The organism is Gimesia sp., assembly GCF_040219335.1.
Classification (GTDB): domain Bacteria; phylum Planctomycetota; class Planctomycetia; order Planctomycetales; family Planctomycetaceae; genus Gimesia.
Genome location: NZ_JAVJSQ010000023.1, coordinates 1 through 57,671 on the forward strand (window position 1 = coordinate 1; position 57,671 = coordinate 57,671).

Genomic DNA, 57,671 nt, shown 5'->3' on the forward strand with positions numbered 1-57,671 from the left:
ACGAATCGGTCTTTAAGACCAGGGGCAGACACGATCTGACACTCGCCACCAATGCTTCCCGCCTTTAAAGGCGGGAAGCATTGGCTTTATCTGCCTATCAAATCAAAGAACTGCAGACAGTCAAGAGTAGATACAAGGGGCTGGCCTGTGTGCCTGCCCGCCTGGCGGTGATCTAAGCGTGTCAACTTCCGAGGAATCACATTGTGGCCGAGGGACTGCTGTTCCTTTTGTTCTCAGCACTCCAACAACAGAAAAGCCAACTTAGCCGCAGTGCGTTAACCCCGGTTGAAACAACTTTGGTCTGGAGCATTCGAATTAAGAAACACTGCTTGGAACCGTACCGCTCAGAAAATAACAGACAGACCACTCACACCGTCCGTCACCAGCGAATTATAAGCAACGGCACTCAGAACCACGCAGATGAAAAGAATGCAGTAGTGAAGATAAGCAGTGTGCAAAGACAACCGATTACTGAATCAATGGGTAAGCCCGAATGTAATTCGGGCCGAGCGCAGCGAGCAGGAAACAGTCAGTTCAAACCTTCGATTCAGCAACCGCGATCCCACCACAAATCAGCATCGAACCAGATCACCTGTTTCGTGTGTTTCGTGTCTTTCGCGGTAGCAAATCCGCAATCAATCCCGCACCAGCGACCACTGCTGATCCAGAATCTTCGGCGACACCTTCAGCGCCGTCCCCAGTTTCTGGGCGAACAGCGACACGCGGAATTCTTCCAGCAGCCAGCGGAACTTGATCAGTTGCGGATCAATAATCTCCCGCTCATGATGCTGTCGAGCCCGCTGGGCGTACATTTCAATGTACCGCGAAATGCTGCGAATATTCGCGATGTCCCGCTGCAGTCCGCTCCCCCCGAGTTTACTCAGCCGCATTTCAATACCCTGCAGATAACGGGGAATCTGTTGCAGCCAAGGGTAGGGCGTATTCACCAGGAAGCGGGCGTTGATCAGGGCATTCAACTGCGCCCGCATGTCGGCCAGCGGTTCATTCCAGGCGGGAACCTTGGTCTTATCCAGCGTGATCTTGATTTTGTGATACTGCTCAAACAGTGTCGGCAACAGTGCCGCCAGATCCTGTGCGGCAACCGGAATCTGGTTCCGCCATTCCTTGATCAACTGACGATACTCGGCCTCGGACCGCGGCTGTCGTTCTTTCTGTCCGCACAGCACCCGCTCCGCCAGCAGCTCGACCAGTTGCTCCCGCAGATTGATCCCGCCGATCCCCGCGGCATACAGTGAGATCCGTTCCAGGCCCGGGATGTTTTCCACCTGTGATTTCAATCGTCGATGTTCGGCCAGCACAAACAGCCGCCGCAATCCGAACCGCGTCTCATAGGCGGCCCGCTCCGGCGCATCCCGCAGGCAGAGCATCACCGACTTCCCTTCATCCACCAGACTTGGAAATCCGGTGAGCGACAGATTATCGTGATCGATCTGCACCTCGGCTGGAAAATCGCCGAACGACCAGTCGGTCAACCCGCTCTGGCTCCAGTGGTCATCTGAGAGTGCCGAGAAACTGCTGGCCGCTTTCGAACCGTATTCCTGTCGCAACTGCGTCAGGTTCCGGTTGACGGCGATCGCATCGCCCCCCTGGTCCAGCACGCGGATATTCATCTGCAGATGTTGGGGCAGCCGTTCGGTTTCAAACATCTCTTTCGTGATCCGCTCTCCCGAAATCTGGGACAGCAGCGTCGCGACTTTCTCTTCAAACGAACCCTTGCCGAACTCCAGCTGCTTCACGACCTGCTTCGCCGTCTCCGGTGCCGGCACCAGCATCCGCCGGACCGACTTGGGCAGCGCCTTGATCATCGCCGCCACCTTTTCTTCCAGCAGCCCCGGAACCAGCCAGCCCAGTCGCTGCGGGGAAAGCTGATTGAGACTCTCCTGCGGAATCGAAATGGTCACACCGTCTTCCGCGGCTCCCGGCTCCAGGTGATACTCCAGCGGAAACTGCATCTTCCCCATCTTGAGTGCGTTCGGGAATTCGGTCTCGTCGACCTCCTCCGCCTGTGCGTCGAAGAAGTCCTCCAGCCGCATGTTGAGCAGTGTCGGCGTCTTGCGTTTGGCGACCTTCCACCACTTCTTCAGGCTTACGCCGTCATAGACGTCTTCCGGAATCCGAGCATCGTAAAACGCGAACAGCTGCTCCTGCGAAGGGATCAGGTCGTATCGCCGCGACTTTGCCTGCTGCTGTTCCAGGTCGCTCATAAACTTCTGATTGTGCGCCAGGAAGTCGACGTTGAGCGTAATATCTCCCTCGACCAGACCATACTGCAGCATCAGGGTTCGTGACTGTTCGGGATCGATCTTGCCGTAATGCACCGCACGTCCCGGCACGATGGTCAGACCAAACAGCGTCACTTTTTCCGTGGCCATCGCGGACGCCGCATCCCCGTTCCAGCGGGGATCGCTCCAGGTCTTTTTCACCAGGTGCGGTGCCGCGGGCTCAATCCAGTTTGGCGAAATCTTCGCAACCGTGCGGGCATACCGCTTACTCGTTTCGATCAGCTCCGCCGAGATGACCCACTTCGGCTTCTTCTCAAAAATCCCCGACCCGGGCCAGAGGAAATACTTCTGCCCGCCGGAGCCCGTGTACTCGTGCGTGTCCGACCGCATGGCAATGTTCGACAACAGGCCCGGCAGCAGGGCCCGGTGAATCGCCGCCGAGTCGTCTTTCCGCGGATGCGGTTTGAGCCCCGTCTCTTCGACCAGTTGACGCAGCTGCCGAAAGATGTCCGCCCATTCCCGCAGCCGATTGTACGACAGGAAATTCTGCACACAGGCTCGCCGCAACCGGCTCTGCGACAGATCCTCTTTGAGCTTGTGATAAAAGTCCCACAGCTTGAGGAAGCTCAGAAAGTCCGAATCGGGATCGCGAAACTGTTCCTGGGCTTCGTCGGCCGCCTGTTGTTTATCGATCGGCCGCTCGCGTGGATCCTGCAGTTCCAGGGCCGACGCAATCACCAGAATCTCATGCAGACAGTTTTCATCATGAGCCGCCAGAATCATTCGCGCAATTCGCGGGTCGACCGGCAGTCGACTGATCTGCCGTCCGATGTCGGTCAGCCGGTTCTGTTCGTCTATCGCCCCCAGTTCAAACAGCGTGTTGTAACCGTCGCGAATCGCCGCCGGCTTCGGAGGATCGATAAACGGAAAGTCTTCAATCGCTCCCAGCTTCATATTCAGTGTCTGCAGAATGACGGAAGCCAGGTTGGTCCGTTGAATTTCCGGAGACGTGAATTCATCGCGGCTGTTGAAGTCCGCTTCGCTGTAAAGCCGGATACAGATCCCCGGCGCGACACGACCACAACGACCGGCCCGCTGATTGGCAGACGCCTGCGACACCGCTTCGATTGGCAGCCTTTGCACCTGCGACCGACTCGAATACCGGCTGATGCGGGCCAGCCCCGTATCAACCACGTAGCGAATGCCCGGCACTGTGATCGACGATTCGGCCACGTTCGTCGCAATCACAATCCGGCGATACGTTGACGGGCGAAAGACCTTGTTCTGTTCCGCCGTCGAGAGTCGCCCGTAGAGGGGCACAATCTCCGTCTGTCTTCCGCCGTCATCACCGATGATCGAGCGACCTCGCAACAGCTTCGCCGTCTCGCGGATATCCCACTCGGTCGCCACAAAGATCAGGATGTCGCCGTCATCAATCGCCGCCAGTTCATTCACCGCGTCCGCCAGCTGCGACTGTTCGTCGCGGTTACTGTTTTTCCCTTTGCCCTGTCCCTTATCGTCCGACTCCGCATCAAAGGGCCGATAGCGAATCTCCACCGGATACGTTCGCCCCGAGACATTCAGAATCGGCGCTGGCCCTGTGCTTGATGCAAAGTGCTCGCTGAAACGTTCGGCGTCGATGGTGGCCGATGTGATGATCACCCGCAGATCAGGCCGCTGCGCGAGCAGGCGTTTGAGGTAGCCCAGAAGAAAGTCGATATTCAGCGAGCGTTCGTGTGCTTCGTCGACGATGATCGTGTCGTACTGATTCAGAAAACGGTCGTTCTGCGTTTCGGCCAGCAGAATCCCGTCGGTCATCAGCTTAATGTAAGTGTTCGGGTTCGTCGTGTCGGTGAAGCGGATTTTAAAACCGCAGGCGGTTCCCTGTTCCCGTCCCAGCTCTTCAGAGATGCGGGCCGCCACCGAACGGGCGGCAATTCGTCGTGGCTGGGTGTGACCGATAATGCCATTGATTCCCCGTCCCATCGACAGCAGCAGCTTGGGTAACTGCGTCGATTTCCCCGAGCCGGTCTCCCCGCAGATAATCACCACCTGGTTGTCGGCGATCGTCTGTTTGATGTGATCCAGTTCGTCATGGATCGGCAGACTGCCGTCAAACTTGATCTCGGGTCGCAGCTTGAGCCGCTCCTCCCTTCGGGCCAGCGACTTCTTGAGTTCTTCCTGCAGCCGCTGCAGATTCCTGTCGAACGGCTTTTTGTTCTTCTTCGCCTGCCGGATCGACCGCAGCCGTTGTGAAAACCGAAACTGATCTACAACCATCGCCTGCGAGATCAGCCCGGGCAGCTCTTTCAGCGCAGCATTCAGATCTTCACTGGCAGCACCAGCGTCAGCAGCAGTTGAATTTGAATCACCACGGGACATCACACATCAACAGACAAAACAGGGAAACGCACAATAGTAAGCAGAAGGACCCGCATTATGCAGCGAAAGTTCGGCAGCGCGAAGGGTTTCCACCGGGAATTGTAGGAATCCGTGGGGAACGGTGATGTTTTAGAACCACGAAATGCACAAAAAACACGAAAAGCCAGTGACAGGAAACAGCTCAGAGGGTGGTCTCGGATACAATCTGAGATTGTCGCAGGCAACGGGAGGTCGCAGAGAAATTAAACGAAATCGATTCATCAATCCTCACCAGCACCAGCTGTAGGGGCCACCCTGTGTGGTGGCCCGCCGGGAGAGAAGCAAAGCTGCTTCCTCTCTGAATGGAGCCAGATTACAATATTCAAATGTTCTCGATTCGTATCGACTCACAAGCGCAAAGGTCAGCTACATGGCACTCAGCGAACTGTTAAAAATTGTCACACCCCCGGACAAGCCAAAAGAAGTGCCTGCGAAACCGAACTGGGCCGCCGTCGAAAAGAAGCTCGGCCTGCAACTGCCCGATGATTACAAACGCTACGTCGCGAAGTTCGGCAGTGGTGTCCTGGGTGATTTCGTACACGTTTATAATCCCTTTTCCCGAGACGAATATACGTGTTTGCAGAAACGGGTTGAGAAAGTATGTGGGATGCAAAGACACTTTCGGGAGACTGAGGATCATCCTGTTCCCTATGACATCTACCCTGAGTCACCAGGTTTGTTACCTTGGGGACAGGATGACAATGGAAATTACCTCTTCTGGTTAACCCGCGGCGCCCGCAACAAGTGGCCGGTTGTGGTCTGTGCCGGTCGCGACAATCGTTGTCAACTCTTCGAAATGGGCATGACCGCCTTCCTGGGCCGCACCTTTACCGGCGAAGTCAAATGCAAAATCTGGCCGAAACCATTCGCGGTAAAGTCACGCCGCGGCAAGTTTGAAGCATATTGAAGTGTCTCTTCAGCCCCATACATTCCATCAATTTCAAAGCAATCCTAACATATCCAGCACGTGCCCTTCTGAATACCTGCCTGTAACTTCTTCCTTGCAATAGACCGATTTCACATATACCATATCACTGATGCAAGGTTGCTGAGAGTCCCACCTGATTTTCCTGCCTTCTAAGCTTCAATGTTGCTGTCGTAATGTTTCTCGCCCGTATTACTCCATTTAAAGTGGAACAGCGCTATGAGTCTATCTGCACCCACCGTCCGCAAACGCGGCTTCACCCTGATCGAACTGCTGGTGGTGATTGCCATCATCGCGATTCTGATTGCCCTCTTACTGCCCGCCGTCCAGCAGGCACGCGAAGCGGCCCGTCGCAGTCAGTGTAAAAACAATCTCAAGCAGATTGGCCTCGCGCTGCACAACTACAACGAAACACACCGCGTCTTCCCACCCGGATTCATTAACGATCACGGCTGGTTGTGCAACCTGTTTATCCTCCCTTTCATGGATCAGGCTCCGCTCTACAATAAAATCAGCCCCAACAGGCCCATGGATCTGACCAACACCACCGTACTCGCCGATGTGCGTACGGTTCTGCCCGCCTACCTCTGCCCGTCCAGTGCCGATCCCAACCCGGCTCAGAACGCAGACAACAGAGTGAGTGGCGTGGCCATCGGTCTGTCCAACTACCTCGGCTTCAATGGCAACGGTGACTATCGTTGTAACTCCTCCGCGAAGCCGAACGGTATGTTCTATCACAACAGTCAAACCCGGATCCGCGACATTACCGACGGTCTCTCCAACACGTTTGCCTTCACAGAAAGAACCACCGTGAACGACGCTGCCGGCACGAACCACATCGGTTCGATCTGGGCAGGAGTCACTCCCTGTGCTTCGACACCGAATAATTTCGAAAACATTCGTTACGGTCTGGTTCAGGCACGTGTCGGCTGGTCCATGATCAACGGCACCGGTTATCAGTTTGGTCCCAGCAGTCTGCATGAAGGCGGCGTGCATGTGCTCATGGCAGATGGCGCTGTTCGCTTCGCCAGCGAAAACATGGATGCTTCCAATAACCCAGGCACCATTTCTTCCGCAACCAGCACCTACTTCCGACTGGCCGTCATCAACGATGGTCAGGTCATCGGTGAATGGTAAGCCGAAGTAACTTTTGCTTCTGTGTGACATAAACAGAGCTCCCTGGTATTCAGACGCCAGGGAGCTCTTATCGTTTAACTTGTTTTGGAAACTGTTACAGGACAGTCTCAGTCCTCAACTCATTCCTTGTCCAGCTTAAAGGGGAAATCGTTTTCCCCGGGTTTGACTTCCACCGTCAGACTCGAGCTCTCATTGTACTTGGCAGGAATGACCTCTTTCACTTCGGTCGTGGTTCCATCCGGATTTTCGACGTAGCGTGCTGTCGAGATGCGAACCGTATGCTTGCCGATCTTGGCTCCCTTGGTCGTCGGGTTATAAGACAGTTCGAAGATCCCCTGGCTGTTTGTGATACCCGTCGAAGGACGCCCCGCTTCGGGAGCAAACGTCACGACCGCTCCCTCGATCGGTTCCCCTTCCATGACAACCAGTCCCTTTACCGATGCGGTATCAGGCTGATCCTCAGGTGTACCGGAACAACCTGCGAGTAGAGTACATACCGTAAAAACCAGTCCCGTGCAGCGTAACGATCGCGGAGATAAAAAGTACATTGTGTTCCTGTATCCAAAAGGGGCGCGCTTAAGAAACTTCAGCCGCGGCACAGACTCAAAACAATCTGTCCGCAGACTGCTGAAACAGGTTTCATTCTCAGGAATCGTCGCGCAAGTGTAAAGCCAGACGGAAATCTGTTTTCCCGGACGCAGGAAAGATCAGTTACCCGCTTTCTGCCGGGGAGCCTGCTTCACATGCTGATCGAGGAACTTCACGATGCGGTCGTTGGTCTCAGGAGTATTGAATTCCCGACCGCCGTGCCCGGCCCCCTCGACGACAATCAACTGCACGGGGACCTTCGCTTTTTTGAGCGCCGAGTCGAGTAACTGACTCTGATGCACGGGCACCAGCGGGTCTTTCGAGCCGTGAATGATCAGGAACGGCGGATCCTGTTTATCGATGTAAGTGATCGGGTTGGCCTGTGCGACTTTGTCTTTGTTCTCCAGCACCGGTCCGCCCAGCAGCAACGATTCCGGCGATCGGGGATCGTTGTGTTTGAAGCGGGCGTCGGGCAGAGCGTGGGCATCCATCTGCAGAAAATCAGTCGGTCCCCACATGTCGAGCACCGCCTGAACCTGGCTCGATTGATCCGCATGTTTGCCGACCGTCCCTTCCAACTGTTTGTCGCCCCCGCTGGTTCCCAACAGGGCAACCAGGTGACCACCGGCAGAAGAACCGCCTACGCCGATGCGGGTTGCGTCGTATCCGTACTCTTTCGCATGGGTTCTCAGCCAGCGGATGGCGGCTTTGCAGTCATGGATCTGCGCAGGGAATGTTGCCTCGCCGCTCAGGCGATAATTGATGCTCGCACAGGCATAACCGTTCTGCAGACCGAGGGGAACCAGAATCCCGCCCCGGCCTTTATCGCCACTTCGCCAGCCACCGCCGTGAATCCAGACGAGCAGGGGAGGCTGTTTGACGTCTTTCGGCAGATACAAATCAAGCAACAAAGGCTTCCCATCCACTTCCGCGTATTCCAGGTTCCGATGCACGTCCGCATGTTCGCGGACCCAGCGGGGTGCACCGCGGCGGGGTTGCTGGGCCAGAGCGGATTCGCTCAGGACGACGGTCAATGTAAGTAGAATCGCGATGAATGTCAGGCGGTCTCGGTGCATCTGGTTCTCCAGTGATTCATGGGACGTGAGTCCTGTCGCAGGCTCAAGTCAGTTCAGGTAGCGCAGTTCCCCATGAAACACGCTAGAGCTGCAACAGTTTCGCGTCAGCTGACGATTTAGAGTAGTCGTCCCGGCAATCTGAGATGCAGGTGTATTCGTAGTGTTTTTCTGTTTCTACTTAACAGTGGGGGCTATGCGTTATATGGGGTGTGTGTGGGGTAAGTGATCGCAAGCCGCGGTTTGCATACCTCACAAGCGGAGATGCATTAAGACAGTCAGAACGCAAATATCAATAAATAAACATGTTGCGATATGTGTGTTCGGTAAAAAACACCGTCAGAATGTCGGATTTTGAATAAATAAAGATTGAATTGTTAAAAAACGTTATTAATATCAGAGTAGATATCTTAATAATTCTTAATAAAGACAGCTGGAGTTCTTCCGGCTGATACGAATCACTTCCCCCGCTCAAGGGAATGTTGTCTCGTCGGCGATTTTAAAATCGTACTTATCTATTTTATTCTTCTACCCAACGCGAGAGAATTTCATGCAAGTATCCACAACCCGCAGGCGTGCTTTCACGCTCATTGAACTCCTGGTCGTCATCGCCATTATTGCGATTTTGATCGCCCTGTTACTGCCCGCCGTTCAGCAGGCCCGTGAGGCCGCCCGGCGATCCCAGTGTAAAAACAATATGAAACAGCTCGGACTGGCGTTTCATAACTATCACGACAACTTCACCATGTTCCCCACGGGGTACTTCCATAGCTCAGGTTATCTGACCGGCTGGGCTGCCCGTATTCTGCCTTATATCGATCAGGCGCCCCGCTACAACCAGATGACCTCGCTGGGAGAACTGACCCGCATCCAGCCCTATCGCTTCACAACGTCTCCTCACAACGGAGATACAAACCTGTTTACCGATCCGATTGCGGTCTTCTGCTGTCCCTCTTCGGAAATTGGTGAACGGGCTACCGACTACTCGACTGGCTGGGGTGGCAATCCTGGGAATGACGGCTCGCTGCACTACCGCGGCAATGGCGGTTCCGTTGATGTTGGCTTCGTTAACGGTTCCAATTCGAGTCGGCACTACGGAACTTCAGGGGTCCTCTATCCCGGTTGTAAAACCCGGATGCGCGACATCACCGACGGTACCACCAACACCTTCCTGCTCGGCGAACTGTCCAGCTACATTGGTTGGAGCGGTTCCAAGGGGGGCTGGGATGACATCGCACCCTGGACCTGGGCGACCTACTACTACGGCTCCGACGGTTACCTGATGATCGACACCAAGCTGATGCAGTATCCCATCGGTTCGGGAAGTCACAGTCAGTATGGTGTCGGCTGGCGCAGTCAGCACGTCGGCGGCGCGCATATGCTGCTCTGTGATGGCAGCGTCCGGTTCCTGTCTGAAAGCACCAGTCTGGATCTGTTGAAAGGCCTTTCCACCCGTGCCACCGGCGAAGTGATCGGCGAGTTTTAATCGCGCCGCTTTGCTGTTATCAGATTCAGAAACATTTATCAGACTCTACAGGAACAGGATATAAATGAACGCAACTTTTTCTTTAAAGCAATTTTCACTAGCCACACTCTGCCTGCTGCTGCTTGCGCAGGCAGGCTGCTCCGGCGGTTCAGATCAGCTGGAGACGGCAGAAGTGCACGGCAAAGTGACTTACAAAGGTGAGCCTCTCGAAATGGGAACCGTCACCTTTATTCCGGTTGGACCAGGCAAGTCCGCCACCGGCGAGATTCAGGAAGACGGCACCTACACCCTGACGACTTACAGTAAAGGGGATGGCGCCACCATCGGCAAGCACGGAGTCATGGTCATCTCGGAACGGGATACCTCCAATCTTCCGGCTGAATCGGCAGAGGCGAATGTGGATCTTTCACTGATCCCGGAAAAGTACAGCATGAGCCCCAAGACTTCCGGTCTCACCGCCGAAGTCAAAGAGGGCGGCAATGAAATCAATTTTGATCTGGAAGAGTAATCTATCAGACCGCAGTGACAGGCAATCGTTGTCCGGGCGCATGCGTCCCGATTCAGGCAATGGGTCGCTGCAGGTTCGACAGGATAGAAGTTGACAGTTCCAGAACAGATTGAAGGCGAGAGGCGATCTCTTTCTGCAGAGGGAGATCGCCTTTTTTATTTCCCTCGTGCGACAGCCATTCAGATCAGCGAGTCAATCGTCAGCATCACCAGGATCACGACACCGATCGCCAGCTTTCCCACTACGCCCAGCAGACGTCCCACAAACGCAGCCCGGCTGATCTCCATGCGGTCCACATCCAGGTTTCCTTTCCAGGCTTCACCCAGGTAAGCGCCCAGGTAAGCACCTGCAGCGCCCCCCAGAATCGCACCCACGACCGTTCCAACCGGTGGAAACACGGGAGTCGCCACCGTCGCGCCGATCACACTTAACAGAAACGTCCCCAGTAACGCCAGGATCATCGCCCGCCGACTGGCCCCTTTTTTCGCAGCCCCCGCTGAACTGCCCAGCGCTTCAACCAGTTCTCCCAGTCCCGCAAGTAGAATCGCGATCACCAGCACCGTCAGAGAAATTCCCTTCCCACTATCCTCAGGCATGAACAGGTAAAACAACGCTGAAAGAAAGACCATGATCCAGTTGCCCGGAATCAGAAACAGAATCGAGGCCCAGGCAGCGAAGTTCGCCAGGAACAGCAGCAGCGCCATCAGGTAATAAAACGTGAAGGGCAGCCACTCGGTGAACCAATCAAAGGACATAGGTGATACCAGATCTGAGTCAGAATAGTGTGTTTAACAGCCCCGGATTCATAAAACGGGAGTCACAGGGGGCACTCTTACAGTTCGTCAATCGGCTTAAATTATTGCAGAATGCAAAAATAAAGACGAATGCAAAGCCTGGTTTTGAGGTTAATCTGGTAGCACGTGATGGGTACGACGTGCAGGAGAGTGTACTTATGGATACATTTCTGTGCGGTCTGGAAGGGCAATGATTGTATTTGTCTCTCTTCAGGGGTAAAATCTGACATTTGACGCACCATTGATGGACGGATTTTCTTATAATCATCAATGTTAACTGATGTCAGTTGCGGGCTGCGGTATCCGTGCAGCCTGTAGGTGACAGTGTTTTCCGTGCAGACGTACAAAGCGCGTGCTTGAATTACAGTCTCATCCCAAGGAGCAGACCGTGAGTATTGCCAATTCCACGAGAGACGTTCATGTCGAAGAAATTGTCGACGTCGAACAACGCAGCTGGCTCAATATGAAAGAAGTTCCCGCCTGGTTTATCAGTCTCGGGGTCCACCTGCTGATTCTGTTTGTCCTGGCAAGCATCACCCGCATCACGTTGCTCGATTCGGAAAATGCGATTATTTCGTCCATCGAAGAACTGGACGACAACGTTTTCAAACTCGATCCCACCATTCAGGACGTCGTCGGTTCAGCCGGCGATACCGAGATTCTGGCCCCCTCCATGGCGGCTGCTCCTGTCTCAGCCAAAGAGCAACAGGAAGCACTCAAGGATCAGTTGGAAAACGATATCGAAACTCCCGAACCGGTCTTTGATGACAACCTGACTCAGCCCGCCCAGGAAGAACTGACGGCTGCCGTGGAAGTCACCGGTGAAACCGACCGTCCGGGCGGAGTGGCAGGTGCCATCGATCGTCTGACCCTCGAAATCGCTGCCGCGGTCAAAGAGAAAAAACTGCTGGTCGTCTGGCTGTTCGACGTTTCACCTTCAGTCAGTCAGCGTCGCAATGAAATCGCCGATCGTTTTGAAAACGTCTATAAACAGCTGGGCATTCTTGAAGCCGCCGAGAATGAAGCGTCACTCAAAACCGCTGTCGCCGCCTTTGGTGCGACGACCCAGTTCGTGACCAAAGATCCGGTCAGTGATGTCAAAGAAGTCGTTTCCCAGATCCGTTCGATCAAAGAAGATACCTCCGGTGATGAAAACGTCTTCGCCGCTGTGAACCAGGTCTCCAAACGCTGGTTGTCCTACAAACGCTCCAGCCGCCGCAACATGATGATCATCGTGGTGACCGATGAAGCGGGCACTGACGCCGTTCAGAACCTGGAAGAAACCATTCTACTCACCAAACGTAACGGCATTAAATGCTACGTCGTCGGGAACGCCTCTCCCTTTGGTCAACAGGAAGTGGTCATCCAGTTCCCTATCGAACCTGGTATTGAAGTTCCTGCCGTTCAGCAATCCGGACCGGAAACTGTATTGCCCGAGCGTATCAAACTGCCGTTCTGGGGTCAGTCCGATTACGACATTCGTCAGATCAGCTCAGGCTACGGTCCCTACGCACTGACACGTCTCTGTGCGGAAACCAACGGGATCTACTTCATCACCGAAGACACGACTCCCAACTTTGATGCAGCCGATATGCGGGACTACCATCCCGATTACATCTCCATTCGCGATTACGAGCGAATGCTCACACAAAACATGGCTAAGCAGGCGCTCGTCCGAACAGCCGCGGCAACTCGACTTTCTGACCGTCGACTGCCGCAGCCCACGCTGGAATTTCCTGCCAATACCGATAACGTTCTCAGGCAGGCGATTACTGAAGCCCAGAAGCCGGTCTCTCAGCTCAGCTACGGCTTGAATGAACTGCAGGTCATGCTGGAACAGGGGCTCAAAGATCGTAAGAAAATCACAGAACCCCGCTGGCGTGCCAACTACGATCTGGCCTTGGGCCGCGTCCTGGCCAACCAGGCACGTGCTCACGGATACAACACGATCCTCGCCGAAATGAAAAGCAATCCCAAGGTCTTCGAGAAAAAAGACAACAACGCCTGGAGACTGGTGGCCGCCAAAGACGCTCGTTCCAGCCCGACCGTACGCAAACTGGAAAAACAGGCCATGGAACTCCTGAACGGCGTGATTGACGAACATCCGGGAACTCCCTGGTCCTATCTGGCCGCCAAAGAACTGGAAAAACCGCTGGGCTGGAAGTGGCAGGAAATGAAGATGAACCTCGACAGCAGCGGTAACCGGGTCCGAACACCGAACCCACGTTTTGAAGAAGAACAGCGTAAGAAGAGAGAGGCGCTGAAGAAACGCGGTATTTCCGGAAACAAACCGCTGAAAATCTGATTTACCTAACTGACTATACCGACATTACTTGAGTTTTATACTGAGGCTCCTGAGATTGCAGGAGCCTCAGGTTTCTGACATATCATATCAACTGATTTTTCAAGACTCGTTTCTGCAACATCCAACGCCGAAACAAAGCAGGCACAACACTTTGAAAGCAGTTCGCTGAGAAAGTGCCGGGGGGATTATTACTGATGGCTCAAGCGCGAGACTATTCAGCCTTTTTTACGTCTTTGATCGTTCACGCTGTGATTCTGGTCGGCATGGGACTGATCCATCATCAGCTCACCGACAACCAGCCCGAGGTCGCCATCGAAACCATCTTCGATGATGAACGCGATCAGGCGGAGTTCGAACAGGTTCTGGAAACCAATCTCGAAGTCTCTGAAAACCTGAGTGTGACCTCCGGTGGCATGGTCTCGACGAACGTCGGCGCCTCAACGTCAACCGCGGTATCCTCTCAAAAAATTGAAACCTCTGAGAGTCTCAAAGAACCGGAAATTAAAATCAATGCCGGCGAAATCACAGCGCCCGGCGATGACATCCTGGGCGAAGACCTCGGCGTCGGTGAAGTCACCGGTGAAGTCGGTGCGGTCGTCGAAGGTTATGGCACCGCCATGAGCCGCATCTCCAAAGAACTGATCCGCATCATGCGGGAAGAGAAAATTCTGGTGGTCTGGCTCTTCGATGAATCGGGAAGTATGAAAGACGACCAGAAAGAAATTTCTGAGAACTTCAATAAGATCTACAGCGAACTCGGTATCGCCGCCAAACAGGAAAAGAAAACCCGCGAACGGGACCAGACCCTGCTGACGACCATTCTCAGCTACGGGGCCACCGTGCATGTGCATACCCCAAAACCGACCGTGGACGTCAAAGAAGTTCAGGATGCCATCGGCAAAATTCCCATTGATGAAACCGGTCTGGAAAACATGTGTCAGACGGTCGCGGCCACGATCGACAAATACAGTACCATGGCTCGTAAAACGGACCGCCGTCTCTGTATCGTCTGTGTGACCGACGAGTCCGGCGATGACGGGGCCGCCGTCGAAGAAGTCATTACCCGGGCCAAGCGGGCCAAGTCTCCCATTTACATTCTGGGACGCGAGTCAGTCTTCGGTTATCCCTACGCCCGTCAGCGCTGGCGCGATCCGGTTTACAATCTGGATCACTGGATTCAGATTAACCGGGGACCGGAAACCGCATTCCCCGAGTCTCTGCAATACGATGGTCTGCACGGTCGCTGGGATTCCTTCTCGGCCGGATTCGGACCTTACGAGCAGGTTCGCATCGCCCGTGAAACCGGCGGCATCTTCTTCGTACTGCCCGGCAAAGAACAGCGTCTGGCCGGTGCCGGCAGTAACCAGGAGCGGCAGTTCCGCTTCCAGGATATGAAAGAGTATCAGCCGCTGTTACTCTCACGTCGTGAATACGATGCTACCCGTTCAGCCAGCAAGTTCCGGTCTTCTATCTGGAAGGTGATCGTCACGCTCAATCCGCACCTGGATAAGCAGTTGAATATCAAGGAACTTTACTATCCACTGAAGAAGAAAGAATTTTACGAAACTGGCAGCAAGGAAGTTCCCAAGGCCATCCGCGCTATGGGCCTTCTGCAGAAAGCAGTCGACATTCTGGAAGACATCGAACCGCTGCGGGCTCAGGAAAAATCCTCCCGCTGGCGTGCTGCCTACGACCTGACACTGGCACAGTGTCTGGCCTACCGCGTTCGTCTGTTCCAGTACTGCCTGGCCATGGACTCGCATGCCAAAAACATGCCTGCTCCCAAGGATCAGAAGAGTAACACCTGGAATGTGCGACGTGGTAAAAAAATGCTGCCCCCCGATCCGGTACAGGTCAAACTCACCAAGGTCAGCCCGGAAGAACTGGATAAGCAGCTGAAAAAAGCGGAAGACCAGTATAAGCTGGTGATCAAAGAACATCCCGGTACCCCCTGGGCACAACGGGCACAATACGAGCTCAATCAGGGTTTCGGCATGTATTTCGAAGAACACTTCCGTGACCCGCGCTATGACAAAGTCGGCAAGGAAATCAAACTTCCCAAGCTGTAAGCAGGCTTGAATTACTAAAGATACTTTACACAGGCAGAGCACTTTTCGGAAAAATAGCCGGGAAGTGCTCTGTTTCCTTTTAACGGGTGCAACGCCTGCGTAGCATATAGAAACTGAGCAAAGAACTGTCTCCTATTTCTGATCCGCTTCCTGGAGTGATACCCACAATGAACAAATACCGCTCGCAGTCTTACTTCAATGTCTTCACCGGTCTGATGGCAGCCCTGGTGATCTCCTCCGTTCTGGGCAGCACGACTGCCTGCTCCGGTGATAACAACGCAGCTTCCTCTGATGGCTGGGTTGACCTCTTCAACGGCAAAGATCTCACCGGCTGGAAGATTGCAGAAGGGGGCCCTTTTGAAGTCAAAGATGGCGTGATCGTCGTCACCGGGAAGCGTTCGCATCTCTTCACCGAAGAAGAGTTCAAGAACTTTGAATTCAAAGCAGACGTCAAAACCACCCCGGGCAGCAACTCTGGTATCTTCTTCCACACCAAATTCCAGGAAGAAGGCTGGCCGACTCAGGGATACGAATCGCAGGTCAATGTGAGTCACAAAGACCCGGTCAAAACCGGCAGCCTCTACAACCGCGTCAAACTCTTCAAGACACCCGCCAAAGATAACGAATGGTGGACGCAGCACATTATCGTCAAAGGTCGTCACGTGATTGTCAAAATCAACGACGAAACCGTGATCGATTACACCGAACCCGAAGGGGCCACCGGATCACCCTCACTGGGAGACAAGGGAAGCTTTGCTCTCCAGGCACACGATCCCAAGAGCGTGGTTTACTACAAGAACATCAAGGTGAAGCCACTGGCTGACTGAACCTGATCGCGTTATATTGAAAGTCTGTTACCGGCCCTCGTTACATAACGAGGGCCGTTTGCATTCGACTGACATCCGCTGCGGAGAACTGAGACGTGAAACCGGGATTTAACACCAACGGTCTGGCCTTCCATCGCTGGGACGATGCCCTCCGCCTGATTGCCGAGACCGGTTATACCTCCGCCGCGATCACCGTCGATCATTACACGCTCAATCCGTTTGCTCCCGACCTCCCCCGGCAGATCGCAGCGACGCAGCAGCTGCTGCAGGAATGTCAGCTCTCCACGGTCATCGAAACCGGGGCCCGCTTCCTGCTGGATCCCCGCGTCAAACACGAGCCGACGCTCGTCAGTCCATCCCCGGAAGAGCGGGGCCGCCGCATCGACTTTCTCAAACGCTGTGTTGATCTGGCCGCAGCTCTGCAGTCCGACGCCGTCTCATTCTGGGCCGGTCAGTTGAAAGAAGACCTGCCCCGCGCTGAAGCACTCAACAGGTTAGCTGCCGGCTGTCAGGAGGTCATCGACTACGCTGCTGACAAAGAAGTGCGTCTGGCATTCGAACCGGAGCCGGGCATGCTCATCGAGACACTCGCTGATTTCGAGGAATTGCTCACCCTGGTCGATCATCCCTGTTTCGGACTGACCGTCGACATCGGTCATCTGCAATGCATGGGGGAGCTGCCCATCAGCGAATATCTCAAACCCTGGCGTGAGCGCATCTTTAACATCCACATCGAAGATATGCGACAGGGCGAGCACGATCACCTCCGCTTCGGAGAAGGGGAGATCGACTTCGACGACGTATTCGCCGGCCTCAGACAGATTGACTATCAGGGAGGACTGCACGTCGAACTCAGCCGACACAGTCACATGGCCCCCGATGTCCTGCGCGAGTCTTTTGCCTTCCTCCAGCAGCATCTGCAGACGGGTTGACAGATCGACACCCTTTTCTGTGTCGCTGCCTTTTTTTTGAGGCCTTCCTGCCGCAAGTGTAACGGTTATGCCGCATAGCAGGGTTAAAACACTCTGGTTACAGCGGACCGCCTCTGATTCTCGATATTAAAAGATAGCGGGCAGGAAATGCGCAGTTGCTGCGCCGGTGTCGGGCAGGGGACAAACCCCTGGCTCTTATTCCCGGGTTTGCGCTGCGTTGGCAGATCCAGGCACTTAATTTGATCTCAAGTCAGCATGGCCTCCTCAATTACCAAAACCTTTGACTTGTTGGCGCAGAGCAGAAATTCGCATGCGATCAACGCCTTGATCCTGGCACTCGACGTCGAAGACGAGTTGATCCAGGAACAGGCTGTCTTTGCGCTGCTCCAGCAGCAGAGTGCCCGCGGTCTGGTCGAAGTCATCCGGCGGTATGCCACCCACTCGCCCTCTGTCCGCAAGCTTTTGGAAACACATACCAAAGCCCTTGATGCCGCCATCCGTCAATGTCTGCTGCACGGCAACCGGGAACTGCAGTACTGTGGCCTGGAGTTCGTCCGCGTCAACCACGATTTCAGGCAGATCCCCGCGCTGATCGATCTGTTTGAAAACAAGCGGCTGGTCAATCATCAACCCGACCTGGCTACACAGACACTCCGCCACCTGATCGGTCTGTTGTACGAGCATTTTCTCGATCGCTCGGTCGACTCGGCTTACTCCCGCTCCTTCCTGAAGAATGCCAAAGAGATCCGCCGCGAGATCCTCGGTTCGCTGATGAAAGCCTCTGAACATCTCTCCGAGTTCGATCGGCCGGCAGAGATTATGGAAAGCCTGCTGATCCTCGGCAATGTCGATGACGCCGCCATTCGTAAGATTCTCTGGCACTCCGATCCGGAGACGCGACGGCTGGCAGAAGAAGTCCTCCACGAGAGTAAGCATGTCGGCGTGATGCAGCTTATCTGTGATTTCACTGGCGTAAGCTATCCCAACACGAAGGCTCTGGAAGCACTTGCGAGTCGCGAAGATCCCGAGTTCATCGCGCACCTGCTCCGCTGGCTGCCCGAACATCCCTCCGAACTGCAGCAGACCAACTTCCGGCAGATTGGCAAGATTGTCTGGCTCGAAGCCGATCACCAGGACTTCACTAAAATTCCCCCGGTATTACAGACCAGCGTCATTCGGTTGATCAGTCTGCTCGACCTGGATCTGCCGAGCAAGAAACAGGCACAGCGCTGGATGCTGCAGTATGGAACCCCCGCTGCCAAGGAAGCCGCGATTTCGATCCTCCGCAATCCCGACCGCGCTGAGGTTGCCGAAATGGTTCTGGAAAATCTCGATTCCGAAGATCCGGTGCAACAGGCCTGGGCGACCTGCCAGCTTCGCGCGCAGCACGTCCCGGATGCCATGAATCTGCTGGTCGAAAAAATCGACAGCCCCATCGAAGAAGTTCGGGAAGCCGCTCGCCGCGAGCTCGCAAGTTTCGACGTCGATTTCGTACTGGAGCACTTTGAAGAATTCAGTCCCCAGGTCTGTCCCTCTGTTGGTAAACTGTTGCTCAAACTCGATCCCCGTTGTCTGATCGATTTGAGTCGGGCCATGGCACATCCGTTGAAGAAACGCCGGATTCAGGCCGCCCGCTGTGCGCAGGTCTTAAAGTTACATGGAGAAGTGGTTCCCGCATTGCAAGCACTCACTGAAGATTCGGATGAACTGGTCCGCCGCACCAGCGCCGAGATCCTGGGCACGCTCTCCACCCCCGAAGCCCGACAGGCACTGCTCCACCTGGTCGGTGATGAGAACACACGCGTCCGCGAGGTCGCCATTAAAGCGCTGCGGGTTCCGGAAAAGTCTCAAGAAGTACCCGCTGACCAATCAGCAACCGAGAAGGGAGAGTAATCTATGTCCTCTGATTTCTTTCTGACCCTCGCCGGTCACACCGATGATGTTTCGCGTGCCTTTCGCAATCGCGGAGTCCTCCAGGAAAACTGGTTACTGATCACCGCGACGATTATCATCAGTTCCATCTGGCTCGGACTCTATCTCTGGGAAAACCTGCAGATCCAGCGGAGGGCCAGCGCCGATACTCCCCAGGGACTGTTCTACGATTTGTGTAAAACACACCGTTTGAGTCGCACGGATATTAACTACCTGCTTAAAGCCACGGATGAACACGCACACGAACAGCCCGCGCTGGTGTTTATCGATCCCGGCATCCTGCACCTGCATGCCTCGGATGGCGGGACCGATGCCCGCTATTACGAAGAGCTTTCTAAAAAGCTGTTTCAGCGCTAAGCTCCGTTTCCGCAGCCACATCTGGTCGCGCGATATAATACTCGTGCAGTACATCCTCGGGCAGCAGGCGGTATTCCAGCTTCCCCAGCCCTGCTGCTTCCAGACTCTCGCGCAACGCGTCTCTACCGCGTTCGTTAACCGCTGATGGACGTTCTGCTCCGGTCAGATTCCGCAGACTGCAGATGGATAACAGCAAAGCCGACAGCGGGTGCTGCAGATTTTCTTTCCGGCTGTGCGAACAGGCCAGTTCTCTCAACAGCAACGTACCATCAGGCCTGAGTGCCGTCTGGACGGCTTGCAGCATCTCTTCCCGTTCCTGCGGCGCCACGGTGACATCAAACACAGTGATCAGGTCGAAGGCATTGATCGCATGAATGGCTGTCAGCTCGCGTTCGATGAACGCGACATTTTCCAGACCCTGTGCTGCGGCACTTTCCCGTGCCTGTGCAATTAATTTGGCCGACGGATCATAGCCCACAAACCGACTCTCCGGAAACGCGGTTGCCAGTTCCTGTAACAGTCTCCCGTCGCCACAACCCAGATCCAGTACGTCCAGGCCCTCGCAGAGTTGCATGATCAACCCGGGAATCAAAGGCAGGATCTGCTGAAACAATTGATTCGTAAACGACGTCGTGCGCTCCGCGCTCTGTGCCTGCAGGATCCGTTCACGAGTTTCGTCTGTTAGTGGTGCTCCCGCGCGAAGACTCTCTGCCAGTTCGTTCTCCAGTTTCCCCAGTAGTGTCAACCAGCGCAGGCTCTCCTCGTATTGAGCGGAGCCGGTCAATACTTCCGCATGCTCTCGCGGCAGTCGGTATGTCTGAAAGATCGGATCGTATTCCACCAGCCCACCTCCCTGCATGGCCGTCAGCCAGTCGGCGACATAAGCTTCCTTGAGACCAGCTTCCGTTGCAATCTCACTGCTTGTGGCATGCTCCAGCAGACTCATGACTTTCCACAGTCCCGTTCGATACCCCAGCGCGACCAGCAGAGCCAGGCTCCCCTGGTTAATCTTGTTCTGGAGCTGGTTTTCAAAAGCGGCGGTCCGATCTTCAGAAATGATCAGTGTGGTATAGCTGGTTGTCATTCAAAGTCTCCCCTCAAAGAAAATGAATTTGTGTCCTCTACTGACTACCAGGCGCAAAACCGCAGCAGCTGTTACAGGATTTTTCAAAAAAAAGCTGAGACGGAAAAGGAGGGGAATACCTTATGGTCTGGCTTGCAGCTGTATCATTTGTAAATCCTTGAAGGAGAACAGGATATGATGTCTCCCGTTTTCTTTGGACATCTGTGTGAAAAAATCTTCAAACTCTGGGCGGACAACAACTGTTTTGCTGTGTACAATCAGTTAGTGAAATGAAGTGATTTGAGGGGACATTTTATTTGGGGCTCCTGTAAAGGAGCAGTTCAAAACGATGCTGGAACTTTCTGAGTCAGGATTCAGAAGCAGGCAGAGGGAGAGCGGGCTATGTTTCGACAATTGACTTTAGTATCAACGATCTTGGTGATTGCGCTGGCAGGGATCGGCTGTTTTCTGTTGAGTGCTGACTCAACACAAAACGCCGTCGCCGACAAACAGCAGGACTCTCCTGCGCCCCCTCTCAAACTGCAGTCCGATCCTCGTGTGCTGGAACGGACCAGGAAACTCGAAGAGATCAATCGGATCCTCGCCAGCCGGGTCCCGCATATCACGGAAACCGCCGGTGCCTCGCATTCCCACGAAACAGAAACCTGGCAGGACCCTGCGCTGGAACGGATCTATCAGCAGATCCGCAACCAGAAACTGACAATCTGGTTTCCGCGTAATGATGAGCCATTTTCGATCTGGGTCGGCAATCCGCAGAAAACGGTAGACGGCAAGAAAGTCTTTAACCACACCGAAGCACTCACCAACGCGATTCCTCATATTAATCAACTCCCGTTCCCGGTTCGTATCTGGTTCTATGGAACCCGGGATCAATCCAATCCGGAACTGGGAGCCTGTGTCGAAACGCTGACAAAGATTGAAAAACTGCACGGCGTCAAATTTTCCTACTGTCGCATCAGCCAACGCGGGTACGAGGCACTTCACGATCTCCCCCAACTGACCGATCTGGAAATCCTGCATTCGCATCTCGATGATACAGCACTGAAGCACATTGCAGAACTCGCGCAGCTCCGTCGCCTGCACCTCAGTTTCGGCGATCAGAAGATGTCCACCATCGCTGCAGAGCAACTGCTCAATCTCTCCGAACTGGAAGACTTCAAACTGCAGATCCATCTGGAGCCCAAAGAAGTCGGACGCTTCTGGAAAAAACTGGCCGGCTGTGAATCGCTGGTCAAACTGGAAGTCGACTGCGGAAAAGTCAGCCAGGACATGATGTATCACTTCCTCACAAAAGGGGATCATCAGCGTCTGAAAAGCTGGACCATCCGGGAACGCATTCCCCGCCAGAAACTCGCCGACGCACTGGCCCTGGCCCCCAATCTGGAAGTGCTTAAAGTTCCCTCTGGCTCCCCGGAAGAGATGGAATATCTGCTTGAGCGTCTCGCAGTGCAGAATACGCAGCTCCGCTCGCTGACCATCGGGTGGGACACGGGAGAGCATCTCAAAGGCAAACAGGCCCGCAAAGCACTGCAACTGCTCTCTGCCTTTCCGAATCTGCAGCAGGTACACATTCCTGTCAGACTACCCGATATTGATGCACTCGAACCACTCACGCGACTCCACCAACTCGAATCTTTTTACTGTCGTAACCTGAACCTGCATCAGCGAACTCTGATTTACCTGGCCCGCATGCCCGCACTCAAGCAACTCTCTGTGCGAACTCTGTCATTCTCTGATGAATCAGCGCACCTGCTTCCCTGGCTCTCCCATGTAGAGACCCTCGAAATCGAATACCCGCAGTCACTGACCAATAAACGACTCACACTCCTGGCCACCATGCCCGAGTTACGCGAACTCAAATGGTGTGATATTGGTTCAGAACAATCCGCTGTACTCAGCGACGAGGTCAAAGCCCGGTATCCGTTTATCAAATACAGTGTCTGCGGTAAGTAGCAGCAGCCGATCCTGGTACCGGCGAGTCAACCACGCATTGAAGTTTCCCGGTTGCCCCGTCTACTCAGAAAAAACGGGAACCTGCGTCTTTACGGGGCGCACTCCGGAAGGAACTGCCTTGTACGTCCTCAACCTGACCGAACTGGGGCCGCCGTGCAGGCTGGAACCCAGACAGCAGGATCAGAAACTGCTCAGTCTGTCGATGTCACCCGACGGATGTTTCGTCCTGTTTTGTAGTGATCGACCAGTAGAGGAAGATTAAAATCAGTTTAAAAGCGTAACTCGCTCAGGCCTGAATTGACTTCACAGAAAATTCATGCAGCGATTCCGGCCAGATGGCGCGAAATGTATTATCAGTCACATTCCGATAGCCGGCACGCACGCGTTCCATCAGCGGATGTTTAATCTTTCCACGGATGCGGTTCAAGACGTTTTCCGGATCATCCACGGTCAGAAACAGATTCATCTGCGAGCTGCCGAAATCGTGTCCGTCCACGGTCGCTTTGCCATCTTCCTGAATTTGTTCAATCAGCACCGACTCCAGGTCTACCAGTGAATCATAGTCAGGAATTACAGTTCCCGTGAATTGCAGAACGAGTTGATACTTCATAAGAGAGCCCCCTGTTCAAAAGAAAGAAACGGCGGGTCACAGAACATTGGACCGATGTGCCTCACTGAATTGAGGCTTAAGACTGGTGTTAATATATTATAACGGTGAGACGACGAGTCTTCACACAAGGTTCGATGAATTTCCTGTGATTATCCCAAAGCGGATTTCTCTGTCAAAATAGGCAGTTCTATCCGCTTGAATCACAAGTATGATGACAACAACAGGTTCAGATGAAAATGATTTAATTCGGGAAGCTTACAAAATGCCCAGTCGGAACTCATTTTTTTATCATAAAAATCTGCTGGCCTGTTTTCTGGCCTGTCTGATTGCAGTTTCATCGCTCTTTTTTCTGGTTCCGCCGCCTCAACAGACAGAAATCGACTGGCAGGAATATTCCCTGCCACACATCCAGCGTGACATGGAACAGGGCAAAGTCATCCTGATCAGCGCCATGGCGAGTTGGGATCTGTCGTCTGCATATTTTGAGTACTTGTACTCACGCGATCCTGCCATGCTGCAGTTCCTGCGCACGCATCCGGTTGCCTGTTATCGCATTGATCTCGCCAGCCTCTCCGAGGAACAGTTCCAGGCCTGGCAGGGATATTATGATTCACTCTCTCCACTGGGCGTCGTGCTACTGGTACAAACGCCGGAGAATGATGCGGTGATGGAAACGATCAAAGTAGACGGCGATCAACTCTCTCCGCAGCATCTGATTTCACGTCTGGAAAAACTGCTCGCCCGCCGGAACACCAAAACAGGAGCCGGCGTCTAAAACGTGCGCTCCATCAGGTATTTCTTCCAGTTCTCTTTTTCCAGCCGCTTGAACTCGCCCTCGATGTCAGTCCCGGTATAAAACGTGAGAATACCGTAAACCCGTTTGATTTCTCCCGGCGGACAGTCAGGAAAAATCGGATCCGAGTGCAGGCAGGGACACTTCTGATTCCCCCACGCTTTAAAGCAGGGAGTCCACCCCATGATCACCCAGTGGTTGCCCTTGGCAGACCGGCAGGCAGCATACGGTGCGCGAAATACCTTGTTGTCATTGCTCTGTTGGGTGAAGCCGTCCATCATCTTCAGCATCGCACAGTTCTGCACTCGCAACTTGGAAAGAGGCTCATCGGTACCATTCTTCAACCACATCTCCATCAGCACCGCTTTCTGATGAGGTAAAACGATCGTTCCAAATTCAATGCCGTTGGGCAGTCGACGTCGCGCTGTCATGGATCCGTCTTGATGAACTGACCATTCCTGCGGGGGCAGTTCCTTGTTCTGCCGCGACCAGATGGTAGGCACATGCGTGTGCGCGAGGTACGTCAGACCCAGGTTCGACCAGATCGCTTCCGGGATATCCAGCACGACATAGCTGTCTGGATCCCACGGGGCAAACACGGAGATCTTCGTCTCTCGCTGGGGATTGATCGCCCCTTCCAGAAAACCGATCCGCGGATGCCGACCGCCCGGATACGGCTTCACCGTCAAGATATCCGCAGGCTTACGCTCCGGTGCGAGTCGCTCCTGCAGTTCAAACCGTTTCAGTGCCGACTTGATCTCCGGCTTCGAAAGCCCGGTCGCCTGCTGCATTTCATCCAGCGAATAATGATGATACAGCGACATGTTTTCCAGCCAGTATTTCAGCTCCTCATCCGTCGCCGGCTTCCGTGCATTCGGAAAAGTTTCCTCTGCACCGAGAGGCATAGCCAAACAGCAGCAGATCAAACTGAAAACAGCACCGCGACAAATCCACAACATCGGAGCACCTCGTGTTCTGCAGGATCGGTTCGGGGGCACATATCTTACCAATTATATTATACCCCGATTCACATCTCACCCTCTCATTTGAAATCGGGCATGACCGATTGAAATTTGCGACTGGCCAGCATCTACCATGCACGAAGTCTGGCTAAAGTGGTTTACTGACCTTCACGTTTCGGCATGCTTTATTATCCGCAAGACGTCAGTACCAGTCCTCACGGTTCCTGATAATTCTTTTGAGGTTGTGACTATTTCAATCATCTTCATCAAACAGGAATAAATACACTGCTGAATGATGTCAAAGGTCTTTCCTTGTTGTCTTAAAATCATCACAATGTTTATTTGACACACGATGCCGATTCCGGCTGCAAGTAAGAAAGTAACTCACATGTACGAATACCACATCTACTAGGATGACTCGGGTAGGATGACTCAGGGACTCTGAGAACAGATCTCTTTTATGAATTCATTGTTCCCCTGGACCCCGATATCGCAGAGCTGGAGTACACAAAGGCAGACGGCTGGGAGTATATCTCCAAGCGTTCGCCGACCGAGCTCGAACTGGCTGAAGAAGCTGAAGCAGCCGATGCAGAGGAGCGGGCCTGGCTGGAATCGGGAATCACCAAAGCCAAACGCGTCAAACTGGAACGTTGCCCCGCCGATCCGTCGCATGTAACGCAAAGTGGTTTTGCCAGCCTGGAAGTCGAAGTCTGGAATTCTGCAGATCAGAAAATTCTGCTCTCCGAGTTTAATCTTACTAAACCCTGGTATGAAATGCCGTGTGAAGTAGATGCGTTACTGGTGCCCCAGACGTTTGTGGAGCGAATTAAACAGAGTGGTTTAACCGGGGCTGTCTTCGTTCCGGTATCCATCAAGGATCCGGAAGGTCCCCTGGAAAAAAACCTACCGCCTCTATTCGTCTTCCAGTTTAGAGGCAAATCATGTTTGCGCCCCTCCCAGGTTCAAGGCGCTGAAAATGCCTGCCCGTTTTGTGGTCACAAACCATTAATCTGTCAGTCATGTGGACACGGCAATTCGACCTGCCCTACATGCGAAAAAAGCACCTGGACAATCAAGGAAAAACATGGTGGGCCCGCCGATCGGCAACTGATTGTCTCACCACTCTCACAAAGAGAGATTCCCGTCCTGGAAGGCAGCCGCTGGGATGGATCCGACTTTGTCTATGGTAACGGAGACGACCCCATGGCGACCAACTTCATTTCCAAACGCGCCCTGGACTGGTTACTCCAGGTTCATGCAACTCCCTTTTGTGCCCGACCGGTGAAGTTCTGCATTGATGGCATGAGCGATCAACAGCTGAAGCAACTCACTGAAATCCAGAAGTCCATCCCTTCCTGAAGCGAAGGGAGACACTGCTGACTCACCAACAGTCATCTCAAAAAAGTATCAGAACCCCTGAAAATGGGTGGGCTCGGATGTAATCCGAGTCGAGCGCAGCGAGCAGGAGGTCTCAGAGAATATAGCATTTCAGCAGCAACGCACCTCACCAGAAAATGTAGGACGCGGACCCATGTGTCCGCCCGCCTGGCAAGGCCCTGATCAGCTCAGACATAACAGGAGCCGCCACGAACCTCACGAACGACACAAATGAGAAATAATCCCATCGATTACAGAAATAACCTGCTCAAAAACGTCACAAAACCAGCACGAATCACAGAAAAACTGAGCAGACGTTACCCCAAGTGAGTGATTTCCTCCCATCAAACCCCATCACTATAGACATGATTGCCCAATCCCCCTAGAATCGGCCGGTTTTTTATTGGTACTCCACACTCTGACAGCATCGGTCTTATTGAATGAATTCCCAGCAGACACTCGTGCCCCCTCCGGAAACGGATCCTCTTGTTCCTGAAAACACGTCTGCTGAGATGCCTGAGTCGGGCCGTTATACCACACCCGACTGGGCGAATATCGGCTGGGTCGTCGCCATTCATCTGGGCGTCCTCGCAGCACCGTTCTGTTTCACCTGGACCGGACTCTTTACCTGTATGTTCCTGGGCTGGCTCACCGGCGGCATCGGTATCTGTCTCGGCTATCATCGTCTGCTCACGCATGGCAGCTTTCAGACCTATCCGTTCATGAATCGACTGATAGGACTCATCGGCTTGCTGGCAGGGCAGGGGCCTCCAATCCAGTGGGTTGCCAATCATCGTAAACATCACCTGCACAGCGACCAGCCCGGCGATCCGCATTCGCCCCGCGATGGTCGCTGGTGGAGCCACATTCTCTGGCTCGTTCCTTTTCACAGTGCAGAGGAAATTCAGGCGACCCATCAGCGGTTCGCCCCCGATTTGCTGAAAGACCCGTTCATGCGTCTGCTGCAGCGAACCTTCCTGTACTGGCACCTGGGACTCGGCGCACTCCTCTACGGCATCGGCTACTGGGCCGGCGGTACAGAACTGGGCCTCAGCCTGCTCGTCTACGGCATGTTTGTGCGTCTGTTCTACGTCCTGCATGCAACCTGGTTCGTGAACTCCGCCACGCACATCTGGGGCTATCGCAACTATGAAACCACCGACGACAGCCGCAACCTCTGGTGGGTGGCTCTGCTGACCTACGGCGAAGGCTGGCACAACAATCACCACAAATACCAGCGGATGGCAAAGAACGGCCACAAATGGTGGGAACTCGACATGACCTACGGCGCAATACTCGTTCTCGAAAAACTGGGTCTCGCCTGGAAGGTCGTCAAAACCATTCCCCCCAACGACAAAGCAACTGCCGTCAAACCACCCAAATTCGCAACACAGCAACAGGCAGTCCAGGCACAAGTCGACTGAAGTCACGCTTAACGGGTGGGCTCGGATGTAATCCGGGCCGAGCGCAGCGAGCAGGAGGTCTTAGTGAAATCGCTCAATTCCAGGTGCAGCAGTCAACCTCTCTCATTCACAAAGTAAGGTTCACCCGCCTGCAACAAAAGCGTGTTCCGCAACCTCTTGTTGTCTCCGACAACCTCGAATTTTATTCGAGGCCACCCAATTAAGATTGATATGAAATATCAAAGGGTGGGCTCGGATGTAATCCGAGCCGAGCGCAGCGAGCAGGAGGTCTCAGTGAAATCGCTCAATTCCGGGTGTAGCAGTCAACTTCGCTCATTCACAAGGTGAGGTTCACCCGCCTGCAACAAAAAGCGTGTTCCGCAACCTCCTGTTGTCTCCGACAACCTCGAATTTTATTCGAGGCTACCCAACTAAGATTGATGCGAAATATAAAAGGGTGGGCCCGGATGTAATCCGGGCCGAGCGCAGCGAGCAGGAAACTGTCAGGGAAAGCTTACAACCCAGAACGAAGCAGCTACCTCAATTGTTCTACAGGTGAGCTTCACCCACACTCAGAAACTGGATTCCGGACGAAAGCTCACTCCGTCCCCAACTGCTCCATCGCCGCGGGCATCCGCTGGATATTGCCTTCCCGGTCCACGCATGCAATCACGGAATGGGCCACCGCCACGCTTTGACCATCGCGAAACAGCTCGTACTTGTGTACCAGTTTAGCCCCGGTCACTTTTTCCAGGGTCGTTCGCAGCGTCAGCACATCATCGTAGCGGGCCGGTAGCCGGTATTTGCATTCGATCTTAGCCACCACCAGCAGGTAGCCTTTCTCTTCCATCTCGCGGTAGTTACCACCCTGGGAACGGAAGAGCTCGGTGCGGCCCATTTCGAAGTACGTGAAGTAGTTACCATGATGCAGAAATCCCATGGCGTCCGTTTCGTTATAACGGACCCGGATTTCGATCTCATGCGAGTTAGACATCAGTCAAAACCATCCTTTGTCGAAATCAGAATGCGTCTCAGGAGCGAACCGGACTACTGGAGAGGGTGACATCGTAGGTCCGGTGTGCTTCTTCGCCGTTATCGTTCAGCGAATTCTCTACCGCGATCTGATACAGTCGACGACCCGACTCGGTCGGATAAGTCGTATCGATACAGGCCTGGCAGAGAGAACTGCCGGGCAAACCTACGGCACGCGCGATCGAAGCCTTGGGCAGATACTTCAGTGTATCAGCGCCAATCGCCTCGGCCATCGCTTCTTCCACTTCGGGGCTCATTTCGCCACCGTTGAGGAATTTGGGGGCGAACAGCTCGTTGATCGTCGACATGTCGATGCCGTAAAAACAGGGAGCTATGATCGGCGGACAGGCCACGCGGACATGTACTTCCTTGGCCCGGCCCCGTTCCTTCAGCTGGCTGATCAATGCCTTCATCGTGGTCGAACGGACGATCGTGTCTTCCACCAGCAGTACCCGCTTCCCTTCCAGAACTTCCGGCAGCGGCGTGTATTTCGCCCGTACTTTGTCTTTACGGTTGGCCCCTTCAATAAAGGTCCGCCCGATGTAACGGTTACGGATCAAGCCTTCCAGACAGGGCACTCGCAGGGTATACGCCATACTGTCGGCGGCTGCTTTCGCGGTGTCCGGCACTGGTACGACGATGGTATCTTCATCGATGGGCACAGTTTCCTGCTCAGCCAGTTCTTCGCCCAGACGTTTACGGGTGATGTACACACTCTGGTCGTCCAGGGTACTGCAGACATTCGCGAAGTAAATCCATTCGAAAAAACAGTGTGCCTTCTGTGTTGGCTTCGCATATTCGCGAATTGTCAGCTCGCCGTCCTGAATCACAATCGCACAACCGGGGGGCAGGCTCTTGATCTGCTCGGCTTCAAAGCCCATGTTGGCCAACGCCACACTTTCAGACGCGGCTGCGAATAGCGAACCATCAAAAGCATAGCACAACGGACGCAGTCCCACCGGATCGCGGGAAACGAACATATTCCCCAGGGCATCCAGGAAGACAATATTGTAAGCACCGTCCAGACGTTTGCTGAGCGTGGTCAGCATGTCGAACAGCTCGGCGGGATTCTCTTTGGAAAGTTCCTGCGAGATCAAGTGCATCAGAATTTCGGTATCGGTTTCCCGGGCCAGATGGAAGTCGGACTCGGTCAGGATTTCCTTGCAGAGTTCCTGGTAGTTGGCCAGCTGACCGTTAAAGCCGAAACTGAACCATTTTGATTTCTGGATATGATGGCGTTCGAACGGCTGTGCGTAGCTGCGGTCATCTTTCCCACAGGTCGCATACCGCACGTGGCCAATCGCCGCGGGGCCCTCATACTTCTTCATCAGGCTGTTGAAGGTCTGCTGATGATTCAGCTGGAATACCTCGGTGACGGTCCCCACATCTTTGTGAGTATCGATCAACTGATTCCGGCCCGGGTTAAACGTGGTCATTCCCGCAGCCAGTTGGCCGCGATTCTGAATATCCAGCAGTAACCGGGAGATGAGTTGCGATGTCTTTTCAGGGTCGCCCAGGGGAGTCAGAGGACTGGGATCTCGGTTGGGAAGATGGTAGACGGCTGCAATTCCACATTCGTGGTATAGTTCCGACATAAATTGCCTTAGTTCGTGAAATAGAGTTTCGAAATCAGTGTGAACCGGGTGAACTATGCGGTAAATTGTTCCCGAGCCCTGCTTGAGCGTCAAACAGAATCAGCAAATTGAGAGAGAAAAACGCCGTTTTACAGGAAATCCCTTTGATTTACGACATGCTCGCACTGATGATTGTCTATGCTCCGGCCCCGGACTTCTATATTATATAAATATTAAGAAATAGGGACCCGGTGGCGAGTACCTCTTTGAAAATTTTTTGTGATTCCCGGAAAAAGTGCAGACTGTGAGTCTAACCCGTCGCGAAGTCATCGACTCAGCGGAAACGCTGGTGATTAAAATTGGAACAAACGTTCTCTCCTGCCCGGACGATACACTCGACCCCGCACGGATCGAAACGCTGGCAGAACAGATTCACCGTGTCAAAACGACCGGACGCAAAGTCGTCGTCGTGTCCAGTGGTGCCATCGGTGCCGGCATGGGATTGCTGGGACTCAAAGAACGCCCCCGCGATCTGGGCCACCTGCAGGCCTCCGCCGCTGTCGGACAGGCACACCTCATCCGTCGCTATGACCGCTACTTACGCAAACACGGCTATCACGCCGCCCAGCTCCTGGTGACTGCCAACGATTTCAAAAACCGGACGCGCTATCTCAATGTACGTAACACCATCCATACGCTGTTTGAGTATGGTGCTGTCCCGATTGTGAATGAAAACGACACCGTCAGCATCCAGGAAATCAAGTTTGGCGATAACGATCACCTGGCCGCCATGGTCACCAGCCTGGTCAAAAAGCCGCTGCTGGTGATCCTGTCTGTCGTCGATGGTCTTTATAATGGCGATCCGAAATCTCCTGAAAGCACCCGCATCTCTTCGGTGCAGGACTGGACACCCGAATTACTCGCGCTGGCGACCGACGACAGCAGCTCGCGGGGAACCGGGGGCATGAAATCAAAACTGCAGGCCGTCCGCTCGGCGACTGCCGTCGGTGAGAATGTCATCATTGCCAACGGGACTCAGGAAGGGATTCTGGATCGCATTCTGCAGGGCGAGGATGTCGGTACTCTGTTTCACGCCCAGGGAGCCTCGGTCTCTGCCTGGAAACGCTGGATCGGCTATACCATCCGCCCCAAGGGACGCTTTCATCTTGATGAAGGTGCCACCCGCGCCATTCGTGAAGGGGGCAAGTCGCTCCTGGCGATCGGCATCCGCTCGATTGATGGCACCTTTGAGAGCGGCGAAGCAGTCACCCTCGTCAGTCCCAGTGGAGAGGAATTTGCCCGGGGTCTGACCAATTACAATTCCGGCGATCTGGCAAAAATCATTATGCACCGTTCCGATCAGATCGCTTCCATCCTGGGATCCGTTCCCTATTCGGAAGTGATTCACCGCGACAACCTGGCCGTCCTGGAAAATCATCCTGCAGTCTAGGAGACAATTCAATGTGGTTTACCGAAACAGCCATTCCCCCCATTGCCATCTGCTCCGTGATTGCAGCCATCCTGTTTATTCAGTACTACCTGAGGCGACAGTCAAAATACCTCGTGGGCATGGGTATTGCGTTGGTCATGCTGGTAGTTTCCTACATGGTTGAAATCAGCATCGTGACGCCCCGCGAACGCGTCGAAGCCGACCTCTATGCTCTGGCCAATGCATTTCAGCACAAAGAAGTAGATGCGACAATGGGCTTTATCAGCCCCCGCGCCATTCCGCTGCAAACCCTGGTCATGCTGGCGCTGAATACAGTCACAATCGACGGAGATCTGCGGATTACCGACGTCGAAACGGAAATGCTGGCCGACGACTCGATTGCCAAAACGCATTTTCGTGCCAATGGTGCGGCCACCTTTAAGGGCATCAGCGGTCGCGCACCCACCCGCTGGGAACTGACCTGGCAGCAGATCGGAGGCGAATGGAAGGTCACCGAAGCCCGGCGGCTGAATCCGATCACCGGCGACGAACTGCAGCCGATGGCCGTTCGCTGAGCAATCCGAAGATTATCTCTGGGCCACTTTGTAACCCTTGGGATAGCCGAGGGTCCGGGCAAAAAAGTCTTCCATCATCGGGAACGTCTGGGTCTGGTCTCTTAAGAAGACCGCGTGACCGGCTTCGTCGCTACGATAGTAAGTCACATCCCGGGCACCGGCAGATTTCAACGCAGCCACGAACTGGTCTGCCTGGCTTACATCCACGAAGGGATCCAGTACGCCATGCATCACCAGCATCGGCGGGGCATCCCCACGGACGTAAGTAATCGGCGAAATTTTCGCGACTTCCGTTTTCAATTCGTCTTCGTTCTTCCATGTCAAATGGATCATCCGCGGGAGATGCTCGATGCCATCTGCCCAGCTCAGGTAGTCTGTCGGCGTCGCGGTCACGCAGAATGCATTCAGTTCGCTGGACTGGTCGTGCCAGGGGGCACTTGAATCAACCTGCTGACTCTGTTTCATCAATCCGACCAGGCAGACCATGGAACCACCGTTCGCATTTCCAAAGGCGCCAATTCGTTCCGGGTCAATCTGGTACTTATCCGCATGTGCCCGCATCCAGCGAATGGCGCACTTCAGATCTTCCAGGCAGTCAGCAAATGAGGTTTCATCCGAAAGTCGATGATAAAGGCTGACACAGACGTAACCTTTGCGGGCGTAATGCAGGGGACCTGTTCGAGAGTGTCGAGTCGTGTTGTTTCCGCCCGAACCACCCCCGGCATAAACGAAGACCAGAGCCGGCCGTGGTTGAGTTTCCACCTGCTGAGGCAGAACCAGGTTCATCCGCCAGCGGGTCTTTTTGCCGGGGTGATAGACAACATCATCGACGACTTTTAAGTCTTTGGGCAGGGGCACAATATTCGAACGGGGAATGGAACTCAGCTGGCGCGCCGGTTCTTTCTCCTGCTTTTTTTCCACGTCCGGGATCAGGCAGACAACGATTCCCAGAAAAACGATTCCCAAAACGACACGTGTTACGAAAACCGGCATTGCGCCCCTCAACACTTCCTGTGAAATTGAAACTGAAATACAGTACTCAAACAAACCCCGGATCCATCCAAAAGTGTTCCTCACTTTTTTGAAAATGGAAAATATTTTTTTCGCCCCGCTCCCAGTCTGCCTCAGAAATTCGATTTTTGATTTGCAGGATTATATATAATCTGACAGAATAATAGATTATCTGGGATTGCCAGGACCTCCCGCAAAGGGACCATAATGAGGGTATCCGTTTCCCGCCTGAGTCTCTGAATCAATTAACACAAAGATGATCTGCCATGTTAGCGCGTACATGTCTGCTCTGTCTGATTCCTCTGGTATCGTTATTACCTCTCGGTGCTGCGGAAGCGCCGCCTGAAGCGAAGCAGAAAATCGATTTCGAGAAACAGGTCCTTCCCCTGTTGCAGTCGAAGTGCTTCGATTGTCACAACGCCGACACCCAGGAAAGCAAGTTCCGCCTCGACCGCAAAGCAGGCCTGCTCCGGGGAGGCGATTCGGGCGAACCAGCCATCATTCCCGGCCAGAGCGCAAAAAGTCACCTGCTCAAACTGGTGCGGGGAGAAGAGGCCGGCCTGCTGATGCCCCCCGACGAATCCGAACGGCTCACCGCAGCACAGATCCAGCTCTTGGCGGACTGGATTGATCAGGGCGCCCCGTGGCCCGGACCAGATGGCGTCGTCAAAGAGGAAAAACGGACGACCGATCACTGGTCCTTTCAGCCTCTGGCCAAAGTCACGCCCCCGGATACCAAAGACGCCTGGGTCCGTACCGGCATCGACGCTTTCATCCTGGATCGCCTCCAGCAGAAACAGTTGACCCATAATCCCCGCGCCGATCGCAGAACACTCATCCGCCGGCTCTACCTGGATCTCCTCGGTCTCCCCCCAACGCCCGCTGAAGTCGAACGCTTCGTGAATGACGAGAGCCCCGACGCCTGGGAGAAGCTGGTTGACGCCACTCTCAACAACCCGCACTATGGCGAACGCTGGGCCCGCTACTGGCTCGATCTCGTCCGCTTCGCTGAAACGCATGGCTTCGAAACCAACCGCGAACGACCACATGCCTGGCCTTACCGCGACTACGTCATTCAATCACTCAACGCAGATAAGCCCTACAACCAGTTCATCAAAGAGCAGATAGCCGGTGACAGTTTTGGCGACCCGACCGGTACCGCCTATCTCGTCGCGGGCCCCTACGATCAGGTCAAAAGCCCCGACATCAACCTGACCCTCATGCAGCGTCAGAACGAACTCGACGACATGATCAATACCACGGGTACCGCTTTCCTGGGCCTCACCCTGGGGTGTGCCCGCTGTCACAATCATAAATTCGATCCCGTGACCCAGGCCGACTACTATTCGATGCAGGCCATCTTCGCCGGCGTCAAGCACGGCGACCGCAGTCTGCCGACTCCCGCGTCACAACAGAAAGAAATCCGCCAGAAACAGACGCGTATCGCGAAACTGAAATCCGAACTGGAACCCTATCGCCGCCGACCCGAGTCCCGCCGCTTCGTCTCCATCGACGATCAACTTTCACCAGCAAAGACGTCTCCCCGTCTGGATGTCCTGCAGACGCGTGCCGGTTTCGGCGTTAATCCTGCAGGCACCGATCCAGGGGCAAAGGACGATCCCGGCAGCCCCACCCGCTCGCCCAACCTGAGTGGCGGTAAATACAGCTGGTGGAAAAACGAGCCAGGCAAACCCCTGGTCGCCTGGAAGCCCGGGCAAACCGGTGACTATCGCCTCTGGCTCTCCTGGGGCTGTGGGTACGAGTCGCATAGCACCGATGTCCGTTATGTTCTGGACCGCGATGGAAACCCCCAGACCACAGATGACTGGCAGGAAGTCGCCCAGGTCGATCAGCAACGCTTCGCCGATGGAACGAAACCAGCCCGCAGAGCGGCCCTCTGGAGCGGTTTCCACGATGCGGGTGTCGTCACACTTGAACCGCAGAACGCCCTGCTCCTGGTGGGCGGCAAACACGGCACCGCTGTCACTGCGGACCTCATCCTCTGGGAGTCAGTAACTCTCTCCCCCTCCGATCAGAGCCTGCCTAAACCAGTGTTCCGGAAACCGGTGCAACCCACCCACAATGTGGAACGCATCAGCCCGGTGGAAACCCGCTTCGTACGTTTTACGGTTCACGCCACCAACAGCAGTGCTCCCTGTCTGGATGAACTGGAAATCTTCTCCGGCGGGCAGAACGTCGCCCTCGCTTCCGCAGGCGCAAAAGCCACCTGTTCCAGTGCATTGCCCGGATATCCGATTCACAAGCTGGAGCACATCAACGACGGCAAATACGGCAACAGCCACAGCTGGATTTCCCACGAGAACGGCGGCGGCTGGATCCAGATCGAACTCCCGCAGACCACGGCCATCGATCGCATCGAATGGGGCCGTGATCGCGAAGGCAGATACAGCGACCGCGTCCCCGTCGATTATTTCATCGAGGTCTCAGAGACCGGCACTGACTGGCAGACGATCGCCGGCTCCAGTGACCGACTTCCCCTCACGCTGCCTGCCGATACACTCCAGGCCGCCAGCACCACCTACCATTTCGACCACCTGCCCGCCGAACAGGCCCAGGCTGGCAAGCAGCTGCTTACCGAACTGAAGCAGCAACAGAGCGACCTCAAACGCCTGCAGAAATCAGACATCGTCTATGCAGGTAAATTCATGCCACCCGGACCGACCCACCGCCTCTATCGAGGCGAACCCCTGGCCAAACGCGAACAGGTTCCGCCGAATGCCCCCGAGATCTTTACCGATCTGAAACTGAGTACCACTGCTCCCGAAAACGAACGCCGCAAACGGCTGGCCGAGTGGATCGCTTCTCCGGAGAATCCACTGACCGCACGCGTCATCGTGAACCGCCTCTGGCAGTTCCACTTCGGTAAGGGGCTGGTGACAACGCCCAGCGACTTTGGAGCAGGCGGCGTACCACCCACGCACCCCGAACTGCTCGACTGGCTCGCGCAGGAACTGATCGCACATGACTGGTCCCTCAAACACATTCATCACCTGATTCTTACCTCCGCTACATATCAGCAGTCCGGTCAACCTAATCCCCGGGCACTCAAGGTCGATGCCGCCTCCCAGCTCTGGTGGCGGTTCCCGCCCCGCCGTCTCGAAGCTGAGCCGATCCGCGATTCGATTCTCGCTGTGACCGGCGTATTGGATCTCAAGATGGGCGGACCCGGTTTCAGTGCTTTCGAAGTCGAAGCGGAGAACGTGCGGCACTATCACCCCAAGAAAACCTACGGCCCCCCTGACTGGCGCCGCATGATCTATATGACCAAAGTCCGCATGGAACAGGATTCCGTCTTCGGTCTGTTCGACTGTCCCGACGCCGCCACCTCCGTCGCCAAACGCAGTCGCTCTACAACGCCGCTGCAGGCATTGAATCTGTTCAACAGCCGGTTCCTGCTGCAACAGGCCGACCTGTTCGCCCAGCGTCTGGAACGCGAGCATCCCGGCGATCAACGGGCCCAGGTCAAACGGGCCTTCGAACTCTGTTATTCACGTCCCCCCACCGAGTCCGAGCTCAGCGATTCGGTTCAGTTCATTCAGACAGAAAAACTGCCCGCCTTCTGCCGGGCGCTGCTCAACAGCAACGAGCTTCTGTTTATTCAATAGGTCAACTTCACCAGGCATTGAGAGTCACACATGAGCGCTCCTCAAAACCCGTTTCCCGCGAATCGTCATCTGCTTAACCGCAGAAACTTCCTCGGTCAGTCCGTCAGCGGTTTGAGCAGTATCGCCTTCTCCGCGATGCTCGCCGAACAGCATCTGCTTGCCGCGGAGAAAGAACCCCGGTTGACCGTGGGTGGTAAAGCCCCCATCCGGCCCGAAATTGATCCGGGCAAGCCTTTCGCCCCCCGCGATGCCCATTTCCCGGCCGCGGCGAAAAATGTCATCGTCATTTTCTGCTCGGGAGCCTGCAGTCATCTGGATACCTTCGACTACAAGCCGTCGCTCGTCAAAATGCACGGCAAGCCGATGCCTGGCGGCGACAAACTCGTTACCTTCCAGGGCCAGCAGGGGAACCTCACGCAGAGTCCCTGGAAATTCAAACCGCGAGGCGAATCGGGCAAGATGATTTCCGACCTCGTGCCCCACCTCGGGGAACTGGCCGACGACATCTGCTTCCTGCATTCCATCAAAGGCAAGACGAACACACACGGCCCGGGCGAAAACTACATGTCGACCGGCTTCACCCTCGACGGCTTCCCCAGTATGGGTGCCTGGACCAGCTACGCTCTGGGCAGCGAAAATCAGGACCTCCCGTCCTACGTCGCGATTCCCGATCCCCGCGGCACGCCACAGGCTTCCGTCAACAACTGGGGGCCCGGCTTCCTTCCCGCGGCTTTTCAGGGAACCGATTTCAATGCCGCACAGCCCATTCGTAACCTGGATCGTCCCGCCTCCATCGATGCGAAAACCGATCGCGCCACCCGCAGTTTTCTGCAGCGCCTCAACGAACAGCATCTGGCCCGTTTCCCCGGCGATTCCGAACTCGCGGCCCGCATCTCCAGCTACGAACTGGCTGCCCGCATGCAGCTCAGTGTTCCCGAAATCAGCGATCTCTCGCAGGAATCAGCCAGCACCATGCATATGTACGGCATCGATGACAGCGAAAACCAGCTCAAAGCGGCTTACGCGAAGAACTGTCTCCTCGCCCGTCGCCTGATCGAGAAAGGCGTCCGCTTCGTTCAGCTCTTTAACGGAGCCTACCAGACGGGCGGGGAAGGGGTCAGCAACTGGGACGGACACAAAAAGATCAAGGATCAGTACAGCATCCACGGTCCGGTTCTCGACCAGCCCACCGCGGCCCTCATCAAAGACCTCAAACAGCGCGGCCTGCTCGAAGACACGCTGGTCGTCTGGTGTACCGAATTCGGTCGCATGCCCACCTTCCAGAAAGGGGCCAGCGGTCGCGACCACAATCCCGAAGGCTTCACCTGCTGGCTCGCCGGTGCCGGCGTTAAAGCCCCCTTTACCTACGGAGCCACGGACGAATTCGGCTACAAGGCCGTCGACAATGTCGTCACCGTCCACGACTTCCACGCGACGATTCTCCACCTGCTCGGACTGGATCACGAACGCCTGACCTTCTATCACAACGGCCTCGAACGTCGACTCACCGATGTGGAAGGGACCGTCGTGAAAGAGATCCTGGCTTGAAAAGTGTGAGTGAGTCTAGTTGTTACATGACCGAAAAGTAAATTTAATTTCAAAGAGTAAAAGTGAATGGCTGCAGTTGTTTCAAAAGAGTTAATGCACGGCTCCCGTCGCCAGACCCTGGTTCAGCAGGTTCTGCTCAAGTTTTTTCAGGGTGAATACCAGCCCAACCAGCGGATGACGGTCCAGTCCCTCGCTCGCGAATGGAACGTCAGTGCCACCCCCGTCCGCGAGGCGCTCGTCGAACTGGAAGGCATCGGCATCGTCGAAATCTATCCCAACCGGGGCGCCGTCCTGCGGAACTTCGGTGCCAGGGAACTTCGTGAAATCTGTCAGGTCCGCCGCATCCTCGAGAGTGAAGCCGCCCGCTGTGCCTGCGGCCACATCACACCCCACGAACTCGCCCAGCTGGAACAGATCTTTACTGAGCTTTCCACGGCCAAGCGGACCGTGGCCTGGTCGGAAAAGACCCAGGAATGGGACGACTACCTGCACGAACTGATTTACCGCGCCTGTGACAGCGAACGGCTCGTGCTCGAAATCAGCCGCTACAAAGCCCTGCATCGCACACTCAGACAGGTCCGTCACAACAAACGGCAGAACGTCAAAGACTACGACCGTATGGAAGAAAATGCAGAGCACCTCCGCATCGTCCAGGCCCTCGCCTCCGGAGATCCGGAAGCAGCCGCCCGGGCAATGAACGATCACCTCGCCCAGACCCCCATTGGCCTGGTCCGCGATCTGTTCGAACAAGAGGCATAAAGGGTGAGAAAGCCTGTTCCCACCCATTTATCAGGCGAAAACAGCGTCCATTTGGTGTTCGCGGGAATTTCATTAAAGATCTGCCCGCTGAATGCTGATCTAGTCTTAAATATTCGTGTCATTTCCGTTGGAATCCTTCCAACCGATTCAGCTGGCCTATTTTATGAAGAGAATAGTGAGAACCATTGACGGCTTCTCCGTGTCTCTCTAAACTGTGCCACTGATCCAATGACGGGGCGTAGCTCAGCTTGGCTAGAGCGCTTGCTTTGGGAGCAAGAGGTCGCACGTTCGAATCGTGTCGCCCCGACTTTTAAACCCTTGTTGAAACAGGGTTTACGGAATCGAAAACTGGTCCACTATCTGCCAAATAGTAGTGGTCCAGTACGTGGTCCGTTATTCTGTAATTTTCTGTGTAAGATTACACCCTCTGAAACGCCCAGGATCGCTTCTCTAGCCCCTCGATCAAAAACATGGGCTTTTTCCGGCATTCTGCCTTAAATCGCTCCTGAGAGCCTCTCAGGAGGCACATCTGTGCTAATTACCTCACGCGACACACACAGTGCTGCTCATGGATCGGAGTACGGATTCACTTGATCAGCAGCAAAGAGCGCAATTGCAAATGTCCGTGATTTTATAGAGAGAGCTAGCGAAGGACGAGAATGTGGCCCTCCGCACCAACATGAGCTGGATCGATGCCTGCCTCAATCCAACCCAGTGTTTCGTTTTTCTCGTGGGCCCACGCTGTCAGTGCAGCCAGCCAAGCATCGAAAGTGTGATCGGATTCAATGACTTCTTCGGGAGGAATTACCGGAAGCAACTCGCGGGGAGTCTGGCCCATCCAGGCCGGATTGGATTGGAGCAGATCATAGATGATACGACGGTTTCCAGCTGCCTCCAAATTATTTCCCTTGTAGCCGGCAACAACATTCAAGGTCTCATTCGTCACCACCGTCGAATCACTTCGATATAAGCGTTCTATGGCGGAATAGAGGAACATCCGGGGGTGCGCCTCAATGATGAGACCTTCGCCACGGCGTGCAGCGCTGGCAGCGGCGAGCCGCTGATTCGGTTTCGCATCAGGAGCGATTTGTTGTAACAACCAGGCTAGACAGGCTGGTACGATTTGCAATCCGGCTGCAGATTGCACATGTGAACCGCCGTTGAAGTAGCTTGCCCTCGGATACTGTTCTCTCTCGGCGTTACTGCGTGCGCGCCAAAGCTGATTGGTTTGATACATGGTAGCATGGTTACGCAACCAGCGTTCGGTTTCCCGCGTCTTATAACCGTCGCCGCCTAGATCCGGAGGCAGGTGGCCTTGAACGAGCTGTGTGAGACCCCATGACACGCCTAATGGGCAATCTATGGCCCGCCGCTGGATGTCCTCAGGCTTGTTTGGTCCAGTCAACAGCACTTGGAGTGCCTGGCTGTCATCGGAAACATAGCAACGGCCAAGATTCGCCTGAATATGAGCAAAGTCGATTCCTTCGTAGATCACTTGGATTCTCCGCATTTCAGTTATCTGGCTCCTGTCCCCGACTCATAAAATGGAGACGGTATCTCCGGTTATAGCCGGTGCACATGTCTGCAAACTTATTCCGTGCGGTTTAGCACTTCATATTCGTCGTGTTGGTCCTCTGGTAGGGGCAACTGGTAGTGGTAAAAGTAGCTTCCTCAGAGCCGTCATTCTTAGCCTTGCTCTGCAATACACACCAAACGAAGTAACCATCAGCATTCTAGACCCCAAAGGCCTCGACTTCGGAGCCTACATCAAACTTCCCCATGTAGGAGCAAACCGTTCTGTCGATGAACCTGAAGCCTGCATCGAGTATCTCAATAAGATTCTCGAGCACGAAATGCCCGCACGCAAAGCAGCACTCCGTAAGAGCGGCTACCCCAGCGTTCAACAACACAACGAGGAAGCCGTCGCCGAGGATTATGACACAATCCCACACCACGTCATAATCATCGACGAATACGCTGATCTTAGCATGAGCGCCGGGAAAGCCGCCTCCGAATTAGAGCAAAACGTGTGTCGTCTCGCCCAAGTGGGGAGAGCCTTCGGGTACAGTATAATCCTTGCCACCCAACGCCCAAGCGTCGATATCGTCAGCGGTAAAATCAAAGCCAACTTCCCCTGTCGTATTAGCTTCAGACTCCCCACTAGAAACGACAGTCAAGTCATCCTTGACGAAGCCGGCGCGGAAGACCTTCTCGGAAATGGGGATGCAATAGTCAAGTCGAGCAGCAGTGGACTTCGGGTTCAAGGTTACTACGTTCCTACCGCCGAGGAGATGGCTATAATAGCACACCTCACTTCCACACGGCCGATCATTTGAAGAGTTTCTCTACCGTTGAAGTGTGAGCTATGTACAACTTCATTTAAAACTTTAAGTAGGATTATTTTAGATCTTGATTTATCATCGAACGTAAAAGTGCTTTTGGAAATCGCCAAAGCAAAAAGTTGGACTCTACCTAGCTGACAAATAGGTGGGACTGGTGTAAAAATGTCTGGGTAAGTAGAGGTTGCCACAACTCACCACTGTGGCATCAGAACCCCAAAATATTTGAGCAGGCAATACATCTTCAAACCAGTGTCATGAGCCTTGGAGATGCACCTGCACGACAAAGATGGTCTATAGCTTCGAGATGTGCATGCAAATGAGGCCCACCTGGATGCGAGAATGCCGCAACGAAAGTAGACCCACCGTAGCTGATTCCGCATGGTGTAGTGATTTGAACTGCATCTCCCTCTGCGGAGATGCGGAGGGCGTCGCAAAGTCAATGTGCTGATTCTGGTTATCCAGGATCAGCAGATCGAGTTGTGCGATCTGCTTTTTCAGGCGGATTCACCGCAGCGATCAGTTGCATGCTGACAAACCGACTATGAATCTCGATTAAATACTCAGGAAAAATCGGTTATAAGAACTCCTAAAAAGTACTTTTGAACTCCTTCAAACAGGCTACTTTCGGTTCTTCAACACGACTGGGCGTGTCCTCAATAATACTGCCGGATATACCCATACGCCCGGTCGAATAGTTCCTGGTCTTTATGCAGCTTGTATTTCAATAGTGTTTTTCGCAGAGCCTTTTGTACGTCACGCTCACCAGCAGACGTATTTTGCCAGCCGGGAAAGCGGACAACGCGAACAATATCGTCTATGTCTTTGACAATCCGCTCCACAATCACTGGCGTGTCTTCGGTCTTTACTTCCGTGAACAGTTCCGTGAGTGCAGCGATGGCCTTATCCTGCTCCTCCTCTGGATCGACTTGCTGTTCCGCCTCGACCATGTCTTTAGCCAGTTCCAACAGCTGCTTGAGAAACTGTTTACTGTCGATCAGACCTTTTTCGTGGCGATCTTTGATCTTCTCCAGCCGTTCACCCAGATCGACGAACTTGGGATCGCCAGCATGTTTTCTGAGCCGGGCGATCAACTGTATTGCCAGCTTCTTGCCTTTCTTGCCAGGGTCTGGTGCGCCGAGCACGCTTTCTAGTACCTCGGCATCCATGACAAGTGTTTCGATGTCGTCCTGAACTGTGTCGAGTTCGGTATTCTGATGAATCAGATCGATGGTTTTGGCGCCCAGTACATGCCACAGCAACTTGCCATTCCCACTAGGCGGTTTGACGGATTCATAAATCTGCGTCAACCAGCGGTAATCTGCTTCATAAAGTGACAGGCTCGGATCTGGTGATAATGCCTCCCAGATACGACCGAGCAGCGAGTATTCCGCAGCAAAGGCGTCTCTCTTTTCGTTATCGGGTAGGCAATCCTGAGCGGCAATCAAGCCTTCGTACCCACCCACGGTGCGATCAACGTTCGGGAAGAAAGTTAGACACTTGGCGACCTGCTTAGGCAGGTCCTTCTTTACTTCATCCAGATTTGTGATGATCTGCTGGACTGCTTTCTCATCAAAGTCCAATGCCTGGGCTACATCATCGAAGATACCAATGTAATCGACTATCAAGCCATGAGTCTTGATGGGATAGATACGGTTAGTGCGGCAGATCGCTTGCAGGAGGTTGTGATCCCGCATTGGTTTGTCGAGATACATTACCTGCAGAATTGGTGCATCGAAACCGGTCAGAAGTTTGGATGTGACGATCAGATACTTCAGTGGATCGCCTGGATCGCGGAACCGGTCGAGTAACTTCTCTTCTTCATCTCGTGATCTTTGATGGACTTTCCAATCGTCGGGATCTCCCTGAGTGACGTGCATCACGATAGCGCTGCAATCCGGGTCACCTGTGATGTCGTCCATCGCATCTTTGTAGAGCACGCAGCACTCGCGGTCGAAGGTCACCACCTGGGCCTTGAAACCGTTCGGCTCGACCTTGGACTGATAGTGATCGACGATGTGCTCCACCACGCCCCGCACCCGTTCGGGCGATTTGACCAGCACGGCCATCTTGGCGGCGCGTTTGGCGAGGTCATCCCGGTCCTGTTCGCTCAGGTCCCCAGTGATTTGCTTGTACGCATCATCAATCGCGTCCTTATCGATCTTCAGTTTAATCTCGGGTGACTCGAAGTGCAGCGGAAGCGTAGCCTTGTCGCGGATCGACTCCTGGAATGTATACCGGCTGAGGTAACCTTTCTCATCTTCATCAGCTCCGAACGCCCAGAAGGTGTTCTTGTCGGCTCGGTTGATCGGTGTGCCAGTGAGACCGAATAGAAAAGCATTTGGCAGGGCCTCCCGCATTTTGCGGCCGAGGTCGCCTTCCTGGGTGCGGTGTGCTTCGTCCACCATCACGATGACATTCTTGCGCGAGTTAAGCACTCCCTCTGCTTCGCCGAACTTGTGAATCGTGGTGATTATGACCTTCCGCACATCCTGGGAGAGCAGAGTCTGAAGCTCCTCGCGGCTCTCCGCCTTGATCATGTTCGGCACGTCAGCGGCGTTGAATGTGGCAGTGATTTGCGTGTCGAGGTCGATCCGGTCGACCACAATCAACACGGTCGGATTGCCGAGCACTGGGTGCATCCGCAGTTTCTGCGAGGTGAAGACCATCAGCAGCGATTTACCGGACCCCTGAAAATGCCAGATCAGCCCCTTTTTGATTTGGCCCTCGACAACCCGTTTGACGATGAGGTTGGTACCTTCGTACTGCTGATAGCGGCAGATGATCTTGATTCGGCAGTGTTTCTTGTCGGTGGCGAAGATCGTGAAGTTTTGCAGGATGTCGAGTACCACCTCGGGACGCAGGATGCTGGTGACCGACTTCCGCACATCGGCCAGCGAGCCTTCCTGCTGATTATCGGAATCTCGCCACGGTCCCCAGATATCGAGCGGCATCCGCACCGAACCATAGCGTAAGGCTTTGCCCTCGGTGGCGAAGCTGAAGACGTTCGGCACGAACATCGCCGGCACGCTTTCTTCGTAGTCGTCGTGAACCTGGCTGGCACCATCCACCCAGGTCACCGCCGGCCGCACGGGCGTCTTGGCTTCGCCGATGATGATCGGCAGTCCATTGACCAGTAGCACCACATCGAACCGCTTTTCCAACTGGCCGACCTTGTACGTCCACTGGTTGCAGACGACCAGCTCATTGTTGGAGGGAGTCTCGAAATCGACCAAACGGACGGTGGTGTGTTCTCCGTTCGGCCCGAAGGGCATCGTCTTGTCGCCCTTGATCCATTCGGCCAGGGCCTCGTTGGACCGGACGAGCCCGTCGTTCTGCACGGACAGCAAAATCGCCCGCAGCTTGTAAATCACCTCATCGGCGCGATCCGGCTGCTCGGCGATCTCGGGGTTGAGTTTGATCAGTGCCTGACGCATTGACGATTCAACAAAGACATCCGAAGCCTGCCGCGACAGCGATGGCCCGGCCGCATAGGTCCAGCCGTTCGACACAGCGGCATCGAGGACCATTTGTTCGACCGTATTGGCTTCATTGAACGTCATTCAAACAGCTCCTTTTGTTCTGGAACCACGCTCCGATACGCCTGCTTAGGATGATTGGGATCATCCGGGTATTTCCTCGCAAGCAACTTTTTCTCAAGCATCGGTTTCAGATAACTTTTGAGAACACGGGCCTGATTACGTTGCACGAGTTCGGCGATGTCACGACCTGTGAGCTCTCGAACTCGGCACAGATTCAAAATGACACTCTGCATTTTCTTGGGAGCCAATCGCTTATTTTCACGTGCATCGGACGCGATCTTCAGCAATACGGGGTCTTGATCCGGCAAGTACGTGGCAGTGGCGTCTTCAGTTGCGCCCGGAGTATTCTCGCTTGCGCCCCGACCTGCTCCTTCTGCGCCCAGAGCTAAGTCCTTTGCGCTCGGAGCCGAAGGTTCGGACAGTCTCCTAAGGCGTTCAGACCACCTGTACGTCGCTCCTCGCCCGTGTCCATCCCGCTCCAGGAGGTCGCTGCTGACCAAATTCTTCAATAGTTTGGTCAAATCCGATGGATGGCGTTCGGTCAACGATTGCAAACGAAAGTTGGACACCGAACCTTCGATGTCGGCAGTCACCAGTGCTTGGACTTCATCTGCATTCAGGCGTTGCAACTCGTCGCCGATGATGCGACGAATTTTTTCGACGGCGGAATCAGGAAGTAGACTCACCATTGGCATCGTGACGGTCACGCGGTCGGGGCGGTGCTGTTCTGCCAAGGTCGGCACACGCCAGCGGACGCTTTTCCATCCTTCCCGAATCTTGTCGATCCCAGAACCGGCCTTTTCACCAAGCCCGATCAGAGTGAACATGGTTTGCAGTGTCTCATTACGACATTCACTCACGCTGCCACGAACAAGCTGCTCGAAGGAAACCAAGAGGTTCCCCGGATCAGAAAACTCCAGCCGATCGAAGTGATGTTCCATCACGATCCCGCCCTGACCGCGATAGTCGGCGTGTATCAGGCAGTTCACCATCGCTTCCCGGACTGCTTCGTGAACGAGAGTATCATCGCGCCGCACGATCACCGCATTGCCAAGTTCCGGGTCCGGCTCCTTTTGGTAGCCGAACGGAATTTTCAACCCTTCTGTCAATCGGGGATAGACTCGAAAGAAAAACTGAAACAGATTGCAGTTCCAGGTCCCGTCCTGCCAGACACGGTCGACCCAACGAACATTGGGGTCTTCGCTGCGGCGGTCGCGATAGTCGAGCTGAAACCGAATCCCGGATGCCGGGTCTTTGATTGCTTGTTCTTTCCCGAACATCAGCAGTCCTGCGACCGTCAATCCCTCCTCACCAGTATTACGGTCTTTTCGCAGGCCGCCGATCTTGCGAAGGAAGCCGGACACGTCTTCATTCAGCCAGGGGTGAGTTTCATCACGCGAGCGAAAGCGGTTGCGATAGGCCTGGAGTGACTCCATGTGAATGTCATCCATTCCAAATTGTGGCAGCACTCGCGAATCGGCCGACTGTTCTTCTGCATCCGACATCATCCGACGCACTTCGTTCTCGTCGCAACGATAATCGCCCTCGTGATACCGGCGGTAGGTCCCTGTCAGCGGATTCGGAGCGAGGAACACAGGTCGTTGATGACGATCAGCTCGCGGGACCTCAATAACCAGCACGTCATCACCTTCAATAGGCACGACGCGCACGCTCTCATTTCGCAGCAGATTATGGCTGACGTGACCCTTGTTATTGACATTGTTCCAAAAGTCTTGTCGTATCTTCTCGGCGTCGTCGAGTCCCTGGATCTCGAATCGGTTTCCGCCGCGTTGTTTCACACCAAGAACAATGATACCGCCATCGGTATTTGCAAAAGCGCTGTACGTTTCCCACAGAGACTTCGGCATACCACCGCGAGCCGACTTGAACTCGATCTCGTGGTCTTCACCCAGCGTCAATGCTTCGAGCAGGCGATCAGTATCCACGGCCACCTCCGCAGGACATTGGCTGGTCAGCGATCTCGGGGTTGAGTTTGATCAGAGCCTGGCGCAATGGCGATTCAACAAAGATATCCGAAGCCTGACGCAAAAGCGATGGCCCTGTCACATAGGTCCGGCCGTTTGATACACAGACATCAACAACAATTTGTTCGACGGTGTTGGCTTCATTGAACATGGCCAGGGGGCTCCGATAACCACATGTGCAATAGTCTGTTGCGCATGTCGATGATACGTGTGACGTGGCTTAGTGCTTGATTACGCGTTCTTTCAGCAGCCATGAAATAGTCCGCAATCTCTTGTTGTTCATCGAGTGAGGGAACAGGGAGCTGTGTCCCTTCAACATCAAATCTGCTTATGTGGGGAAGATCAGTTCCCTGCTGAACACGTTGCAGCTGCCACTTGAACGATACTGAGTGAATAAACGCCCAGAGGTAATCAGCGTCGAGATCGGCAGAGAGCTGAAAACGTCCTACGCGCTGCAAAAGCAGTGCAGGCAAGTCGTCGTCGCTTATCCGCGCAATCTTGAATCCACTACCGACAAATGGGCGGTCCATTGCAATGACAATGTCGCCCGACTCTAACACGTACTCTGCGACTTCTTGACGACGAGCCGTAGACCAATACCGCGTATCTTCCTCTGCCCAGTTGAAGCTGTTCACGCCTACGTTCGAGCAGCGAAGGAGTCGGTCACCACTTGTGGCGAACTCTGCGCTCTTGAACGGAAAACCTGATTGAAGTTTGCAGCAATCACCAAGTCGACGAAGCGATTCCTTTGCGCGGAGTTCGGCCTGAGTGGGGGTTACCTTGAATCGAAGTGGGTCGATTGGGAAGAATGTATTGGATAGCACGCGGAGCATTTTCCATGTGTCATCCGCCACTGAGAGAAAGGATTCAGCCGTTTCTACGACAGCCCGAAGTATACAAGCGATTCGCTTCTGCTCATCAATAGGTGGGAGGGAAAACTTCTGTATGCGTAGTGTTTTCCAGTTGATCGTGGGCGAAAGTGAGCCGACCGAGATGTCTACGGCTCGATCCATGAACATGTCACTCTGCATGAAGAAGGGTAAGAACTCAGGGACAATGAAATCTGCTTTGGCACGCAATACCATTGCATGGGCAGAACAGATGCCAGCACGGTCGGCAACTGCGAGCTTACGTTGATAGGCACGACGTTTGCCGAAGATAACGTCGCCTTTCTGGAATCCTAGCTTCTGTCCGATGACATCGTCTGGGGTTCCCCATCGACGAATCTTCAGCGACTCGGGGTCGAGATGCTCCAGTCCGACATAGACTCCCAAGTCTGTTTCCGCCGGATTAACGCGATCATTGACGTTTCGTGCGATCTCATCAAAACGAACCATCCGCCAGCCTTCGGGCAGCTTGCCATTGTCGGAAATGGATTCGATTGTGGTATCTGATTTAGTCGCCAAGCCCCGCCTCCTCTAAAGTCGTGAACAACGCATCCATCGACTGCCGCAACTCACGCGAGCTGGTCTGCCAACTCTCGATCGCCTCGTCCAATGACGGTCCCTGATCCATCTCACGGTTACCGTTCGTCGACTCGGGACGAACGTAGAGAGGGATACTCAGATTGTGCTGCTGGCTGCGAATTTCATCGAGCGTAACCAGCCGCGAAAATCCCTCCTGGTCTTCATCGCTGTTGTACGCCGAGACGATGCGTTGAATGTGGTCATCGGTCAGGAAACTTTGAGCCCGCTCGCGAGTGACTTCGCCCACCGCATTGATGAACTGAATCTTGCCTCTCCGTCTCTTGGGTTTCTTCATCCGGCAGACGACGACGCAGGCTTCCATTGGCGAGTTGTAGAACAGGTTCGGCCCCAGCCCGAGCACGCAGTCGATCACATCGTGCTCGACCAGCTTTTTTCGCATCTCGGTTTCTTCGTTGCGGAACAGCACACCGTGCGGAAATAGGATCGCACAGCGGCCGGACTTGGATTCGAGGCTTTGAATGATGTGTTGCCAGAAGGCGTAGTCGGCTCGGCCTTGTGGCGGGGTGCCGTAGATGTTACGTCCCCAAGGATCGGCACTGAACGCGGCCCGATCCCATTGCTTGATGGAATACGGTGGATTGGCCAGACACACATCAAACTGTTGCAGCCGATCGCCGCTGACAAACTGTGGGCTGCCCAGCGTATCGGCCCGTTGAATCTGAAAGTCCTCGATACCATGCAGGAAGCAGTTCATCCGGGCGATGGCGGAGGTCATCAAGTTTCGCTCCTGCCCGAAAAGTTTGAGCATCCGCCATTCCTTGTTCTGCCGCCGCAGATGGGTCACGCATGACAGCAACATGCCGCCGCTGCCGCAGGTCGGATCGTAAATCGACTCGCCCGCCTGTGGTTGGAGCAACTCGGTCATCAGATGTACGACAGTGCGGTTCGTGTAAAACTCGGCTGCCGTGTGCCCCGAATCGTCGGCAAACTTCTTGATCAAGTATTCGTAACCAACGCCGAGTTCATCCTCGGGACAGTTGGCCACCGACAGCATGAGCTTGCTGAAATGCTCGATCAGTTCCTTGAGCATGTGATCCGGCAACCGATCCTTGTTGGTCCACTGAGCATCCCCAAAAATGCCAAACAGCTTTTGCGGGTTCGCCGTCTCGATGGACCGCATCGCATCCTGAAGCGCCTTGCCGACGTTCTTGCTGACCTGCCGAGTCTGCGACCAGTGAGCGTCCTCGGGAATTTGAAACCGGTGATTCTCCGGGAACAGAGCATACTGCTCGTCACCGCCGGATTCCTCCAGTGCCAACGCGACTTCCTCGTCATAGACATCGCACAGCCGTTTGTAGAACAGTAGCGGGAAAATGAACTGCTTGTAATCCCCCGCGTCGATGTACCCGCGCAGCAATACCGCCGCGCCCCAGAGATAGCTTTCGAGTTGAGATTGGGTGATGTGTTTGTTCATTCGATCTAACTATGAGTCACGACAAGAGCGCAACTTTGGTGTTGCGAAGTGCGACGTATTCTTGGGACGTTCGTATCGTCTGAATCCTTTTCTCGTTGTCTTGAGGAAACACTTCAACGATCATTAGTTTGTCAATGTCTTCGTTTTGCAGTACCAGCCACCATTCCGGCACTGGAGTTCCGTTCTCGAAACCGTCCTCATCACCACCTGGAATAAAGGGAGCACGAACAACTGAGTCTGGAGAAGTGGGTGGTTCGATAACGTAGGCAGCAAGAATCGGATCACCAGTTTTGTGTCCACCCCAGCCAGTCCAACCCCCCGGCGAGTGACTAAAAAACGTGGGTTCTGAATACTCAACAAGCTCCAAGCGTCCATTTTTACTGCTGTGAAACCAGCAGCCTTGAAATCGCGCTGGAACTTCATTGGCCGCTTGGAGCGCTAATGCTTCTTCGGCAGTTCCGTTCAATGATTGTCTGGGCATCAAACTAATCCATCCTTACCAAGAAGTTCTTTCAATCGATCCTCGGCTTCATACGCTTGTTCCAAACTGGTCTTCAGGTTTGCCATGGCCTCCGCGACGCTGATAGCCTCCTCCTCAACAACCGGCTCGACGTAGCGTGGAATGTTGAGGTTGAAGTTGTTCTCCTTGATTTCATCCAGCGAGACCAGCCGTGCGACGCCTTCGACGTCTTCGTGGGCTTCGTACCACTGATAGATTTGATCGACGTGCTCGGGTAGCAGTTCGTTTTGAGCACGGCCTTTCTTGAACTCGCGGGAGGCGTCAATGATGAGCACTTTTTTGCGGTACTTGGCCGGTTTGCGTTGCCGGAAGACCATGATGCACGCGGCCAGCCCGGTGCCGTAGAACAGGTTTTGCCCAAGGCCGATGACGGCATCGAGGCTGTCCATGCCGAGTAGCTTCTTGCGAATCTTCCCTTCGGCCCCCATGCGGAACAGTGCTCCGTGCGGAAGCACAACGGCCATGCGGCCCGATTTGGGAGCCATTGACATGATCATGTGCTGAACCCAGGCGTAGTCGCCGCTCTTGGCTGGGGGCATCCCGGCGAAGTTGCGGCCGTAAGGATCGCTGGTCCAAACGTCATCGCCCCACTTTTCGAGCGAGAAGGGCGGATTGGCGATCACGCAATCAAACGTGGCAAGGCTATCGCCAGTGTGGAAGGCCGGCTGTCGGAGGGTGTCGCCGCGCACAACCTGGAAGTCTTCCACGCCATGCAGGAACAGATTCATGCGGGCGATGGCCGAAGTGGTCAGATTCTTCTCCTGGCCGAACAGTTTTCCCCAGAGGGTTTTGATGTTGCCACCCGCCTCGCGAACGTGATGAATCGCCTCGATCAGCATACCTCCGGTCCCGCAGGCCGGATCATAGATCGTTTCGCTTTCACGGGGATCGAGGATACGAGCCATCAGGTTGACCACGCTTCGTGGGGTGTAAAACTCCCCCGCCTTTTTATTGGTGGCGTCAGCGAACTTCTTGATCAGGTACTCATAGGACTGTCCGAGTACATCGGCGCGGGCGGCTTTGTTGCCTAGCGGTAACTTGGAGAAGTGTTCGATCAGGTCGCAGAGCAACGCATCGGATAGACGGTCTTTGTTGGTCCATTGAGCGTCGCCGAAAATGCCGTACAGCGTATCGGGGTTGGCTTTCTCGATTTCGCGCATCGCCCGTCCCAGGGCTTTGCCGACGTTGGTGGTCTTTTTGCGGACATCGTCCCAGTGGCAATCGTCCGGAATTTGAAAGCGGTGGTTCTCTGGGAACAGGGCGTATTGTCGATCCCCGTCTGATTCTTCCAGGGCATCAGCAAGTTCTTCATCGTAGACATCGGAGATACGCTTGAAAAAGAGTAGCGGGAAGATGAACGTTTTGAAATCAGCAGCGTCAACTGGTCCACGAAGAATGTTTGCGGCTTCCCAGAGGTGATTCGACAGTTGATTCAGTTCCAGCCCGTCTTCGCTCATAAATTGCTTCACTTAGCTTGCTTACTGTATGATAATGTGGATGAAGATTTCTCAATCTCACCTAGAAACGTATTCAAATCTTGTCTTATGAACACTCAATATCCATTGGCAGGATTTCGGTGCATACTGGTTTTTCTTTGTTTAGCCCTTCCAAAAAGGGGGGTTTGAGGAGTCCAAGAACCTCAGCGCCTTCCGACTTTATCACATTCTCACTGACTTTTTCATCCGACTAGGCTCCCAATAAATGTAACCCGTTTCGGACACTATCATTTTGTTCCTTAGTCTATCAAAGTCTGCAACAAATCGAAACAGACCGATCATCGATTTGGAGGGGAAAGAACGGCGTATGAGTACAGTGGGACAGATAATGTCTACCTACCTTGCCCATGTCCGGTAATGGATCTGATGAGACAATTATGTAGCCAATTTAGTCAAAAGTCGCCTTGTGAATAATTGCTGATCCTTACCGTAGCGTTGCCATGACGCCGGCAAGTGGAAAGTGAATCCACGTAGATTCAATAACTTCTCCCGCCGATGTCATCACTTCACGATATGCGGCGATTTGTTCCGCAAATTGAGCAGCCTTCGCAGCGCAATGCTGTCGTCGTATGGGCGCACTTTTGTGGTCAATTATTACTACTTTGCCGCTTGGAAGTTGTAGCACCAGATCGATCGTGCCATTCCAGTCTCCGCCGGCAGCCCGGGGGCCGCTCGCGGCTACTTCGACATGCCAAAACGCCCCGGGATATTGCTCCTTAACCCACTGACAAAACCTTTCACCGGAAGAAACGAGGACCGAAGGTGCAAGAATACCGGTTACCGAGAATGCAGAAAGACAACGTTCTGCCACGAGTATTTTCGCACTATCGGACAGCGATAGCATTGATGGAAGGGCGGCGAGATAGCTGTGCACCGCGTCGCCGATAGCAGCATACTGATCCTCATCTGCTCCCGTTGGGAAATGTGACGGTCCTGGCAGATCCTCAGTTTCAAACGTGGTATCCCCTGATTCTATAGTAGCTTGGCTGGGAGAATGAAAGCGGGGAGCAAATTCCGGGGGATTTGTGATTCCAGACAACGCCAGCCAGCGTTCTTTGTGTTTTGTGTCGAAGCGACAGTTGTCGATCATATCGGCATCAAGTCGTCGCACGACGAGCGTCGTGTCAATTCCGTCCAGTTCGTGTTCGCCTTCGCCGAGACTGCAGTCGAGCAAGACATCTACGGAGTCGAGCTTTGCTAGCCAGGCGTATTTATTGTCTCGATGTGCAAACACGAGCTTCTGCCTCGCTCGCGTGCATCCCACATAAAGGAGCCGCAGATTCTCGTTAGTCTCACGAATAGTTTGCGCTTGCCCCTCAGGCGAGACCAAAGCGTCATCCTCAAGACCGCTCCCGTTACGTAGCCCACCGAATGGACCATCGGTTTTACTAAAGGGCCACGTCCAAGATCGCAGCGTCCGCCCTGACAGTGGTGATTCATTACCTTCACCGCCACCTGTAACAACAGGCGACCACATGTCGGGAGATCGGTCGGAGTTCAGTCCACTCAATACAACGACTGGCCATTCGAGTCCCTTGGCTGAATGGTAAGTCATCAGAGTTACGGCGTCGTGTCCCTGCGGTGGGTAGCGAAGATCGAGTTCATCTGCCTGGAGCTGTTCGAGATACAGAATAAATCCACTTAAGGTCGCCGCTTGACCACTGTCTAGTGCTACTTCCTCATATTCGTGTACATGTCGGAGCATGGAGTCGAGGTTCGAGCATCGACGTGCGGGATCACCCCATCGTTGGACGAGTATCGGTAAATCGAGTGATTCAATGACTTGTTGAACAATTACAGTTGGCGAGAGGAGCGATCGATCAATCTTTTCAATGCGAGAAAATCTTGCGTCGTCGCTCCAGGGGATGTAGCTATCAGGCGACAACTCATCTTCATCACCGTCCTGCGAGTTATGAACAGCCTGCAGACGCTCTCTAATCCAGTCTGGTGTGTCCTTTTCTGGGTCGCCCAACAGATGAAGTATCGTTGCTGCAGCAAGCGAGTCAGTACGGTCGGCGACTAATCGCAGACCAGCCAGGACAATTGCCCCTTCCCGCGTGGATAATAATCCGGGGCTTTCAAGCAGATAGGGAATCCCAAGGCAATCAAAAGCGGTGGCGACGGGTGGCAGCAACCTGTTCGTTCGTTCAATAACCACAATATCCCCAAATCGAACTCCTTCTCTCTTTAACTTCGCGATTCCACAGGCAAGTGCTGTAGCGTCGTCCGTTTGATTCCGCGTGTCGTACACCCATCGCTCAACTCCACGCGATTGGGCCGGCCTCTTCGGATTCTGTTTGGCATCTGTTCCAAATATCGGCTCGAACAATACACTAACCAACTGAACCAGGCCACGTTGGCTGCGGTAGTTGTCGGGAAGTTCAGTCCGTGTGGCGTCGGATGAATTGTTCCAGATGTCGTCGACCAACTCTGGGTCTGTATCGCGAAAGCCATAAATCGCCTGCTTTGGATCACCGACCCAGCGGTTCCGCGGTGAGAATTGTCGTAATTGCTGGAAGATTGCGAGTTGCAATGGATTGGTGTCCTGGAATTCATCAACCAGGACAAGGTCGAAGTCTTCAGCTAAACGAGCGGCGAGAGTTTCATTCTCAAGAAGTCGCAGCAATAGAATTTCAAGGTCAGTAAAGTCAACCAGGCCGCGTTCCATTTTGTATTCCGTGTATTGCGACTCAAGACGAATCGTTTCCTGGGCCAGAAGTGACGAGAATTCTCTAATATCCGACTGTAACTTAGTATTCTGCCGCACTTGGGATGCATGGTTTCTCAACCCATCAAGCATTCCATCGGCACCTGAAGTCGTGCCGGCTTTAATTCGGCTTGCAAACAGGTAGCTGCCCCAAAGCGGTATCTGTTTGGACTTGAGTTGGCGGAGCTTCTGTCGCGCACCGTTCGTGTTTTTCTGCGTGTCGTTGACCAGTGCGTCAATGTTCGTCAATGCCTGTTCGGCGAGGTCATACAATTGATCAATCGGCGTTTCAGATCCAGAAATTCCAGAGGGCGCAAGGAGCTCGCAAACGCGGTCGGCACTGACCGCCATTTGAGAAGTAAAGTCGTCATTGCTGATCACATTGCCTCGCTTTGCCGCAAGCAGATCCAGGATACGACGATGAAGGTCTGTAATTCCCAGTCGCTTGGCGCGGTCAGCGAAAGGTTGCCAGGCTGTGAGCGGTATGTTGCCAAGCAAATCGCTCAGTGCCCGGTCACTTGCGATTTCAGTGACGACTTCAAGTCGTGGTGACAACCCCATCTCGATTGCATACCGGGACAAGAGCCGGTGTGCCACGCTGTGCACCGTACCGATGGCTGCAAGATCCAGCCGATCGGCATTTCGGTGTGCTACCGCTTGCTCATCGGTTGCTGAAAGTAATTGAGCCTGAATTCTTCCTTTGAGTTCAGCAGCTGCCTTCTTCGTAAATGTTGTTGCCAGAATTCGTGCTGGGTCTAATCCCCCTGAAACTGCATTGGCAACTGTTTTACAAAGATCGGTCGTTTTACCTGACCCAGCACCTGCGCGGACGAGTTCAAGTAACTGCATTATGTTATCTCCTGAATTCCGCAGATGCTCTTGAAATTGCAATACTTGCAAACGGATTGAGTTTGGTTGTCTTTGAGATTTGTCTCCAGCACGATTGTTGCGCCATCAGGCCATTCGGAAGACTCTTGCAGGGGACGTGCCGGAACAGGGGCATCGGTTGTCAACCAGTCGTCCGCCTTACCGATCGCATCCGAAAATTGCTGCCAAACCATTTGAATAGCTGGTGCATTGATGACCGCACGATTACCATCGCCCAAGACTGGGCTTTCCGATGGTGTATATAGCAGTCCGTCAGAGAGCACTAGATAGGCAACACCCGGAAACCGGCCGCTTGCTGTCGATCTGCCATAAGCGTAGGTTGCAAGCTGAACCGCCTTACCGTCCTCTATCAACGAATAATACTTGGAACGGCCACCGTACTTGAAATCGATAACGGCCTCTTCGCCATCTGCTCGTTGTGCAACACAATCAATCCAGCCATTCAACGATTTACCAAACGCATCGCCTGACAATTCAACCTCAATGCCAGTAATTCGATAACCGCCACTGGCTAGTGCGCCGACGAATACACGCGTCGCGTTCTCAATCTCACTGCGGAGCTGTTGACACTCAAAGTATTTGCCTGGCTGAGCAAGCGGGGCCGCATCGAGGGGAAGTCTTTCGTCGAATATTGCGACGACGGCAGCAACGGCGTCTTCAACCGCTGGCAGATCGCCACCCGCTCCGAATACGTGTTCAAGAACACTATGGCAGAAAGTTCCCTTGAGCTGGAAATCTGCTGGAAGTTCGGCGATGGGACTGGGCCGCAGTTTGGCCTGGTAGGTTAATGTCCATTTCAATGGGCAGCTGAGCCGATCTTGGAGCGCAGTTGCCGAGACAGTCTCGCGGTCACGCAGCAGTTTCGCAGGGATGTTCCAGAGAGGGCGTGGCGGTTGCGGTGGTTGAATATCAACGTCCTGACATTCAAATATGAACGGAGCGAGGGCTGCTGTTTCGTCATCCGCGATCAGGTCCTCAATGACCAACGGCTGTTCGACGTCTTGCTCTGGAAGGGTCTCACGAATCGCCAACCAGATGGGATGCCAGCGTTTCTCAAGGTCCTGAGGTAGCAACACTGCGAGGAATGCTTCTTTAACAAAGCTGTAGCCATGTGCTTCGGCAGAACGCAAGGTTGACAATGCATGGCTGCCGTCGTCTAGATCGATCCCCGCATCGCGCAGTTCACGAAGTTGATTTGTTGACCAGCGCGAACCGGTTGTGTCCCCCGTGCCTAAGCCTAGCCAGATAAGTCGATCACATGGCCCAGAAATTTCTGCGAGTGAGCGTACGCGGATTGGACCGCCTTGCGCTTCGATACAAGATGTCGTTTCAACGCCGTTGGCGAGAGCTTCTTCCATAAGGCGGGCCAGTTGCGGATCAGAGAGTAAAATCCCCTGACTTTCGGCCAACTCCCCCAGCAATGATGCCTGACCTGCCGCAATCTGGAATGCGTTAATCAACTCGGTATTCGAATCAGCGTCTCTCGCTAGCAATGCAACTTGCCCGGAAGCCCACTGGGAAACTAGGGCACAGCGTGATCGTATTAAGCGTGACGGAGCATCGGTTCCTCTTGGAGTCCGGTCGCAAAACAACCACGCATCAAGACGTTTGCGAAGTTTGTGTTCAGGATCATTCTCTGCTTCGCAGAGTTCCTTTACCGCTTTTTCCCACTGGCTGCTTCCAAGGCCCGGTTCCTCTGTCAGAGCGTTTGCTAATATTGAAGCGGCTTTTCGCGGAAGCGGCAGAATGGGCAGTGTCAGAAAGTCGAGCAATGCTTGTGGATCAACCGGTTCCCAGCAAAGAGCAAGACTCAATGGCAGGACTTGCAGAACCGGGTGTGCTCGTGACCATGATGTTGCTCCGGTGGTTGGCAGCCCAATTCGGTTGAGGCATGCGTCGAGACGCGATGCCAGATCGTCATCTTCACAACAAATAACCGTGGTCGGTAATTTGTCTGGAG

Annotated in this window: 40 protein-coding genes and 1 tRNA gene (1 of these 41 running past the window's edge); 21 read left to right on the plus strand and 20 right to left on the minus strand. The window is 54.2% G+C overall.

Annotation, left to right across the window (positions count from 1 at the left end):
• Window positions 1–635 precede the first annotated feature (635 nt).
• The gene (gene hrpA, locus RID21_RS19235; protein WP_350191642.1) at window positions 636–4,625 is read right to left on the minus strand and encodes an ATP-dependent RNA helicase HrpA; all 3,990 of its coding nucleotides are present in this window, start codon (window positions 4,623–4,625) and stop codon (window positions 636–638) included.
• 409 nt (window positions 4,626–5,034) lie between these two features.
• On the opposite strand from hrpA, the gene RID21_RS19240 reads away from it, so the two are divergent.
• Window positions 5,035–5,571: an SMI1/KNR4 family protein gene (locus tag RID21_RS19240; RefSeq protein ID WP_350191644.1), complete on the plus strand. Its 537-nt coding sequence runs from the start codon at window positions 5,035–5,037 to the stop codon at window positions 5,569–5,571.
• A gap of 237 nt (window positions 5,572–5,808) precedes the next feature.
• The gene (locus RID21_RS19245) at window positions 5,809–6,726 is read left to right on the plus strand and encodes a DUF1559 domain-containing protein (protein ID WP_350191646.1); all 918 of its coding nucleotides are present in this window, start codon (window positions 5,809–5,811) and stop codon (window positions 6,724–6,726) included.
• A 119-nt stretch (window positions 6,727–6,845) separates the two neighbouring features.
• On the opposite strand, the gene RID21_RS19250 is transcribed toward RID21_RS19245, so the two are convergent.
• Together RID21_RS19250 and RID21_RS19255 are read right to left on the minus strand one after the other, a co-directional pair.
• Entirely contained in the window at window positions 6,846–7,274 is a 429-nt protein-coding gene (locus RID21_RS19250) for a peptidase associated/transthyretin-like domain-containing protein (RefSeq protein WP_350191648.1), read from the minus strand.
• A gap of 159 nt (window positions 7,275–7,433) precedes the next feature.
• Window positions 7,434–8,390, minus strand: a complete 957-nt coding sequence (locus RID21_RS19255; RefSeq protein WP_350191650.1) for an alpha/beta hydrolase fold domain-containing protein — start codon at window positions 8,388–8,390, stop codon at window positions 7,434–7,436.
• A gap of 547 nt (window positions 8,391–8,937) precedes the next feature.
• Here RID21_RS19255 and RID21_RS19260 point away from each other — a divergent pair.
• A complete protein-coding gene (locus tag RID21_RS19260) occupies window positions 8,938–9,873 on the plus strand; it encodes a DUF1559 domain-containing protein (protein WP_350191652.1) in 936 nt (311 codons plus the stop codon).
• Window positions 9,874–9,937: 64 nt separating this feature from the next.
• Entirely contained in the window at window positions 9,938–10,381 is a 444-nt protein-coding gene (locus RID21_RS19265) for a hypothetical protein (protein WP_350191654.1), read from the plus strand.
• A gap of 179 nt (window positions 10,382–10,560) precedes the next feature.
• On the opposite strand, the gene RID21_RS19270 is transcribed toward RID21_RS19265, so the two are convergent.
• Window positions 10,561–11,136, minus strand: a complete 576-nt coding sequence (locus RID21_RS19270; protein ID WP_350191656.1) for a DUF456 domain-containing protein — start codon at window positions 11,134–11,136, stop codon at window positions 10,561–10,563.
• A 427-nt stretch (window positions 11,137–11,563) separates the two neighbouring features.
• Between RID21_RS19270 and RID21_RS19275 the strand changes: the two genes are divergently transcribed.
• The 6 genes from RID21_RS19275 to RID21_RS19300 all read left to right on the plus strand — a co-directional run bounded on the left by RID21_RS19275 (window position 11,564) and on the right by RID21_RS19300 (window position 19,597).
• Window positions 11,564–13,480, plus strand: a complete 1,917-nt coding sequence (locus RID21_RS19275; protein ID WP_350191658.1) for a vWA domain-containing protein — start codon at window positions 11,564–11,566, stop codon at window positions 13,478–13,480.
• 194 nt (window positions 13,481–13,674) lie between these two features.
• Window positions 13,675–15,549 (plus strand): vWA domain-containing protein, encoded by a 1,875-nt coding sequence (locus RID21_RS19280; RefSeq protein ID WP_350191660.1) that lies wholly within the window; start codon window positions 13,675–13,677, stop codon window positions 15,547–15,549.
• A 167-nt stretch (window positions 15,550–15,716) separates the two neighbouring features.
• Window positions 15,717–16,376, plus strand: coding sequence for a 3-keto-disaccharide hydrolase (locus tag RID21_RS19285; RefSeq protein WP_145192050.1), 660 nt, complete (start codon window positions 15,717–15,719; stop codon window positions 16,374–16,376).
• 95 nt (window positions 16,377–16,471) lie between these two features.
• On the plus strand, window positions 16,472–17,308 hold the full coding sequence (locus tag RID21_RS19290; protein WP_350191662.1) for a sugar phosphate isomerase/epimerase family protein: 837 nt from the start codon (window positions 16,472–16,474) through the stop codon (window positions 17,306–17,308).
• A 255-nt stretch (window positions 17,309–17,563) separates the two neighbouring features.
• Window positions 17,564–19,201 (plus strand): HEAT repeat domain-containing protein, encoded by a 1,638-nt coding sequence (locus tag RID21_RS19295; protein ID WP_350191664.1) that lies wholly within the window; start codon window positions 17,564–17,566, stop codon window positions 19,199–19,201.
• Window positions 19,202–19,204: 3 nt separating this feature from the next.
• Window positions 19,205–19,597 carry a hypothetical protein gene (locus RID21_RS19300; RefSeq protein WP_350191666.1) on the plus strand — a complete coding sequence of 131 codons (393 nt, stop codon included), beginning with the start codon at window positions 19,205–19,207 and terminating at the stop codon, window positions 19,595–19,597.
• Here the strand turns inward: RID21_RS19300 and RID21_RS19305 are convergent.
• Window positions 19,575–20,681, minus strand: a complete 1,107-nt coding sequence (locus tag RID21_RS19305) for a class I SAM-dependent methyltransferase (RefSeq protein WP_350191668.1) — start codon at window positions 20,679–20,681, stop codon at window positions 19,575–19,577. The genes RID21_RS19300 and RID21_RS19305 overlap by 23 nt on opposite strands.
• A 381-nt stretch (window positions 20,682–21,062) precedes the next feature.
• Between RID21_RS19305 and RID21_RS19310 the strand changes: the two genes are divergently transcribed.
• The gene (locus RID21_RS19310) at window positions 21,063–22,634 is read left to right on the plus strand and encodes a hypothetical protein (protein ID WP_350191670.1); all 1,572 of its coding nucleotides are present in this window, start codon (window positions 21,063–21,065) and stop codon (window positions 22,632–22,634) included.
• A gap of 286 nt (window positions 22,635–22,920) precedes the next feature.
• On the opposite strand, the gene RID21_RS19315 is transcribed toward RID21_RS19310, so the two are convergent.
• Window positions 22,921–23,244 (minus strand): ABC transporter, encoded by a 324-nt coding sequence (locus RID21_RS19315; RefSeq protein WP_350191672.1) that lies wholly within the window; start codon window positions 23,242–23,244, stop codon window positions 22,921–22,923.
• Between the two features lie 262 nt (window positions 23,245–23,506).
• Here RID21_RS19315 and RID21_RS19320 point away from each other — a divergent pair, with 262 nt between their 5' ends.
• Window positions 23,507–24,019 carry a hypothetical protein gene (locus RID21_RS19320; RefSeq protein WP_350191674.1) on the plus strand — a complete coding sequence of 171 codons (513 nt, stop codon included), beginning with the start codon at window positions 23,507–23,509 and terminating at the stop codon, window positions 24,017–24,019.
• Here RID21_RS19320 and RID21_RS19325 read toward each other — a convergent pair.
• Window positions 24,016–24,942, minus strand: a complete 927-nt coding sequence (locus RID21_RS19325; RefSeq protein WP_350191676.1) for a hypothetical protein — start codon at window positions 24,940–24,942, stop codon at window positions 24,016–24,018. The two genes, RID21_RS19320 and RID21_RS19325, sit on opposite strands and share 4 nt — an antisense overlap.
• 831 nt (window positions 24,943–25,773) lie before the next feature.
• Between RID21_RS19325 and RID21_RS19330 the strand changes: the two genes are divergently transcribed.
• Together RID21_RS19330 and RID21_RS19335 are read left to right on the plus strand one after the other, a co-directional pair.
• Window positions 25,774–26,358, plus strand: coding sequence for a hypothetical protein (locus tag RID21_RS19330; protein ID WP_350191678.1), 585 nt, complete (start codon window positions 25,774–25,776; stop codon window positions 26,356–26,358).
• A 458-nt stretch (window positions 26,359–26,816) separates the two neighbouring features.
• Window positions 26,817–27,800, plus strand: a complete 984-nt coding sequence (locus RID21_RS19335) for an acyl-CoA desaturase (RefSeq protein ID WP_350191680.1) — start codon at window positions 26,817–26,819, stop codon at window positions 27,798–27,800.
• A gap of 577 nt (window positions 27,801–28,377) precedes the next feature.
• Here RID21_RS19335 and RID21_RS19340 read toward each other — a convergent pair.
• Both RID21_RS19340 and RID21_RS19345 read right to left on the minus strand, forming a co-directional pair.
• A complete protein-coding gene (locus RID21_RS19340) occupies window positions 28,378–28,773 on the minus strand; it encodes an acyl-CoA thioesterase (RefSeq protein ID WP_350191682.1) in 396 nt (131 codons plus the stop codon).
• A 37-nt stretch (window positions 28,774–28,810) separates the two neighbouring features.
• Window positions 28,811–30,406 (minus strand): amidophosphoribosyltransferase, encoded by a 1,596-nt coding sequence (locus tag RID21_RS19345; RefSeq protein WP_350191684.1) that lies wholly within the window; start codon window positions 30,404–30,406, stop codon window positions 28,811–28,813.
• Window positions 30,407–30,689: 283 nt separating this feature from the next.
• Between RID21_RS19345 and proB the strand changes: the two genes are divergently transcribed.
• Window positions 30,690–31,835: a glutamate 5-kinase gene (gene proB, locus RID21_RS19350; protein ID WP_350191686.1), complete on the plus strand. Its 1,146-nt coding sequence runs from the start codon at window positions 30,690–30,692 to the stop codon at window positions 31,833–31,835.
• Window positions 31,836–31,846: 11 nt separating this feature from the next.
• Window positions 31,847–32,389, plus strand: coding sequence for a hypothetical protein (locus RID21_RS19355; protein WP_350191688.1), 543 nt, complete (start codon window positions 31,847–31,849; stop codon window positions 32,387–32,389).
• 12 nt (window positions 32,390–32,401) lie between these two features.
• Here RID21_RS19355 and RID21_RS19360 read toward each other — a convergent pair whose 3' ends face one another.
• On the minus strand, window positions 32,402–33,382 hold the full coding sequence (locus RID21_RS19360; RefSeq protein ID WP_350191690.1) for a prolyl oligopeptidase family serine peptidase: 981 nt from the start codon (window positions 33,380–33,382) through the stop codon (window positions 32,402–32,404).
• Window positions 33,383–33,666: 284 nt separating this feature from the next.
• Between RID21_RS19360 and RID21_RS19365 the strand changes: the two genes are divergently transcribed.
• The 4 genes from RID21_RS19365 to RID21_RS19380 all read left to right on the plus strand — a co-directional run bounded on the left by RID21_RS19365 (window position 33,667) and on the right by RID21_RS19380 (window position 39,640).
• Window positions 33,667–37,026: a DUF1553 domain-containing protein gene (locus RID21_RS19365; RefSeq protein WP_350191692.1), complete on the plus strand. Its 3,360-nt coding sequence runs from the start codon at window positions 33,667–33,669 to the stop codon at window positions 37,024–37,026.
• 30 nt (window positions 37,027–37,056) lie between these two features.
• Window positions 37,057–38,574 carry a DUF1501 domain-containing protein gene (locus RID21_RS19370; RefSeq protein WP_350191694.1) on the plus strand — a complete coding sequence of 506 codons (1,518 nt, stop codon included), beginning with the start codon at window positions 37,057–37,059 and terminating at the stop codon, window positions 38,572–38,574.
• 66 nt (window positions 38,575–38,640) lie between these two features.
• Window positions 38,641–39,333 (plus strand): GntR family transcriptional regulator, encoded by a 693-nt coding sequence (locus tag RID21_RS19375; protein WP_350191696.1) that lies wholly within the window; start codon window positions 38,641–38,643, stop codon window positions 39,331–39,333.
• A 232-nt stretch (window positions 39,334–39,565) separates the two neighbouring features.
• Window positions 39,566–39,640: transfer RNA gene (locus RID21_RS19380), tRNA-Pro, on the plus strand.
• A gap of 336 nt (window positions 39,641–39,976) precedes the next feature.
• Here RID21_RS19380 and RID21_RS19385 read toward each other — a convergent pair.
• Window positions 39,977–40,828 carry a DUF429 domain-containing protein gene (locus tag RID21_RS19385; RefSeq protein ID WP_350191698.1) on the minus strand — a complete coding sequence of 284 codons (852 nt, stop codon included), beginning with the start codon at window positions 40,826–40,828 and terminating at the stop codon, window positions 39,977–39,979.
• A 49-nt stretch (window positions 40,829–40,877) separates the two neighbouring features.
• On the opposite strand from RID21_RS19385, the gene RID21_RS19390 reads away from it, so the two are divergent.
• The gene (locus tag RID21_RS19390) at window positions 40,878–41,669 is read left to right on the plus strand and encodes an FtsK/SpoIIIE domain-containing protein (protein ID WP_350191700.1); all 792 of its coding nucleotides are present in this window, start codon (window positions 40,878–40,880) and stop codon (window positions 41,667–41,669) included.
• 659 nt (window positions 41,670–42,328) lie between these two features.
• Here the strand turns inward: RID21_RS19390 and RID21_RS19395 are convergent.
• The 9 genes from RID21_RS19395 to RID21_RS19435 form a co-directional block, all read right to left on the minus strand.
• Window positions 42,329–45,235 carry a type I restriction endonuclease subunit R gene (locus RID21_RS19395; protein WP_350191702.1) on the minus strand — a complete coding sequence of 969 codons (2,907 nt, stop codon included), beginning with the start codon at window positions 45,233–45,235 and terminating at the stop codon, window positions 42,329–42,331.
• Window positions 45,232–47,160, minus strand: coding sequence for an RNA/DNA-binding domain-containing protein (locus RID21_RS19400; protein ID WP_350191704.1), 1,929 nt, complete (start codon window positions 47,158–47,160; stop codon window positions 45,232–45,234). Before RID21_RS19400 ends, RID21_RS19395 begins: the two co-directional genes overlap by 4 nt.
• The gene (locus RID21_RS19405; RefSeq protein WP_350191706.1) at window positions 47,150–47,350 is read right to left on the minus strand and encodes a hypothetical protein; all 201 of its coding nucleotides are present in this window, start codon (window positions 47,348–47,350) and stop codon (window positions 47,150–47,152) included. Before RID21_RS19405 ends, RID21_RS19400 begins: the two co-directional genes overlap by 11 nt.
• The gene (locus RID21_RS19410) at window positions 47,340–48,536 is read right to left on the minus strand and encodes a restriction endonuclease subunit S (protein ID WP_350191744.1); all 1,197 of its coding nucleotides are present in this window, start codon (window positions 48,534–48,536) and stop codon (window positions 47,340–47,342) included. The genes RID21_RS19405 and RID21_RS19410 overlap by 11 nt, the downstream gene beginning before the upstream one ends.
• Window positions 48,537–48,594: 58 nt before the next feature.
• Window positions 48,595–50,100, minus strand: coding sequence for a type I restriction-modification system subunit M (locus RID21_RS19415; protein WP_350191708.1), 1,506 nt, complete (start codon window positions 50,098–50,100; stop codon window positions 48,595–48,597).
• 16 nt (window positions 50,101–50,116) lie between these two features.
• Window positions 50,117–50,581 (minus strand): hypothetical protein, encoded by a 465-nt coding sequence (locus RID21_RS19420; RefSeq protein ID WP_350191710.1) that lies wholly within the window; start codon window positions 50,579–50,581, stop codon window positions 50,117–50,119.
• Window positions 50,581–52,077, minus strand: a complete 1,497-nt coding sequence (locus RID21_RS19425; RefSeq protein ID WP_350191712.1) for a type I restriction-modification system subunit M — start codon at window positions 52,075–52,077, stop codon at window positions 50,581–50,583. The genes RID21_RS19420 and RID21_RS19425 overlap by 1 nt, the downstream gene beginning before the upstream one ends.
• Window positions 52,078–52,540: 463 nt before the next feature.
• Window positions 52,541–55,672 (minus strand): UvrD-helicase domain-containing protein, encoded by a 3,132-nt coding sequence (locus tag RID21_RS19430; protein ID WP_350191714.1) that lies wholly within the window; start codon window positions 55,670–55,672, stop codon window positions 52,541–52,543.
• Window positions 55,672–57,671: the 3' portion of a PD-(D/E)XK nuclease family protein gene (locus RID21_RS19435; protein WP_350191716.1), read on the minus strand. It continues 688 nt past the right edge of the window; the window shows 2,000 of its 2,688 coding nt (coding positions 689–2,688); its start codon lies beyond the right edge, outside the window — the gene reads right to left on this strand; it ends in the stop codon at window positions 55,672–55,674. The genes RID21_RS19430 and RID21_RS19435 overlap by 1 nt, the downstream gene beginning before the upstream one ends.

Bases quoted from the DNA above. Each gene is read 5' to 3' on its own strand.
- hrpA (WP_350191642.1), bottom strand. From the start codon at position 4,625: ATGTCCCGTGGTGATTCAAATTCAACTGCTGCTGACGCTGGTGCTGCC.
- RID21_RS19240 (WP_350191644.1), top strand. From the start codon at position 5,035: ATGGCACTCAGCGAACTGTTAAAAATTGTCACACCCCCGGACAAGCCA.
- RID21_RS19245 (WP_350191646.1), top strand. From the start codon at position 5,809: ATGAGTCTATCTGCACCCACCGTCCGCAAACGCGGCTTCACCCTGATC.
- RID21_RS19250 (WP_350191648.1), bottom strand. From the start codon at position 7,274: ATGTACTTTTTATCTCCGCGATCGTTACGCTGCACGGGACTGGTTTTT.
- RID21_RS19255 (WP_350191650.1), bottom strand. From the start codon at position 8,390: ATGCACCGAGACCGCCTGACATTCATCGCGATTCTACTTACATTGACC.
- RID21_RS19260 (WP_350191652.1), top strand. From the start codon at position 8,938: ATGCAAGTATCCACAACCCGCAGGCGTGCTTTCACGCTCATTGAACTC.
- RID21_RS19265 (WP_350191654.1), top strand. From the start codon at position 9,938: ATGAACGCAACTTTTTCTTTAAAGCAATTTTCACTAGCCACACTCTGC.
- RID21_RS19270 (WP_350191656.1), bottom strand. From the start codon at position 11,136: ATGTCCTTTGATTGGTTCACCGAGTGGCTGCCCTTCACGTTTTATTAC.
- RID21_RS19280 (WP_350191660.1), top strand. From the start codon at position 13,675: ATGGCTCAAGCGCGAGACTATTCAGCCTTTTTTACGTCTTTGATCGTT.
- RID21_RS19285 (WP_145192050.1), top strand. From the start codon at position 15,717: ATGAACAAATACCGCTCGCAGTCTTACTTCAATGTCTTCACCGGTCTG.
- RID21_RS19295 (WP_350191664.1), top strand. From the start codon at position 17,564: ATGGCCTCCTCAATTACCAAAACCTTTGACTTGTTGGCGCAGAGCAGA.
- RID21_RS19300 (WP_350191666.1), top strand. From the start codon at position 19,205: ATGTCCTCTGATTTCTTTCTGACCCTCGCCGGTCACACCGATGATGTT.
- RID21_RS19305 (WP_350191668.1), bottom strand. From the start codon at position 20,681: ATGACAACCAGCTATACCACACTGATCATTTCTGAAGATCGGACCGCC.
- RID21_RS19310 (WP_350191670.1), top strand. From the start codon at position 21,063: ATGTTTCGACAATTGACTTTAGTATCAACGATCTTGGTGATTGCGCTG.
- RID21_RS19315 (WP_350191672.1), bottom strand. From the start codon at position 23,244: ATGAAGTATCAACTCGTTCTGCAATTCACGGGAACTGTAATTCCTGAC.
- RID21_RS19320 (WP_350191674.1), top strand. From the start codon at position 23,507: ATGCCCAGTCGGAACTCATTTTTTTATCATAAAAATCTGCTGGCCTGT.
- RID21_RS19325 (WP_350191676.1), bottom strand. From the start codon at position 24,942: ATGCCTCTCGGTGCAGAGGAAACTTTTCCGAATGCACGGAAGCCGGCG.
- RID21_RS19330 (WP_350191678.1), top strand. From the start codon at position 25,774: ATGCCGTGTGAAGTAGATGCGTTACTGGTGCCCCAGACGTTTGTGGAG.
- RID21_RS19335 (WP_350191680.1), top strand. From the start codon at position 26,817: ATGAATTCCCAGCAGACACTCGTGCCCCCTCCGGAAACGGATCCTCTT.
- RID21_RS19340 (WP_350191682.1), bottom strand. From the start codon at position 28,773: ATGTCTAACTCGCATGAGATCGAAATCCGGGTCCGTTATAACGAAACG.
- RID21_RS19345 (WP_350191684.1), bottom strand. From the start codon at position 30,406: ATGTCGGAACTATACCACGAATGTGGAATTGCAGCCGTCTACCATCTT.
- RID21_RS19355 (WP_350191688.1), top strand. From the start codon at position 31,847: ATGTGGTTTACCGAAACAGCCATTCCCCCCATTGCCATCTGCTCCGTG.
- RID21_RS19360 (WP_350191690.1), bottom strand. From the start codon at position 33,382: ATGCCGGTTTTCGTAACACGTGTCGTTTTGGGAATCGTTTTTCTGGGA.
- RID21_RS19365 (WP_350191692.1), top strand. From the start codon at position 33,667: ATGTTAGCGCGTACATGTCTGCTCTGTCTGATTCCTCTGGTATCGTTA.
- RID21_RS19370 (WP_350191694.1), top strand. From the start codon at position 37,057: ATGAGCGCTCCTCAAAACCCGTTTCCCGCGAATCGTCATCTGCTTAAC.
- RID21_RS19375 (WP_350191696.1), top strand. From the start codon at position 38,641: ATGGCTGCAGTTGTTTCAAAAGAGTTAATGCACGGCTCCCGTCGCCAG.
- RID21_RS19390 (WP_350191700.1), top strand. From the start codon at position 40,878: ATGGAGACGGTATCTCCGGTTATAGCCGGTGCACATGTCTGCAAACTT.
- RID21_RS19395 (WP_350191702.1), bottom strand. From the start codon at position 45,235: ATGACGTTCAATGAAGCCAATACGGTCGAACAAATGGTCCTCGATGCC.
- RID21_RS19405 (WP_350191706.1), bottom strand. From the start codon at position 47,350: ATGTTCAATGAAGCCAACACCGTCGAACAAATTGTTGTTGATGTCTGT.
- RID21_RS19410 (WP_350191744.1), bottom strand. From the start codon at position 48,536: ATGGTTCGTTTTGATGAGATCGCACGAAACGTCAATGATCGCGTTAAT.
- RID21_RS19415 (WP_350191708.1), bottom strand. From the start codon at position 50,100: ATGAACAAACACATCACCCAATCTCAACTCGAAAGCTATCTCTGGGGC.
- RID21_RS19420 (WP_350191710.1), bottom strand. From the start codon at position 50,581: ATGCCCAGACAATCATTGAACGGAACTGCCGAAGAAGCATTAGCGCTC.
- RID21_RS19425 (WP_350191712.1), bottom strand. From the start codon at position 52,077: ATGAGCGAAGACGGGCTGGAACTGAATCAACTGTCGAATCACCTCTGG.
- RID21_RS19430 (WP_350191714.1), bottom strand. From the start codon at position 55,672: ATGCAGTTACTTGAACTCGTCCGCGCAGGTGCTGGGTCAGGTAAAACG.